This is a genomic window from Streptomyces sp. NPDC005141, assembly GCF_053599975.1.
In genome coordinates, this window is record NZ_JBSFYW010000068.1 from 1 (window position 1) to 45,032 (window position 45,032).

Consider the following 45,032-nt stretch of genomic DNA (forward strand, 5'->3'; position numbering starts at 1 on the left):
ATGGTACTGCAGGGGGGACCCTGTGGGAGAGTAGGACGCCGCCGAACTAAAATTAGAGCTCCGGCTCTCGGGAATTCATCCCGAGAGCCGGAGCTTTTTTGTTTTCCGGCAGAGTTTCTCCGGTGACGCCTCCCCCTCTGCGCTGCCGCGTCGGGGCTGCAGGTAGGGTCAGGGGGCATCGTTGGCTCGTTTCCCACAGGAGGCCCCCGGGTGGAGGTCCAGGAGACCCGCGTTCAGACGGACCGGGTCCTCACCATCCCGAACATCCTCAGCATGGCGCGCCTCGTCGGCGTACCCATCTTCCTGTGGTTGATCCTCTGGCCGGAGTTCGGCGGCCCCAAGAGCGACGGCTGGGCGCTGCTCGTCCTCATGCTGAGCGGTATCAGCGACTATCTGGACGGGAAGCTCGCGCGGCGCTGGAACCAGATCAGCAGCCTCGGCCGGCTGCTGGATCCCGCGGCGGACCGGCTCTACATTCTGTCGACGCTCGTCGGCCTCACCTGGCGCGAGATTCTTCCGCTCTGGCTGACGGCCGCGCTACTGGCACGCGAGCTGGTTCTGCTGGTGATGGTGTGGATCCTCCGGCGTCACGGCTATCCGCCCCCGCAGGTGAACTTCCTCGGCAAGGCGGCCACCTTCAACCTGATGTACGCCTTCCCGTTGTTGCTGCTCAGTGACGCGAGCGGTTGGATCGCGTCAGTCGGCGCTGTTTTCGGATGGGCGTTCGCCGGATGGGGTACAACCCTGTATTGGTGGGCAGGAGTCCTCTACGTGGTGCAGGTCCGCCGGTTGGTCCGGGCGGACACCATGGCCGATTGAGCTCGGCCCGATTGGGCGGCTGCAGTGCCCCGATGGCCCGCGCTCGAAAACTGCGGGACAATCAGGACGGGTGAAGTCGGCTGTACCGTCGTCTCTTCAAGGAGGACGCTTCCGACATGAAGGCCGTCGTAATGGCCGGAGGCGAAGGCACACGCCTTCGCCCTATGACCTCAAGCATGCCCAAGCCGCTCCTGCCCGTGGTGAACCGCCCGATCATGGAGCACGTGCTCAGGCTGCTCAAAAGGCATGGGCTGAATGAGACCGTCGTTACCGTCCAGTTCCTGGCCTCACTGGTCAAGAACTACTTCGGTGACGGTGAAGAGCTCGGCATGGAGCTCACCTATGCCAATGAGGAGAAGCCCCTCGGTACTGCCGGGAGCGTCAAGAACGCCGAGGACGCGTTGAAGGACGACGCGTTTCTCGTCATCTCCGGTGATGCGCTCACCGACTTCGATCTCACCGAACTCATCAATTTCCACAAGGAGAAGGGTGCGCTCGTCACCGTCTGTCTGACGCGCGTCCCCAACCCGCTGGAATTCGGGATCACCATCGTGGACGAGGAAGGCAAGGTCGAACGCTTCCTGGAGAAGCCGACCTGGGGCCAGGTCTTCTCGGACACCGTGAACACCGGCATCTATGTCATGGAGCCCGAGGTCTTCGACTACGTCGAGGCCGACGTATCCGTCGACTGGTCCGGAGATGTCTTCCCCCAGCTCATGAAGGAAGGCAAGCCGGTCTACGGCTATGTCGCCGAGGGCTACTGGGAGGACGTCGGCACCCACGAGAGCTACGTGAAGGCCCAGGCCGACGTTCTCGAGGGCAAGGTCGACGTCGAACTCGACGGATTCGAGATCTCCCCGGGCGTCTGGGTCGCCGAGGGCGCCGAGGTGCATCCGGACGCGGTGCTGCGCGGGCCCCTCTACATCGGTGACTACGCCAAGGTCGAGGCGAACGCCGAGATCCGGGAACACACCGTCATCGGCTCCAACGTCGTCGTCAAGACGGGCGCCTTCCTGCACAGAGCTGTCGTTCACGACAACGTGTACATCGGCCAGCACTGCAATCTGCGCGGCTGCGTGGTCGGGAAGAACACCGACATCATGCGGGCCGCCCGCATCGAGGACGGCGCCGTGATCGGCGACGAATGCCTCGTCGGTGAAGAATCGATCATTCAGGGCAACGTCCGCGTCTATCCCTTCAAGACCATCGAGGCCGGCGCCTTTGTCAACACCTCGGTCATCTGGGAGTCGAGAGGGCAGGCGCAGCTCTTCGGCGCCCGTGGTGTGTCCGGGATCCTGAACGTGGAGATCACCCCGGAACTCGCCGTGCGCCTCGCGGGGGCGTACGCGACGACCCTCAAGAAGGGCTCCACCGTCACCACGGCCCGTGACCACTCCCGAGGTGCCCGTGCACTGAAGCGGGCCGTGATCTCGGCGTTGCAGGCCAGCGCCATCGACGTACGCGACCTGGAGAACGTACCGCTGCCGGTGGCCCGGCAGCAGACGGCCAGGGGCAGTGCGGGCGGAATCATGATCCGTACGACACCTGGAGTGCCCGACTCCGTCGACATCATGTTCTTCGACGGGCAGGGCGCCGACCTGTCGCAGGGCGGGCAGCGGAAGCTGGACCGGGTGTTCGCGCGACAGGAGTACCGGCGCGCGTTCCCCGGTGAGATCGGGGATCTGCACTTCCCGGCCAGTGTGTTCGACTCGTACACGGGATCGCTCCTGCGGAACGTCGACACCACCGGCGTCGCGGAATCCGGGCTGAAGGTGGTCGTCGACGCCTCCAACGGCAGTGCCGGACTGGTGCTGCCCAGCCTGCTGGGCAAGCTCGGGGTCGACTCCCTGACCATCAATCCCGGGCTGGACGAGTCCAGGCCGACCGAGACGGCGGACACGCGGCGGGCCGGTCTGGTGCGGCTCGGCGAGATCGTCGCGTCCGCCCGGGCCGCGTTCGGAGTGCGCTTCGACCCGGTGGGCGAGCGGCTCTCGCTCGTCGACGAGAAGGGGCGGATCGTCGAGGACGACCGGGCCCTGCTCGTGATGCTCGACCTGGTCGCCGCCGAGCGGCGCAGTGGACGGGTGGCGCTGCCCGTCACCACCACGCGGATCGCCGAGCAGGTGGCCGCGTACCACGGCACGCAGGTGGAGTGGACGACCACGTCGCCGGACGACCTGACGCGGGTGGGCCGCGAGGAGACGACGATCTTCGGGGGCGACGGCCGCGGCGGTTTCATCATTCCCGAGTTCAGCGGCGTCTTCGACGGCGCGGCCGCGTTCGTGAGGCTCATCGGTCTGGTGGCGCGGACGCAGCTCACGCTCAGCCAGATCGACGCGCGGATTCCGCGGGCACATGTCCTCAAGCGGGACCTCGCGACTCCGTGGGCCGTGAAGGGGCTGGTGATGCGCCGGGTCGTGGAGGAGGCGGGAGACCGCTTCGTGGACACGACGGACGGCGTACGGGTCGTGGAGACGGACGGGCGCTGGGTGATGGTGCTGCCCGACCCGGCCGAGGCGGTCACCCACCTGTGGGCGGAGGGTCCGGACGACGCTTCCGCGGAGGCTCTGCTCGACGAGTGGGCGGCTGTCGTGGACAGCGCCGGCCGCTGAAACGACCTTCACTCGTGCGTGTCGGACAAGTGCCCCCAGGGGGGCCTGTCCGGCACGCTGGTGGGGCCATTCGGAGGTAGCACCCGCGACGTGCGACGATGTGCGGCATGCCGCAGCAGCCCCCCGTTCGGAGCAGCGCTCCGCGCCCCCCGCGCCCGGACGCCTCCATGTCGCTGCTCACCAACGTCATGGATCACAGCCTCGACGACGGGTACGCCGAGGCGGCCGCCCGCAGGGAGGCCGACGGCGCCGGCGGCATGCCGAAGACGCTCCGGTCCAAGCTGGGTCTTGCCGCTGGTCTGGTGCTCGCGGCGCTCGTGGTCACCGTGGGGGCGGCGAACGCGCGGATAGCGGCGCCTGTCGTCGCCAAGGAGCGCCAGGAGCTGATCGACCGCATCGAGCGGGAGACGTCGGCGGCGGACAAGCTGGAGAACAGCGTCGACACCTTGCGTGCCGATGTGAGCGCCCGCCAGCGCGAGGCGCTGAAGCAGGACGGCGGCGGTGAGCAGGCCGACCTCGTGAGCATCCTGTCGGGTGCCACCGATGTGCACGGCCCGGGCGTGAAGCTCGTCGTGAACGACGCCAAGGAAGCCAGCACGGGCGGTGACGGCAGCAATCCGAGGGAGACCTCGGGGTTCTCCGACACCGGACGTGTGCGGGACCGTGACATGCAGCGCGTGGTCAACGGTCTGTGGGAGTCGGGTGCCGAGGCCATCGCCATCAACGGACAGCGGCTGACCGCTCTGTCGGCCATCAGGGCCGCGGGTGACGCGATACTGGTCGACAACAAGCCGCTCGTGCCGCCGTACACGGTGCTCGCGGTGGGGGACGGCCAGCGGCTCAGCACCAGGTTCCAGAACAGCGCCGACGGGCTGTATCTGCATGCCCTGCAGGAGAACTACGGCATCCGGACCAGCATTTCCGCCGAGGGCGACGTCCGGTTGTCCGCCGCACCGAGTGTGATCGTACGTACAGCAGAGCCGAGCACAGAGAAGGGCACATCGTGATCGCCGTACTGGGCCTCGTCGTGGGAGTCGTGGCTGGATTGTTGGTCCGGCCCGAGGTTCCGGCGGTTGTCGAGCCTTACCTTCCGATCGCCGTCGTGGCGGCGCTCGACGCCGTGTTCGGCGGTCTGCGCGCGATGCTCGACGGCATCTTCGACGACAAGGTCTTCGTCGTCTCGTTCCTGTCGAACGTGGTCGTCGCCGCGCTGATCGTCTTCCTGGGCGACAAGCTGGGTGTGGGTGCCCAGCTCTCCACCGGTGTCGTGGTCGTCCTCGGCATCCGCATCTTCTCCAACGCCGCGGCGATCCGTCGGCACGTGTTCCGGGCGTGAGGGCGATGAGCAAGAGCAACGAGGACGAAGTCCCCGAGAACCCGCTGCGCAGAGAGCTGCCGGAAGAGGTCCCCGCGGCCGCGGAGGAGCCCGAGCCGGAGAAGGCCGAGGAGAACGGCGAGCCGTCGCTCTCCGGCCGTCAGAGGCTGGTCAAGGGCTTGTGGCCGCCGCGCGTGTCGCGCGCCCAACTCATCGTCGCGTTGCTGCTGTTCGGCCTCGGCTTCGGCCTGGCCGTCCAGGTGGCATCCAACAGCGACGGCGACAGCGCCCTGCGCGGAGCACGCCAAGAGGATCTCGTGCGCATTCTCGATGAACTCGACAACCGAACTCAGCGTCTTGAGGACGAGAAGCAGGGTCTCGAGGATCAGCGCACCGAGCTGGAGAACAGCTCGGACCAGGCCGAGGAGGCCCGCAAGCAGACGGTCGAGAAGGAGAAGCAACTCGGCATCCTGGCGGGCACCGTATCCGCTCAGGGACCCGGCATCACCCTGACGATCGACGACACGAAGGGGACGGTCAAAGCGGACATGCTGCTCGACGCGATCCAGGAGCTGCGCGCGGCCGGCGCGGAGGCGATCCAGGTGAACGGCGTACGCGTGGTCGCGGGTACCTACCTCGCCGATTCCGGCGGCGGAGTGAAGGTCGACGGGAACAAGATCACCCAGCCCTATCGTTTCAAGGTCATCGGCAAGCCGCAGGACCTTGAGCCGGCGCTGAACATCCCGGGAGGCGTGGTGCAGACACTGGAGAAGGAGCAGGCCACCGTCACCGTGGACCGCTCGACGAAGATCGTCGTGGACGCCTTGCGACCGGCGGAGCGGCCTGACTACGCTCGGTCGTCCTCGCGGTGAACCGGGGTCGCATGGGGGCCGCCGGGCGAGGGCAAGAGGTTGCGGGGGGTCGGCGCACCGAATGGGTGGTGCGTGGTGGAAACTGTCTGGTGGATACGGACGTTGTGAGGATGTCCGGGTCGACCGGTGTGTTCAATCAGGGTTCGTCCTGCCCCACGGGCGGGTCTGTTTCGGTCAAGGGGAATCGCCCGTGAAGTTGTTTGCGAAGTTGTTCGGCAAGAGCGCGCGAGAGGGCAGTGGTGACAACGCGACTGCCCGGCACCGTGCACCGCGTCAGGGAGATGCGGAGGCCCAGGGCGGCGACCGCCCGCTGTTCCGGGACCAGGTCACCGGTCCCGGTGGTCAGGGCGCGTCGTCTGTTGACCCTGCGCAGCCCGGCCGCATAGGTTTCGGAGACCCGTCAGCCTCAAGCACGGGTGGAGGGTTCGCCCCCGATCCGTATGCGTCCCATGCCCCTGGTGGGCAGCCGCGGCAGGAGGATCCGTCCATGTCGGCCCAGGTGTGTACGAGGTGCGGTAACCGCAACGCGGAGAACAGCCGGTTCTGCTCCAACTGCGGTGCGCCGCTGCGGGGCGCCGCGGAGCGTCCGTCGGAGACGACGTCCACGATCTCCATCTCCGGCATCGAGGCCTACGACGCGGAGGTGACGGGCCAGACGCCGTCGCCGATGCTCTCCCCGGAGGCCCAGGCGGCGGTCGACGCGCTGCCGGTCGGCTCGGCGCTGCTGGTGGTGCGTCGCGGCCCGAACTCGGGCAGCCGCTTCCTGCTGGACGGTGAGCTGACCACGGCCGGGCGTCATCCGCAGAGCGACATCTTCCTCGACGACGTGACCGTGTCGCGCCGGCACGTGGAGTTCCGTCGTGTGGCGGACGGTTCGTTCACGGTCGCCGACGTCGGCAGCCTGAACGGCACGTACGTGAACCGGGAGCGGATCGACCAGGTCCCGCTGTCGAACGGTGACGAGGTGCAGATCGGCAAGTACCGGCTGGTGTTCTACGCGAGCCAGCGGGGCATCTGACCCCTCCCCCAACTCCGTCCGGGGGGACACCGAGGGAATGTCCATGCTTCAAACACCGAGCGGCGGTGCCGGCAGCGGTACCGCCGCGGCGGACAGTGGGCTGATGAGCATCGGCGCGGTGCTGAACGTGCTGCGCGACGAGTTCCCCGAAGTCACCATCTCCAAGATCAGGTTCCTGGAGTCGGAGGGACTCGTCGAGCCGCGGCGGACCCCTTCCGGGTACCGCAAGTTCAGCACGAACGACGTCGAGCGACTGGGCCACGTCCTGAGGATGCAGCGTGACCACTACCTGCCGCTGAAGGTGATCCGCGAGCACCTGGACGCCCTGGAGCGCGGTGAGCAGGTGCGTCTGCCGTCCGTGGGACGCCAGCGCGACTCGGGCGAGGGAGAACGCCTCGGAGAGCTCTACGGCGAGCCCGAGGGGCCCACGGCGGCCCGGGTGGGCCGTGAGGAGCTGCTGGCCGCCGCGGAGATCGGCGAGCAGGAGCTCCAGGAGTGGGAGTCGTACGGGCTGATCGGCCCGTTGCCCGACGGTGTCTACGACGCCGAGGCGGTGACCGTCGCAGCGCTCGTCGTCGAGCTGGGACGGTTCGGGATCGAGCCGCGCCATCTGCGGGCGATGAAGGCGGCGGCGGAGCGCGACGCGGGGCTCGTGGACCAGGTGGTCGCGCCCCTGCGGCGGCACCGCAATCCGCAGACCCGGGCGCACGCGGAGGCCCGTACGAAGGAGCTCGCGGGCCTCACGGTGAAGCTGCACGCGGCGCTCGTGCAGACCGCGCTGGGTGTGCGACTGCGCTGATCCGGGGCACCGGTGCAGGCTGTGGATCGTCCACCCGTTCTGTGCCCGACTACCCAAACGTCCCGGGCACGGCCTAGGGTTGCTGTGTGAACGAGCTCGATGTCGTAGGTGTCCGGGTCGAAATGCCCTCCAACCAACCGATCGTGCTTCTGCGTGAAGTGGGAGGCGACCGCTACCTCCCCATCTGGATCGGACCGGGGGAGGCGACGGCGATCGCTTTCGCTCAGCAGGGCATGGCCCCCGCGCGACCGCTGACCCACGACCTGTTCAAGGACGTGCTGGAGGCCGTCGGCCAGGAGCTCACCGAAGTACGGATCACGGACCTGCGCGAGGGCGTCTTCTACGCCGAGCTCGTGTTCGCCAGCGGGGTCGAGGTGAGTGCCCGTCCGTCCGATGCCATAGCGCTTGCCCTGCGCACCGGGACGCCGATCTACGGCAGTGACGGAGTGCTCGACGACGCGGGCATCGCGATCCCGGACGAGCAGGAGGACGAGGTGGAGAAGTTCCGCGAGTTCCTCGACCAGATCTCGCCCGAGGACTTCGGCACCAACAGCCAGTGACACCGGGGAGCGGAGGGAAGCGCCCGGTGGCATTTGCCCGCGGCGAGTGTGGTGTGCCGCGGCCCGTGCCGGGAGCATTCGGCTAGCCTTTCCCCGCGGTAGGGCACGGGAAACCACTCTTAGGGTGATTATCACTCGGCGTGCCGAGTGTGGCGATCGTTGACGCGGCCCTGGTGACTGCCTACCGTCGAGAAGGCAGGTCAAGGACGGAGGTCGGCGTGAGAAGCAGCGGCGACGGTACGGCTGGGGGTGCCCCCGGACACGGTCTGGGGGAGAGCGGCCCGTACCCTCCCCCAAGCTCTCGGCTCGGCTCGAGCAGGGGGCATCCCCATCATGGCGGCGCGGCCGATCACGTTCCGCGGCGGCCGGCGGCGGTACCCGGTGAGGGAGAGGCTGTTCCCGAGGAGGTCGGTTACCGGGGACCCACGGCGTGTGCCGCCGCGGGCATCACCTACCGGCAGCTGGACTACTGGGCGCGGACCGGGCTGGTCGAGCCCAGTGTGCGTCCCGCCTACGGGTCGGGGACGCAGCGTCTCTACAGCTTCCGGGACGTGGTGGTCCTGAAGATCGTCAAGCGGTTCCTCGACACCGGGGTGTCGCTGCAGAACATCCGCACCACGGTCCAGCACCTGAGGGAGCGCGGATTCCAGGACCTGGAGCGCATGACGCTGATGAGCGACGGCGCGACGGTCTACGAGTGCACCTCGCCCGACGAGGTCCACGCGTTGCTGCAGGGCGGTCAGGGGGTCTTCGGTATCGCCGTGGGCGTGGTGTGGCGGGACGTCGAGGGCGCCCTGTCGCAGCTGCACGGAGAGCGCGTGGACACCGGTGAGACGCTTCTCGGGCACAACCCCGCCGACGAGCTGGCGCGGAGACGCAACCGCGCGGTGTGACGCGTGGGACCTTCGATGACGTGATGCCCCGGCGTGCGGGGGCATTGTCAGTGGCGTAGGGCAGCATCGGACATGTGAGAACCGCGCCCACGATCCTGCATCTCGACATGGACGCCTTCTTCGCCTCGGCGGAGCAGGCGTCCAAGCCGAGCCTGCGCGGGAAGGCCGTCGTCGTGGGCGGGCTCGGGCCGCGTGGGGTCGTCGCCACCGCCTCGTACGAGGCGCGCGTCTTCGGGGTGAACTCGGCGATGCCCATGGCCCAGGCGCGCCGGCGCGCTCCGAACGCCGCCTATCTCGTGCCGCGCTTCGGGCTCTACCGGGAGGTCAGCGAGCAGGTGATGGGGCTGCTGCGGACCCTGTCGCCGCTGGTGGAGCCGCTGAGCCTGGACGAGGCGTTCGTGGATCTGGAGGCGGGCGGGACGGCCTGGGACGACGCCTCCGCGCGGCTGACCGGTGCCAAGCTGCGCTCGGACATCCGGGCGGTCACGGGGCTCACGGGGTCGGTGGGGCTCGCAGCCTCCAAGATGCTGGCGAAGATCGCCTCGGAGCAGGCCAAGCCCGACGGGCTCGTGCTGATCGAGCCGGGCACCGAGCGCGCGCTGCTCGGGCCGATGCCGGTGCGGACGCTGCCGGGTGTGGGGCCGGCTACCGGCGACCATCTGCGGCGGGCCGGCATCACCACCGTCGAGGAAATCGCCGAGGCGGGCGAGGACGAACTCGTACGTCTGCTGGGGAAGGCGCACGGGCACGCGCTGTTCGCGATGGCGCTGGCGCACGACGACCGGCCCGTGGTGGCCGAGCGGGAGACCAAGTCGGTGTCGGTCGAGGACACGTACGACGTGGACATCCACGACCGGGTCCGGGTGGGGCTGGAGGTGGCGCGGCTCGCGGACCGGTGTGTGCGGCGGCTGCGCGGGGCCGGACTGTCGGGGCGGACCATCGTGCTGAAGGTGCGCAGGTACGACTTCTCGACGCTGACCCGGTCCGAGACGCTGCGGGGGCCCACGGACGACGCCGGGGTGGTGCGGGAGGCCGCCGCGCGGTTGCTGGAGGGCGTGGACACGACCGGAGGCGTACGCCTGCTGGGGGTCGGCGTCTCCGGGCTCGCCGACTACACGCAGGAGGACCTGTTCGCGCAGGCCCAGGCCTCTGCCGAGCCGACGGCCGAAGAGCATCCGGCGGACGAGCCGGCGGAGGGTGCCGCCGCGGAGGAGGAACCGCCCGCCGAGCGGCGGTGGCCCTCGGGGCACGACGTGCGGCACGCCGAGTACGGGCACGGATGGGTGCAGGGAAGCGGGCTGGGGCGGGTCACGGTGCGGTTCGAGACGCCCTACTCCGAGCCCGGGCGGGTGAAGACGTTCCGGACGGAGGATCCGCGGCTGGAACCGGCGGATCCGCTGCCGCTGGTGGAGCGAAGACCCGAGACGGCCGATGGGCTGCCGGCGGGTTCCGGGCCATGGGCGTCGGAACCCGGGACGCAGGATCAGGACCCGGGGTCTCAGGCGTCCTCCGTGCCCGCGAGTCGGCCGAAGTCCCGGTCCGGCGGCGGGGGAGGGGCCGCCACGTCGAGACCGTAGTGGTGGTAGAGCTGGAGTTCCTGTTCGGGGGAGAGGTGACGTCCGACACCGAAGTCGGGGGCGTCCTTGATCAGGGCTCGTTCGAAGGGAATGCGCAGGGTCCCCTCGACGACTTCGCTGGGCTCCAGCGGAACGAAGGCGTCTCTGCTGAACAGGCCGGTGCGTATGGCCGCCCACTCCGGAACACCGGTCGCGTCGTCGAGATAGACCTCGTCGATCGTGCCGATCTTGGTGCCATTGCGGTCGAACGCCTTGCGGCCGATCAGGTTGCGCGGATCGATGTCGGTCTGCACGGGCCCTCCACGTGGTCGCAAACTCATCCGTAAGCACTACGAAAGAGCACATTCAGGAAGGTGGCCACTCGAAGGCTGGTGTCTTGTCCTCGCTGGTAGGCTGGCAGACGGCTGCTGATCCCGTGCGGGAGAGTCCTCCAGACTTCACCGGAGGCGCCGAAGGAGCAAATCCTCCCCGGAATCTCTCAGGCTCACGTACCGCACGGACGAGGTCACTCTGGAAAGCAGGGCGGGTGCCGATGGCCTCCGCCCTCACCGACGGTGAAAACCGGGACGTCCCTGGACGGTCCGGTGAAACTCTCAGGTTGAGATGACAGAGGGGGAGGCCGTCGGGGTACCCGTGCAGGGGTGCCCCTCGAAGGTCGCGTCAGACCAGGAGGCCTCCGCAATGACCGCCCATCGCATTCCGCTCTCCGAGCTCGAACAGGGAATCCCCTTCGAGCAGCGCCACATCGGGCCCGACTCCGAAGCACGGGCCAAGATGCTCGCGCACGTCGGATACGGCTCGCTCGACGAGCTGACGGCCGCCGCGGTGCCGGACGTGATCAAGAACGCCGAGGCCCTGAAGCTGCCGGCCGCGCGCACCGAGGCCGAGGTACTGGCCGAGCTCCGCTCCCTCGCGGACCGCAACCAGGTGCTCGGTTCGATGATCGGCCTCGGTTACTACGGCACGTTCACGCCGCCGGTGATCCTGCGCAACGTCATGGAGAACCCGGCCTGGTACACCGCGTACACGCCGTACCAGCCGGAGATCTCGCAGGGCCGTCTCGAGGCGCTGCTGAACTTCCAGACCGTCGTCGCCGAGCTGACCGGACTGCCGACGTCCGGTGCCTCGCTGCTCGACGAGGGCACCGCCGCCGCCGAGGCGATGGCGTTGTCCCGCCGCATGGGCAAGAACAAGAAGGGCCTCTTCCTGGTCGACGCGGACGCGCTGCCGCAGACCATCGCCGTCATCGAGACCCGCGCCGAGCCGACCGGTGTCGAGGTCGTCGTCGCCGACCTCGGCGAAGGCATTCCGGCCGACCTGGCCGGGCGCGAGATCAACGGCGTGCTGGTCCAGTACCCGGGCGCCTCCGGTGCCGTACGCGACATCAAGCCGATCATCGACCAGGCGCACGAGCTGGGCGCGGTCGTCACCGTCGCCGCCGATCTGCTCGCCCTGACCCTGCTGACCTCGCCCGGCGAGCTCGACGCGGACATCGCGGTCGGTACGACGCAGCGCTTCGGTGTGCCGATGGGCTTCGGCGGACCGCACGCCGGTTACATGGCGGTGCGCGAGAAGTTCGCGCGCAGTCTCCCCGGCCGGCTGGTCGGTGTTTCCGTGGACGCCGACGGGCACAAGGCGTACCGCCTCGCCCTGCAGACGCGTGAGCAGCACATCCGCCGTGAGAAGGCGACCAGCAACATCTGTACTGCTCAGGTCCTGCTCGCCGTGATGGCAGGAATGTACGCCGTCTACCACGGTCCCGACGGCCTGCGCACCATCGCGCGGCGTACCCACCGCTACGCCACTGTCCTCGCCGCGGGTCTCACCGCCGGCGGTGCCGAGGTCGTGCACGGCGCGTACTTCGACACGCTCACCGTGCGGGTCCCGGGCCGGGCCGCCGACATCGTGGCCGCTGCCCGCGACCACGGCGTCAACCTCCACCCCGCCGACGCCGACCATGTGTCGATCTCGTGCGACGAGACGACCACGCGCGCTCAGCTGGCCGCCGTATGGACCGCCTTCGGCGTCGACGGCGACATCGAGGCGCTGGACGCGAGCGCGGAGGACACCCTGCCGGCCGCGCTGCTGCGCACCGACGAGTACCTCACGCACCCCGTCTTCCACGAGCACCGCTCCGAGACCGCGATGCTGCGCTACCTGCGCAGGCTCTCCGACCGCGACTACGCGCTCGACCGCGGCATGATCCCGCTGGGCTCCTGCACGATGAAGCTCAACGCGACCACCGAGATGGAGCCGGTCACCTGGCCCGAGTTCGGTCAGCTGCACCCCTTCGTGCCCGCCGAGCAGGCGCGGGGTTACCTGACGCTCATCCACGAGCTCGAGGACCAGCTCGCCGAGGTCACCGGCTACGACACGGTGTCGCTCCAGCCCAACGCCGGTTCGCAGGGTGAGCTGGCCGGTCTGCTGGCCGTCCGCGGCTACCACCGCGCCAACGGCGACGACCAGCGCACCGTCTGCCTCATCCCGTCCTCCGCGCACGGCACCAACGCCGCCAGCGCCGTGATGGCCGGCATGAAGGTCGTCGTCGTGAAGACCGCGGACGACGGTGAGATCGACGTCGAGGACCTGCGCGCCAAGATCGAGCAGTACCGCGACGAACTGTCGGTCCTGATGATCACGTACCCCTCGACGCACGGAGTGTTCGAGGAGCACGTCGCCGACATCTGCGCCCAGGTGCACGAGGCCGGCGGCCAGGTCTACGTCGACGGCGCCAACCTCAACGCCCTGGTGGGCCTCGCCAAGCCGGGCCACTTCGGCGGCGACGTCTCGCACCTGAACCTGCACAAGACCTTCTGCATCCCGCACGGCGGCGGCGGTCCGGGCGTCGGCCCGGTCGGTGTGCGCGCGCACCTGGCGCCGTACCTGCCGAACCACCCGCTCCAGCCCGAGGCCGGTCCCGAGACCGGTGTCGGCCCGATCTCGGCCGCTCCCTGGGGCTCCGCGGGCATCCTGCCCATCTCCTGGTCGTACGTCCGGCTGATGGGTGGCGAGGGCCTCAAGCGCGCCACGCAGGTTGCCGTGCTCTCCGCGAACTACATCGCCAAGCGCCTGGAGCCGCACTACCCGGTGCTGTACACCGGCCCCGGTGGCCTGGTCGCGCACGAGTGCATCATCGACCTGCGCCCGCTCACCAAGGCGACCGGCGTGAGCGTCGACGACATCGCCAAGCGCCTGATCGACTACGGCTTCCACGCGCCGACGATGTCGTTCCCGGTGGCCGGCACGCTGATGATCGAGCCGACCGAGTCCGAGGACCTGGGCGAGATCGACCGGTTCTGCGACGCGATGATCGCGATCCGCGCGGAGATCGAGAAGGTCGGTTCCGGCGAGTGGGCCGTGGACGACAACCCGCTGCGCGGGGCACCGCACACCGCCGCCGCGCTCGGCGGCGACTGGGAGCACCCGTACAGCCGCGAGGAGGCCGTCTTCCCGGCCGGTGTCTCGCCCGCCGACAAGTACTGGCCGCCGGTGCGCCGCATCGACCAGGCGTACGGCGACCGCAACCTCGTCTGCTCCTGCCCGCCACTGGACGCGTACGAGGACTGATCACCGCTCGGAACGTGAACGGCTACGGGGAGTGATCACCCTCGGACATGCGTCGGGGCCGGTTCGGAGAGTACGTCTCCGGGCCGGCCCCTCGTGTGTCTGGGCGGCTTGTCAGGCCGCCCGGTCGTGCGGCTCAGGCGGCCGTCATCACCGGTGCGCCGCCCAGGGGGCGGTGCGGGGCGATGATCTGGCCGTCCGGCAGGAGCTCACCGGTGTCCTCGAAGAGCAGAACGCCGTTGCACAGCAGGCTCCATCCCTGCTCCGGGTGGTGCGCCACAAGGCGGGCGGACTCCCGGTCGGCTGATTCGGCTGAGGGACACGGCGGCTGGTGCTGGCACATGGATGGGATCTTTCGCTGGGTCGAGTCGTGAGTGATGGCTGTGGTGTCTGTCGTGCGGCTTGAAGTGCTCATGGCCGCCCCCCGTTGGTGTGTGGTCTGGAACCCAGTGTTGCCCCACGGGCGTGAATCCGCAGGGATTTGCGGGCACCGCTTCTCACAGGTTCATGACGCGTCACCCATGCGGAGGGTTCACCTCAACTGCACTGCCCTTTTGGGTGGTTCGAGGTGGCCGAATAGGGCTAGTCAGGTCGGCCCCTGAGCGCGTTTCCCCTCGTACGAGCGCTATGGAGCCCTAACGAGCGAGCGCCTGTCGCTGTCGGCGAGTGACTGTCCTGTCCCGGTCGGTGACAGCGACGTGCCCCGCGGCCGGGTGACGGCGGCGGGGCACGGATGTCGAGGCTCAGGCGGGTGAGCTGAGCAGGGGTCCGGGGGTGACCCGGTGGGTGAGGACCGGCAGCAGTTCGGCGACGCGGTGCGGACGGTGTGCGGCGATGCCGGGTGGGGCGGGTGCGAGCGGGACCAGGAGGTCGGTGGCGGCCGGATGACCGGTGGCGCCGTCCGCCGTGCAGTCGCCGTGCAGCCAGAGGGTGAGCATGTACAGCTCGGGCACGGACAACAGGCGAGCCTGGTAGGGCTGTTGCATGCTCTCGGCCTGCCGCACGGCGTGTTCCGTCGCGGCGATGTAGGGGCCCTCGAAGAAGCGTGAGAACGCCCAGCCGTCCGGAGTCAGCATGGTGTCGGCCGCGGCCACCGCGCGCTCCCCGCAGCGAATCAGGAAGCGCCACCCGGCGAGCCGGGTGGTGGAGGCGCCCTCGGGAGTGATGCGGTCCAGGACGTGGACGGGCAGCGGGAGTTCGGGGGTGGCGGGTCCCTGTGCCAGGCGCAGGGACGGGGTACGGGCTTCGCGGACAGCGGTGGGGGAACCGAGTGCCGTGAGAACGGTGCGCAGGGCGGGCGCGGGAGCCGGGGGTACGTGCAGCGGCATGGTGGGTCGCCTCTCATTCGACAGGCACAGTGGCGCGAGGGCGGGGGCGGACGGCGCTGTCAGCTCTCGGGTCAGAGGGGCGAGGGGTCTGGATCTGCCGACAGGTTGTCGCCTGCCGCCGTCACCGAGACGACAGGACCTAGGACCGCGAGCGCCAACTCTCTGCCTCGGTAGCGGAGTTTATACGACGCGTGTTCAGACGGTGTTTCGTCTAGTCGTCCCGAATATGAAGAACAAGGCGCTATTCGGTCGATGAAATGAGGGGTTCATCCCGATTCTGTGCGCTCGAACCGCGGTGACCTCGGAATGCTTCGCCGGAGCGGTCGGCCGATTCTCGTCGGCGTTTTTCACGAGATCATGTCGGGCGGTAAACTTGCGTTTTGCTTTATGCCTGGTGAATGTGCCCGGGGGTCGGAGTCCAGCGTAGCGGTCGAAGAGCGCGCACGGGACGTTATGGATCGCGTTGCCTGGGCATCATCCTCCGGGACGCCAGGGCCGGAGCGTCGGCCTGCCCATCCGAGGAGGGACACTTCGATGGGGGAGAAGGTCGTGGCAGGGACGTTCGGCCTGTCCGATCGGCAGAGCTATCGCGACAAGCTCCGGCAGTGTCTGACGGGGCTGGAGCGACTGCTGGAGGAGAAGCGGTTCGATCGGCCGAAGAACCTGATGGGTCTGGAGATCGAATTGAATCTCGCGGGCCCCGACGGCATGCCCAGGATGATGAATGCGCAAGTACTCGAAAGGATTGCGAGCCGCGATTTCCAAACAGAACTCGCCATGTTCAACCTGGAAGTCAACATAGCCCCACACCGTCTGGGTGGCCGGGTATTCGACCGGCTCGCCGAGGAGATCCGCACTTCGCTCGCATATGCCCACCGGAAAGCGAGCGAGGTCGACGCCGGAATCGTGATGATCGGCATCCTTCCGACGCTCGGCCGGGACGATCTGGTGTCGTCGAACCTTTCGGACGTCGACCGGTACACCCTGCTCAACGACCAGATCGTGGCCGCGCGGGGGGAGGATTTCGAGCTCGACATCGACGGCATCGAGCGCCTGGTCTGCAGGTCGGGATCCATCGCGCCCGAGGCCGCCTGCACCTCGGTGCAGTTGCATCTCCAGGTGACACCGGGCCGTTTCGCGGATGTGTGGAACGCGGCGCAGGCGGTCGCCGCCCCGCAGGTCGCGGTCGGGGCCAACTCGCCGTTCCTGTTCGGGCGTGAGCTGTGGCGGGAGTCGAGGCCCCCGCTCTTCCAGCAGTCCACCGACACCCGGCCGCCGGAGCTGCAGGCGCAGGGGGTCAGACCGCGCACCTGGTTCGGTGAGCGGTGGGTCACCTCGGCCTACGACCTCTTCGAGGAGAATCTGCGGTTCTTCCCGCCGCTGCTGCCCATCTGCGACGAGGAGGATCCGCTCGGTGTCCTCGATGCCGGGGGTGTACCCAAGCTCGCCGAGCTGGTGCTGCACAACGGCACGGTGTACCGCTGGAACCGGCCCGTGTACGGCATCGCCGACGGCGTCCCGCATCTGCGCGTCGAGAACCGGGTGCTGCCCGCCGGCCCGACCGTCACCGACGTCATCGCCAACGCCGCCTTCTACTACGGGCTGGTCCGCGCGCTCGCCGAGGAGCCGCGACCGGTGTGGACGCGGCTGTCCTTCGAGGCGGCCGCCGCCAACTTCGACGCGGCCTGCCGGCACGGCATCGACGCGCGCCTGGAGTGGCCCCGGCGCGGCCGTTACGGCGGGACCACGCAGGTGGACGCCGCGAACCTGATCCGCGACGAGCTGCTGCCGCTCGCCGCGGCCGGGCTCGACGCGTGGGGTGTCGAGCCCGCCGACCGGGACCTCTACCTGGGCGTGATCGAGGGCCGGTGCCGGCTCCGCGCCAACGGCGCGACCTGGCAGGCGGCCACCTTCCACCGGGCCCTGGAGAAGGGGCTCGGCCGGGATGCCGCGCTCGCCGCCACGACGAGGCGGTACGGCGAGCTGATGCACCTCGGGGAGCCGGTGCACACCTGGCCGGTGGGCCTGCCCGAGCCGGTTCCGCTGGCGTGACGCTGGGCGTCGTGCCGGGGTGCCGGTGCGGCTCCGGCTGACGCGGGGACGCCGGAGTCGGCACCGGGACGGACCGGGACGGGCCCGGGGGTCGGCGTCCTGGGCAGCCGGACCGCACCGGCGGCTCTGCCGGCGGGGTCGGCCAGGGGCCGAGGGAGTGGCCGTCAGATCGGGTTGTTCGCGCCTGCCGCCACGATCGCCTTGAGCATCGCCGAGTGGATCTGCGAGGGCTCGTTGACCCGCTGGCCGGAGCCGCCGGTCGCCTTGGCGATCTGATCGACCTCCCGCTTGTCGGTGTCGGGACCCACCGCGATCGCGATCAGCGGCACCGGGCGTTCCGGGTCGGCCAGTTTCTGCAGCTCGGCGACGAGCTCGGACCGGGAGATGCTGCCCGGGTCCTTGTTGACTCCGTCCGTGAGGACGATCAGCGCGTTGAACCGGCCCTTCGCGTAGGAGGCGACGGCCGCCTTGTACGCGGCGAGTGTGGTGTCGTACAGACCGGTGTCCCCGTCCGGGACCGGCTTGAGGGACCTGAAGGCCGCCGACAGCTTCGCGTGCTGGGTGCCGGCGCCCTTGCCGTCGCCGAGCCGTTCGGTCGGCACGAGCACGCGGTAGTCCTTGTCGCCGTCGAGCTTCGTGGAGAACTTCCACAACCCGACCTCGTCCTCGGGAGTGAACGTGGCGAGCGCCTGGAGCAGAGCCGTCCTCGTGACCTCCATGCGGGACCGATCGCTGCCCGGCACCAGCTCGGACATGGAGGCGGAGGCGTCGACGACCGTGGTGATCCGGGCGCTCTCCACCGTGATCGTCCACATGCCGAGGGCCTCCTGCACGGCCTCCGCCGACGACGGTCCGGTCAGGACGCGCGCGTACGGCTGAGGAGAGCTTCCGCCGGCCTCGGTGACCAGCGTGTCCGACGGGTTCTCCGCGTCCGTACGGAAACCGAACATCCGCAGGAACTGCCGAGGCGCAGGCTCTCCGAGCAGCGTCATGAACCGCAGGGCCGCACGGCTCTCGTCCGTGCTCAGCCGTGGATTGTCGACCAGCGTGTACGGGTAGTCGAGCAGCGGCGCGCCGTCCTCGGGGTAGAAGAGGTCGAGGCCGTCACCGGCGTTCCGCGAGGCGTTGTGGGCGAACGCCGCCTGCTCGGAGAGGATCAGCGCCTGATTGCGCCCGGCATCGCTCTGCCCGGTGCCGGAGGGGTCGCGCAGCAGAGTGTCCAGGACCTGGGTGTCGCTGTCGGACGTGTGCCGCGAGAGAGTCTTCGCCGTGGCGGCAGCCTCGGTGTCCCCGCCCTTGAGCCGGGCGGCGGCCGCGCTGAGCCGGGTGAGCGCGAGCAGCCCCGTCGAGCTGTGGGCGGGATCGGCCGCGCCCAGCCGGAGCCCTTCGTCCGCCGTCGTCGATCCGGCCAGCTCGGTCCAGGTGTACGTCTTCCGGGGCCAGCCCAGCGCCTTGGCGGCCGACGGGACCATGGCGACGCCGACCGGTGAGGAGGCGACGTTGCCCGCGCCGGTGACCTGTGTCGCGGTGCTGGTCTCGGCGACGCGCTGCACCCACACGTCGGAGTCCGGGACCCACACCTGCGCGTCGGCCTTCTTGCCCGACCGGAGTTCGTCGGCGACCTTGTAGGACTCGCGCGCCGTCACACTGACGTCGAGACAGCGGCCGTCGGAGGTGATGTTCTTCTCGCGGGCGTCCTCGGCGGTGGCCCTGAGCGCGGGGGCGATGTCCGGCGAGGCGACCACCTCGATGTGCACGGCGTCGTCCTGGCAGGAGCCGTCGAAGGAGAGCAGGCCCCCACGGACGGCGGCGGCCGTGCCCCCGGCGACGGTGAGGACGAGCGCCGTCGCGACGGCCACATTGCGGCGGCGTGCGCGGATCCGGGGGTCGGCGGTGCCCGCCCGGTACGCGTCGGGCAAGCTGTGACGTCCCATGACGGTGATGTCCCTCCCAGGTGAGCCTGAGCCGTGAGTGGAGCCGTAGAACAGGCAAGGGGGAAATACACCCCGTACGGCACCCGCCCCCCGACGGCCTGTCGCGCACGATCTTCGCAACTTCTTTCGAGACCCTAGCGGGGCGAAGATGGGGATGAGGCGGGAATACCCAACTGGAGGCGGGAGTGCAGGTGGAGGCTGGGTCGGTGGCGGATTCCTATCCGAAGGAGGGGCTGACACGACGGATTCTCCGGGACGAGACGCTGCTCGTCCTGGCGCTGTCGCTCGGCGCGAGCGGAGTATCCGCTCTGATCAGTTTTGTCGGATCGGTCACCAAACCGGGGGGTCTCAAGGACCAGGCGGCCACCCTCAACGCCTCGGCGGCGCCGGGCCGTCCCTGGCTCGATCTGGCCTGGCAGCTCTTCGGCATCGCTTCGGCTCTGGTGCCGGTCGCGCTCGTCGCGCACCTCCTGATGCGCGAGGGTCAGGGGATGCGGGTGATCGGCTTCGACCGGACGCGTCCCTGGCCGGACCTCGGACGTGGTGCCGTGGTCGCGGCGCTGATCGGCAGTACGGGGATCGCCTTCTACCTGGCGGCACGCGGGTTCGGCGCCAACCTCACGGTGGTGCCCGAGGCGTTGCCGGACGTGTGGTGGAAGTTCCCGGTGCTGATCCTCTCGGCCGTGCAGAACGCCGTGCTGGAGGAGGTCATCGTCGTCGGATATCTGCTGCGCCGGCTCGGGCAGTTGGGCTGGACGCCGGGGACCGCGCTGATGGCGAGTGCGGTGCTGCGCGGCTCGTACCACCTCTACCAGGGCATCGGCGGGTTCGTCGGCAACATGGCGATGGGCGTGGTCTTCGTCTGGCTGTACCGGCGTTGGGGCCGGGTCGGGCCGCTGGTGGTCGCGCACTCGCTGCTCGACATCGGAGCCTTCGTGGGGTACGCGCTGCTCGCGGGCAAGGTGGGGTGGCTCCCGACGGCGTGAGCCGAGCGGCGGGACCGGATCTCACGGATCTCGAAGGGGCGTACGGCCATCTCGTACGCCCCTTTCGTGTGCGGTCGCTCGAGGCCCGAGGGCTGTCAGGCGAGCAGTTCGCCCTCGATGACGGTGACCGCGTGTCCCGTCAGGAGGGTGCGGTCGCCGCGCACTTCGGCGCGGACCAGGCCGGAGCGCGGGGAGGCCTGCAGGCCGGTGAGACCGGGGCGGCCGAGGCGCTCGGACCAGAACGGGGCGAGTGCCGTGTGGGCGCTGCCGGTGACCGGGTCCTCGTCGATGCCGACGTTCGGGAAGAAGCAGCGGGAGACGAAGTCGTAGCCCCGGGAGGGGTCTTCGGCGCGGGCGGTCGCGATGATGCCGCGCTCGGAGTAGCGGGCGAGCGCCTTGTGGTCCGGGGTGAGACCGAGGACCGTCTTCTCGTCGGCGACCTCGATCAGCAGGTCACCCGTGTTCGGGCCGGTGTCGAGGGTGGCGAGCGGTTCGGCGCCGAGTGCCTCGGCCACGCCGTCGGGGATCTCGACCGGGGTGAGCGGCGCGGTCGGGAAGTCCAGGGTGATCGAGCCGTCGGCGTCGGGCGTGGCGATGAGAACACCGCTGCGCGTGGCGAAACGCACGGGGCCCTGGTGGGCGCCCGTGCTGCGCAGGACGTGCGCCGCCGCCAGGGTCGCGTGCCCGCACAGGGCGACCTCGGTGGTGGGGGTGAACCAGCGCAGCGCCCAGTCGGCCTCGCCGCCGCCGGGAAGACGGTGCGCGAACGCCGTCTCCGCGTGGTTGACCTCCTTGGCCACGTTCTGGAGCCAGGCGTCGTCCGGGAAGGCATCGAGGAGGAGGACCCCGGCCGGGTTGCCGGAGAAGGGGCGGTCGGTGAAGGCGTCGACGATACGAATGCGCATGTGCCGAAGCTAGCGGTCGCGGGAAGCCGCGGGCCAAGGCCAATCCGGGGGATCTGGACTCTTGTCGGGCCGGGCGGGCGGTGAGGGCGGCGGGGGAGGCAACAGACGGCGAGGGCGGGAAGGCGGCCGGGTGGCACCGGTGGCGCGAGGGTCGTGCGTGGTGGTGATGCCGGGTGTCACATCCATGGGCCCGGCGGTGTCTTCATGCCGAGGAATCAGACGTCCGAGGAGGACACCATGGTGATACGCGTTCCGAAGGCCGAACTCCCCGCCGAGCTCCGCGCAAACATGATCGCGCAGCTCGGTGCCGTGCCCGAGCCGGTGGAGGTGGTGTGGCACAGCCCGAAGGTCGCCACGTCCAACCTGGAGTTCTCGGCCGGGCTGGCCGAGTGGGACGAGGCCGACGCGAGCCTCAAGTCGTTCGCGCACATGGCAGTCGCGGCGCAGGTGGGCTGCGGCTGGTGCCTCGACGTCGGCTATTTCCAGGCTCAGAACCAGAACCTGGACCTGGCCAAGGCGAGCCAGGTGCCGCGCTGGAGGGAGTCGGAGGTATTCACGCCGCTGGAGCGGGACGTACTGGAATACGCCGAGGCCATGACGAACACGCCGCCGACCGTCACCGACGAGACGCATGCGAGCCTGCTCGACCGGCTCGGCCCGGCGGCGATGGTCGAACTCACGGCGTACATCGCCTTCGTCAACATGGCGACCAGGAACAACAACGCGAACGGGATCTCCTCGCAGGGTTTCTCCGATGCATGCGAGATTCCGCTGGCAGCGCGTCCCGGGACTTCCGCCGTGGCGTCGTCGGCGTGACCGAGAACCCGTTCGTGACCCATCGCAGCCTGCTGTTCACGGTCGCCTACGAGATGCTCGGCTCGGCTGCCGACGCGGAGGACGTGGTGCAGGAGTCCTGGCTGCGGTGGGCCGACGTCGACCCGGCACAGGTGCGTGACCCGCGGGCGTACCTCGTCCGGGTCGTCACCCGGCAAGCCCTCAACCGGCTGCGGTCGTTGTCGCGCAGCCGCGAGGACTACGTCGGCGAGTGGCTGCCGGAACCGCTCTTGACCAGCCCCGATGTCGCCGAGGACGTCGAACTCGCCGAGAGCGTCTCGATCGCGGTGCTGACCGTGCTGGAAACCCTCGGCCCGACGGAGCGGGCGGTCTTCGTGCTCCGTGAGGTCTTCGATGTGCCGTACGGGGAGATCGCCGAAGCCGTCGGGAAGTCCGCGGCCGCGGTGCGCCAGATCGCGCGGCGGGCGCGCGAGCACGTCGCGGCCCGGCGGCCGCGGATGCGGGTGAGCAGGTCGGAGCAGCAGGCCGTGGTGGAGCGGTTCCTGGCGGCGTTGCGCACGGGGCGGTTGCAGGAGCTGGTGGAGGTCATGGCGCCCGACGTGGTCCTGATCGCCGACGGTGGCGGGCTCGCGGCCGCCGCGCTCGCTCCGGTCCACGGGGCCGGGCCGGTGGCGACGGTGCTCACCCGCGCGAGCCGGGCGGGAGCGACCGCGATCGAGACGACGCTCGTGTGGCTCAACGGCGCGCCCGCGGGCCGGATCGAGATCGACGGCGAACTGGCCACGGCGCTGAGCGTCGTGGTGGAGAACGGGCAGGTCGCCCGGGTCTACCTGGTGAGGAACCCACGGAAGCTGACGAGCCTCGACGAGCCGGCGGGACTCGCCAGGTAGGGGGCGGCCGATCCGGGCGTCGTGCCCGCGTCCCGGGAGGTCGGAGCGCCTCGGGACGCGGGCACGCGTGCGTCGGACGGGTCGCCGCCAGGACTTGCCCGTTTCCGAACCGGACCGGACGGCGAGGTCGCCCCGGCAGAGACACGAAGCGCCGTCCCGCTGGGCCCGTGACTTTGCTCAGGGAGGCATGGCCGGGCCGGCGCCGGTGTTCTCAGGGGGTTGTCATCAGAACAGTCCCGATATATCGTTGACGCATCGCGACCGATCAACGATGGAATGGAGTGATTGCGATGCGTTCCCGTGGAGAAGACTTCGGATACGAACAAGGACATGGACATCACGGCGGACCCGGCCCTCGGGGTCGGGGCGGCTTCGAGGGGCGACGGGGGGCTTTCGGGCCCTTCGGACCGGGCGGTCCCGGTGGTGGCCCCGGCTTCGGCCCGGGCCCCTGGGGCGGGCGCGGCGGCCGGGGCGGACCGCGGGGGAGGGCGCGGCGCGGCGACGTACGAGCGTCGATCCTCGCCCTGCTCAAGGACCGGCCCATGCATGGTTACGAGATGATCCAGGAGATCGCCGAGCGCAGCGGCGGGGCATGGAAGCCCAGCCCGGGTTCGGTGTACCCGACCCTTCAGCTGCTCGAGGACGAGGGCCTGATCGCCAGTGAGGCCGAGGGCGGCAAGAAGCTGTTCGCCCTCACCGAGTCCGGCCGCAGCGCGGCAGACGAGGGCCCCGACGCGCCCTGGGAAGAAGCCGGGCGCGGGGTCGACTGGGAGACGCTGCACGAGATCCGGCAGGCCGGGTTCGGCCTCATGGAGGCCTTCGGCCAGGTCTGGAAGACCGGCAGCAAGGGCCAGCGCGACAAGGCGCTGGCGGTCATCAACGACGCCCGCAAGAAGCTGTACCTGATCCTCGCCGACGAGGACTGACGGCGTGCTGTGGTATCTGCCGGCGCCCCGTGGAAGTGTTTCCGCGGGGCGCCTTTCCGCGTATGGCGCGCCGGGCGCCGCTTCGGGCGACGCGCGGCCGTCCGAGGCTCAGGCCACCAGCCCGGCCAGTTTGCGCAGCGACTCGTCGAGGGCGGCGGTCGCCGAGTCCTTGAGCTTGCCGGCCATCAACGAGACGGCCGCACCCGTGAACTCCCCGTCTATGCGCACGGATGTGGCGTCGCCGTCGGGGGTGAGCGTGTAGCGCGTGGAGACGGTGACCGACATCGGGCCCTTGCCGCGGATGGCCAGCGTGCGGCCGGACTCCAGTTCGTCGATGGTCCAGGTGACCTCGGCCGGGAATCCCATGAGCTTCATGTTCTCCGCGAAGGTGCCGCCCACTTCGAGCTTCTCCGGGCCGCCCTTCGGGAAGTTGGTGTGCGTCGCGTTCCACTCGCCGTACGCGGACCAGTCGGTGAGCTGGGCCCAGATCTTCTCGGCGGGCGCCTCGATACGTGCTTCCGCGCTGACTTCGGCCATGCGACCACCCCTTCGTGTCGGGCGCTGCGCCCGGCGCAGCTACGGTGTCGCGGAACGTAGTCGCAGGTCGTGGAACATTCAATACTGATGAACCGTCAGAAATTGTGGAGGGCCCCGAGGGATGAGCCTCGGTGCGGCCGGGCCGTCCCCGGGCGCGAGCCAAGGCGGCGCGCGCCCCTGGGGGGAAATCGGCGCGAAGTCATCCGTAAGGAGGAGAACCAGCACAGGGTTGCCCAACCTGCGTGGGACGTGAAGATGCTGCCCGCCGCGGATGACCCGGCTCCCCGAGGCTGATGAGGTAGGGGTTGTGTCGTCCCGTATCCCCCGCCAGTCCGCCCGCGCGAGCGGCCGGAACCACCCCGACATCGAGGCCGGACTCGGCGCGGAGCTGGCCCCGGTGGTCTCCGGCGCGCGCAGAAGAGCGCTGCGGGACGGGGACCGGCAGATCGACACGGCCCATCTGCTGCACTCGCTGCTGGAGTCCGACCCCGAGGTGCGCGCCGTCTTCGACGGCGGGGCGCAGGTCGCCCGGCTCCTCGGCTACCTCGTGCAGCGCAGCATCGGATACGGACTGCGCTGGCAGAGCACCGTCGAGGACTTCGGTGCCGGACCGGTGGCGGCCGACGCGGGCTGGTCCCCGGTGGCGGCGGGTGCCATGGAGGCGGCGTACGGGCGGGCTGTTCTGCGGGGCGACGAGCAGGCCCGCGGTCTCGACCTGCTCGCGGCACTCGTCGCCGACCGCCGGTCGCGGGCCGTCGAGGTCCTCGGGCATGCGGGGGCCGATCTCCCGCGGCTGCTGGAGCGGATCGAGAGCGGCTGCGAGGAGCGTGTGGGCCGGGGCGACGGGGGCCGGTGAGGTCCCGGCGGGCGCACAGGTGGGCGTGGAGGCGGGGCTCGCCGGCCGGTTCCACGTGTCCGCGGGTGAGGCCCGGGCGGTCGTCGGCGGGACCGGGGCCGGAGTCCAGCCGTTGAGACAGGTGTCATCGGGGGTGACGGTCATGTCGTCGCCTGTCATCATGTGGCCGTGCATACGTCTCAGGGGAGTCAGGGGAACCGCGGAAGGGGCGTCGGCCTGAGCCTGGCGCTCGTGTCGGCGGTCGCCTTCGGTGGTTCGGGTGTCGCGGCCAAGCCGCTGATCGAGGCCGGGCTCGACCCGCTCCACGTGGTGTGGTTGCGGGTCGCGGGCGCCGCCCTCGTCATGCTGCCGCTTGCCGTACGGCACCGGGCGCTGGTCAAGCGGCGCCCCGCGCTGCTCGCCGGGTTCGGACTGCTCGGCGTGGCCGGGGTCCAGGCCTTCTACTTCGCCGCGATCTCCCGCATCCCCGTCGGTGTCGCCCTGCTCGTGGAGTACCTCGCCCCCGCGCTGGTGCTCGGCTGGGTGCGCTTCGTGCAGCGCCGGCCGGTGACGCGCGCCGCGGCCCTCGGTGTCGTCCTCGCCGTCGGCGGACTCGCCTGCGTGGTGGAGGTGTGGTCGGGCCTGAGCTTCGACCTCGTCGGACTCCTGCTCGCGCTGGGCGCCGCCTGCTGCCAGGTCGGCTACTTCGTGCTGTCCGACCAGGGCAGCGACGCGGGGGACGAGGCACCCGACCCGCTGGGCGTGATCGCGTACGGGCTGCTCGTCGGCACCCTCGTACTGACCGTGGTCGCACGCCCCTGGACGATGGACTGGTCCGTCCTCGGCGGCAGCGCGGACATGAGCGGGACGTCCGTGCTCGCCTCGCTGCTCCTCGGCTGGATCGTGTTCATCGCGACCGTCGTCGCGTACGCCACCGGCGTTCTGTCCGTGCGCAGGCTCTCCCCGCAGGTCGCGGGCGTCGTGGCGTGTCTCGAAGCGGTGATCGCCACCGTTCTGGCCTGGGTGCTCCTGGGCGAGCACCTCTCGGCGCCGCAGATCGTCGGCGGCGCGGTGGTCCTGCTCGGCGCGTTCATCGCGCAGTCGTCGGCCCCGGCGAAGCCCTCGCGGGATCCGGTCGCGAGTGGGCCGGGCGACGCCGAAAGGGAGTTGGCGGCCCACGGAACGGCCGTCTAAGGTGCTGATCATGCCGACGACGCTCGTTCTTCCGCCTCCGGCCGCCTGAGGCGGGCATACCGGAATCCCGGCCCGGCCCCGTGCCAGGCGGAACGGCGCTGCCCGCAGAAGAAGTCCGAGGACCTTTCCGTACGCCCCTGCCCCCGTGGCGCGGGCTGCGACGCGGTCCCTTCCTGAACTTCTGCGGATCTGCGGAGAGAACACGTGTCGAACACCGCTGTCGGCCTGCCCGTCGGGCGAGGCCTGCTCTATCTGATCGTCGCCGGTGCCGCCTGGGGCACCGCGGGCGCCGCCGCGTCGCTGGTCTACCGGGCCAGTGACATGGGACCGATCGCCCTTTCCTTCTGGCGCTGCGCGGGCGGACTCGCCCTGCTGCTCGCCGTGCGCCTGCGCCCGGGCCGGACCGCCGTCCGTCCCGCCGTGCGGGAACCGCTCCGCCGCAAGGCGCTGCGGGTCGGTCTGACCGGCCTCGGGCTGGCTGTCTTCCAGACCGCCTACTTCGCCGCCGTCGAGGCGACCGGCCTCGCGGTGGCGACCGTCGTCACGCTGGGCGCCGGGCCCGTGCTCATCGCGCTGGGGGCCCGGCTGACCATGGGGGAGCGGCTCGGTCGCGGCGGGAGTTTCGCCGTCGTCGGAGCGCTGACCGGGCTCGGCGTGCTGGTCCTGGGCGGCGAAGGTGCCACGGTGCGCCCCTGGGGCGTCGCGCTCGCGCTCCTCTCCGCGGCCGGGTACTCCGCGATGACGCTGCTCACCCGGTGGTGGGGGCGCGACGGTCGCGTCGACGGGTCCGGTACGACGGTGTGGACGTTCGCCGTCACCACCGTCTGCCTGCTGCCGTTCGGGCTCGCCGAGGGGCTGCTCCCGCATGCCGCGCAACCTGCCCATGTGCTGGCCCTGCTGGTGTACATCGCCGCCGTCCCCACGGCGCTGGCCTACGCCCTCTTCTTCGCCGGCGCCGCCGTCGTCCGTTCCGCGACCGTGTCCGTGATCATGCTCCTGGAGCCGGTCAGCGCGGCGGCGCTCGCCGTCGGCCTGCTCGGTGAGCGGCTCACCCTGCCGACCCTCGCGGGCACCCTGCTCATGCTCGGCTCGGTCGCGGGACTCGCGGTGGCCGAGACGCGCGCAGCGGGGGCCGAACGGCGGGCGGCACCCGCGAAGGAGCCCGCGCTCGTGTGAGGACGGACGGCACCGGGTCCGGGAGGGGCCGGTGCCCGTCCGGGGCGCCGGGTGCAGTCCCGGCAGGGCCGGTGCTCCTGCGAGTCTCCGGGTGCGCGCAGGGGCCGACGCTCGGCCGAGGCGCCGGCTGAGGGCGGCAAGGACCCGTGTGCTGCCACGAGGGCGGGTGCGGGACCGTGCGGGCCCGCACCCGGGCTCAGAGGTTCAGCCCCGGACAGGGCGTGTGCTCACAGGGCGGTCAGGTAGCCGGGCACTTCGATGCCCGGCGCCAGGTCGTCCGCCGGGACCGGGGCGCCGTACCCCTTCGTCAGCGGGAGCACGCCGGTCCAGTGGGGGAGGGAGAGGTCCTCGGGCTCGTCGTTCGGGCCGCCGCTGCGCAGCTTGGCGGAGACCTCGTCCAGATCCAGGCGGATCACGGCCGTGGCCGCGAGTTCCTTGGCGTTGGCGGGGCGGGAGTCGCCCGAGCGGCCGGGGACGACGTGGTCGACCAGTGCGTCCAGTGCCACGCGCCGTTCGTCGGGGTCCGTCACCTGGTGGGCGATGCCGTGCACCACCACGGAGCGGTAGTTGATCGAGTGGTGGAAGGCCGAGCGGGCCAGCACCAGTCCGTCGACGTGGGTCACGGTCAGGCAGACGGCCAGCCCGGGATCGGCCTGGCCGGTCATCCGCAGCGGGCGTGAACCCGTCGAGCCGTGCACGTAGAGCCGCTCGCCGACCCGTGCGTACAGCGTGGGCAGGACGACCGGCGCGCCGTCGCGGACGAAGCCGAGGTGGCAGACGTACCCCTCGTCGAGTATCGCGTGCACCAGCTCGTGGTCGTACGCGGCGCGTTCCTTGGAGCGGGTGGGGACGGTGCGGTCGGTCGGGGTGTAGGCAGCGGGCTGCGTCGTCCTCGGCTGGGTGCTCGTCTCCGGCATTGCTTTCTCCATTGCACTAGTGCATAATCTTGTTTGTGCTAGGAGAGTATCGGATCGAAGGGCGTCGCGCAGCCGACATTGCCGCCAGCGTCGAGCGGGCGGTGGGGTCGGGTGAGCTGGAGCCGGGTCAAACGCTGCCGCCGATGCGGGAGTTGGCCGAAGAGCTCGGGGTGAACGCGAATACGGTCGCGGCCGCCTATCGCACGCTGCGCGAGCGCGGGGTGATCGAGACCGCCGGACGGCGGGGCAGCCGGGTGCGCTCGAAGCCGGCCACCACGGGGCGCGAATACCTTCGCGTCGACGTCCCCGAGGGTGTGCGGGACGTGGCCGACGGCAATCCCGACCCCGCCCTGCTGCCCGCCCTCGCCGAGGCCTTCGCGGCGGCGGCCCGGCAGTCCGACCGTCATCCCGTGCAATACGGGGAGGACGCCGTCGAACCGGAGCTGGGGCGACTCGCGCGCTCCGGTCTCGACGCGGACGGGGTGCCGGCGGGGCCCGTGGTCGTCACCTCTGGATCGCTCGACGCCATCGAGCGCGTGCTGATGGCCCATCTCAAGCCCGGCGACGCGGTGGCCGTCGAGGATCCCGGCTGGGGCAGCCTGCTCGACCTCGCGCCGGCGCTCGGGCTGCGCACGGTCGGTGTCGGCGTCGACGACGAGGGTCCGCTTCCCGACGACGTACGACGTGCGCTGACCGCCGGGGCGCGGGCTCTGATCGTCACGGACCGGGCGCAGAATCCCACCGGCGCCGCGATCACCGCCCCGCGCGCGCGTGCCCTGCGTTCCGTGCTCGGGGAGCACCCGGAGACGCTGCTCATCGAGGACGACCACGGCCACCGGATCGTCGACCTGCCCCTGCACTCCCTCGCCGGGGTCACGCGAAGCTGGGCCTTCGTGCGCTCCGTCGCCAAGGCGTACGGGCCCGACCTGCGGCTCGCCGTGCTCACCGGCGACCCCGTCACCGTCGACCGCGTGCACGGGCGGCAGCGGCTCGGGCCCGGCTGGGTGAGCCGCCTGCTGCAGAAGGCCGTGGTCCACCTGTGGACGTCCGGGACGGTCGACGTCGGGGCCGTGGCGGCCTCGTACGGGCGGCGCCGCGACGCGCTGATCGACGCCCTGAAGGCGCGCGGCGTCGAGGCGCACGGGCGCAGCGGGATGAACGTCTGGATCCCCGTCCCGGACGAGACCGGGGCGGCCGCCCGGCTGCTGCACGCGGGCTGGGCGGTCGCGCCCGGGGCCCGCTTCCGGATGGGTTCGCCGCCGGGTATCCGGATCACCGTCTCGACGCTTCGGTCCGAGGAGATCGAGCCGCTCGCGGACGCCGTCGCGTCCGCCATGGGCCCGGCACCCGCCCGCCGTTACGTCTGAGGTGCCGGCGCGCCCGCCGTTACGTCTGTGGCGCCGGCGCCGTCGGGTCCGGCCGGGCGGGTTCTCCCGGCCCCGGCGGTCGGCACCGCGGGCGTCAGCGGCGCGGTTTCGCCTGGGTGAGGGCCGCGCCCGCCAGGACGATCACCGCGCCGACCGGCGTCGACCAGGCCAGCGACTCGCCGAGGATCGCGACACCGGCCGCGGTGGCGATCACCGGGATGAAGTACGTGACCATCTGGGCCGTCGTCGGGCCGACCTCGGCGACGATGCCGTACTGGAGGAGCATGGCCAGCCCGGTGCCGAGGGCTCCCAGGGCGACGACCGCGAGCAGCGGCACCACCGCGAAATGGCTCGGAAGCGTGGTGAACAGCGGGGTGACGAGGGCCAGTTGAGCGGTGGCCAGAAGCAGCTGGGCGCCGGTCATCGACAGATGCGAGTGGCCCGTGCCGGCCAGCGTCCGGCGGACGTATATCCACCCGATCGGATAGCTGAGCGAGGCCAGCAGGGCCATCGCCGTGCCCGTGGCGTCCAGGCCGTGGAAACCCTGCCAGACACCGAGGACCGTCAGGACGCCGAGGAAGCCGATGCCGAGACCGGCGACTCTGCGCCGGGTCGGCCGGTCCTCGGAGAGGGCGACCAGGGAGAGGGCCATGCCCCACAGCGGCGACGTCGCGTTGCAGATGCCCGCGAGCGTCGAGGGGATGGTCAGCTCGGAGTAGGCGAAGAGGGAGAACGGCAGCGCGTTCAGCAGGAGGGCCGCGACCGTGAGGTGTCCCCACGTCCGTGCCCCGCGCGGCAGCCGCTCCCGCTTCACCGCCATCGCCGCCGCGAGCACCGCGGTCCCGAACAGCAACCGCCCGAAGGTGACCTGGAACGGCGCGTAGCCCTCCGTGCCGACCTTGATGAGCAGAAAGCTGAAGCCCCAGATCAGCGAGAGGACGCCGAAGCGGATCCGCCAGTCGAGGGCGGTGCGGCGGCGGGGTGCGACGCCGGTCGGAGTGACGGATCGAGGGGTGGCGACGGTGCTCATGGGGCCAACAATGAAGCAGAACGATCTCGTAGCACAAGCGAGAATTCTCAAGCGGTATCTCGTAGCATTGCTTATATGTTGAATCTTGAGCGCCTGCGCACCCTCGACGCCCTCGCCCGGCACGGCTCGGTGAGCGGCGCGGCCGAGGGGCTGCACGTGACCACCTCGGCCGTCTCCCAGCAGATGGCGAAGCTGGAGCGCGAGGTGGGGCAGCAGCTGCTCGCCAAGAACGGCCGGGGGGTGCGCCTGACCGACGCCGGGCGGCTGCTCGCCGAGCACGCGGCGCGCATCCTGTCCCAGGTCGAACTCGCGCAGTCCGACCTGGAGGCGCAGCGCGGTCAGGTGGTCGGTGAGCTGCGGCTGTCCGCGTTTCCGACCGCGGCGCGCGGACTGTTCCCGGCGGCGCTCGCCGGGCTGCGCGCCGACCACCCCGGGCTGCGCGTGCGCTCCAGCGAGCTGGAACCGGAGGCCGGGGTCGCGGGGGTGGTGCGCGGGGACCTGGACCTGGCGGTCGTACTCGACTGGCACAACAAGCCGATGCCGCTGCCCGACGGCCTGGTGAAGGCGTCGATCCTCGACGACCCGGCCGATGTGGCCATGCCTGTCGGCCATCGGCTCGCGGGTCGCGACGAGGTGGACCTCGGGGACTTCGCCGACGACGAGTGGATCACCTGGGCCGAGGGCGAGTTCTGCCACGAGTGGCTGATGTTCACGCTGCGCTCCAAGGGCGTCGAACCGCGCATCGCGCACCGTGCGGCGGAGACACACACCCAGCTCGGGCTGGTCGCCGCCGGCCTCGGCGTTTGCGTGGCCCCGCTCCTCGGGCGCCATCCGATGCCCGAGGGGGTCGTCACGGTGCCGGTGCGTCAGCGCGTGCGCCGCCATGTGTACGTCGTGTGGCGGGCCGACGCCGACCGCCGACCCTCGATCAGGGCGGCGGTGGACGCCTTGCGCAGAGCCGGTGAGGCCGTCAAGTAGGCCCCGTTGAAGGGCGGTCCGGCTACATCGGAGGGAGCTTGCGGAAGTCCCACGAGGCGATCGCGTCCGGTGTCAGCCGCATCCAGGCGTGCCGGCCGTCGTGCGGCATCTCCTCCAGGCCGAAGTTCTTGCGGGCGAACAGCGTCTCCGGGACGTCGAGTTCGGCGCACAGCTCCCCGGTGCGCGGGAACTCGCCCACGAACTCCACCGTGCCGGACAGCTCGACGCCCCGCAGCTCCCCGTACTCCTCGCCGGAGTCGATCACGATCGCGACCCGCGGGTCGTTCCGCAGCTGCACCCAGCGCTTGCTGCGCACCACCGAGTACAACCACAGCGAGGTGCCGTCCCAGGTGAACCAGAGGGCACTCACATGCGGGACTCCGTCCTTCGACACGGAAGCGACACGGCAGGTGCGCTGGGTGGTGAGGAACTCGTCCAGTTCACCGGGAGTCATCATGATCTTCCGGCCTCTGCGCTGAGTGACGGCCATACGGTCCCCTCTTCTTCTGTGTGTCGGCCCTGTCCGTGCCGAGCTCCGCCGGCGGCCCGCCCCGGGCCGGCCGAAGTTTCTGACGTTCCGTCAGAAAAGCATGAGGCGTCTTCCGTCCTCACGCAATGGTCGTTACGCTCGCCCGCCCCGACCCGCGACGACAAGGAGAGCCATGCCGTCGTTCGAGCACCTCAGTGAACTCCTCGACCCCGTCGGCACGGTGCTGCTCACCGTGGAATGCCAACAGGGTGTCGTGGGCCTCGACAGCGCGCTACCCGAACTCGCCAAGGAGGCACGGTCGTCCGGAGCGCTCACCCGGGTCGCCCGGCTGGTCGACGCCGCGCACGAGAGCGGGGTGCAGGTGATCCACGCGGTCGCCGAGCGCCGCCCCGACGGCCGCGGCGCGAACAGCAACGCCCGGCTGTTCCGCGCCGCCGAGCGGCTGCCCGTGCAGCAGCTGACCGGGTCCACGGCGGTACGGATCGCGCCGCCCATCGAGGTCGCCGAGGAGGACTTCGTCGTACGCCGGCTGCACGGTCTGTCGCCGATCGCGGGCACCGACGTCGACCCGCTGCTGCGCAACCTGGGCTGCCGCACCCTCGTCGTGACCGGAGTCTCGGCCAACATCGCCATCCCCAACGCCGTGTTCGACGCGGTCAACCGCGGCTACACCGTCGTCGTGCCCGCGGACGCCATCGCGGGGGTGCCCTCCGAGTACACCCCCGTCATGATCAGGAACACGCTCGCGCTGGTCGCCACGATCACGACCACCGACGACGTGCTCGCCTGCTTCAAACGGCGCCGCCCCTGACGCCGCGGGCGGTCAGGCGAGCATGATCGAGCCGCCCTCGACGGTGATGGACTTGGCGGCCAGCGCGCTCGTCGCCGGCCCCTTCTTCACACTGCCGTCGGTGGCGGAGAACTGGCTGTGGTGGCAGGGACAGTTGATGACACCGTTCGAGATGCCCTTGACCGCACAGCCCATATGGGTGCACTTGGACGAGAAGGCCTTGAAGGTGCCCGCCGTCGGCTGGGTCACCACGACGCCCTCGTCGGCGAAGACCTTTCCGCCGCCCTCCGGGATGTCGGAGGTCTTGGCGAGTTCCGTGCCGGCCGCGTTCCCGGCCGCGCCGTTGTCGGAGCCCACGGTGTCGGAGGCATCGTCGTCAGCCCCGCACGCGCTCAGCGCGACGGCGAGCCCCGCCGCGCCGACCGCCGCCACGACGGTGCGCCGCGCCGGTGCCGGAGCGGGGTGAAGCGATTCGCTGGTCATGCTGGCTTTCCCTTCAGCGGACGTGATGTGGATCTGTTCAGAAGTACGGTCCGGCCGTGTGCGCTGTTCAGGGGATGGAGACTTCTTGACCGGATCGACAGCGTCTCGACAGGAGAGCCGCCGCGATCGGCCGGCTGCCCCCGGTCGCCGCTCCCGGGCAGCGTCCGCCGGGCGGGACCACCCCAGTAACCTGGGGCGATGCTCAAGGAAGTGAACGCCACCCGCTACATCACGCCGCTGCGTGAGGGCGGCTCGCTGCCGGGACTCGTCGAGGCCGACGACCTCGGGACGTACGTCATGAAGTTCACCGGCGCGGGACAGGGCCGCAAGACGCTCGTCGCTGAGGTCGTCTGCGGCGGACTCGCCCGGCGGCTCGGCCTGCGGGTGCCCGGCCTGGTGACGATCGGCCTCGACCCGGTCCTGGGGCTCGCCGAACCGGACCAGGAGGTCCAGGAGCTGCTGAAGTCGAGCGGCGGCCCGAACCTCGGGATGGACTTCCTCTCGCGCGCCATCGGCTTCGACCCGCTCGCATTCGAGGTGAGCGCCGAGGAGGCCGGCCGGATCGTCTGGTTCGACGCCCTGGTCAACAATGTCGACCGGTCCTGGCGCAACCCCAACCTGCTGATGTGGCACGGCGACCTGTGGCTCATCGACCACGGCGCCACGATGATCTGGCACCACCACTGGCCCGGCGCGGAGGCCTCCGCCGCCAAGCCGTACGACGTCTCCGACCACGCGCTCACGCCCTTCGGCCCGGACATCGCCTCGGCCGCCGCCGAGCTGGCCCCGCTGGTCACCGAGGAACTGCTCGCCGAGGTCACCGCCGAGATCCCCGAGGCATGGCTGGCGGACGAGCCGGGCTTCGACTCGCCGGACGCGTTGCGGCGCGCCTACGCGCGGCCGCTCCTGGCGCGCGCCGGCGTCATCCACGGGCGGATCAAGGGCGTCGACGGCGTCGAGGGGGACAAGTGAGCGAGCGGGACGTCTTCGAGTACGCGCTGCTGCGCGTGGTGCCGCGGGTCGAGCGCGGCGAGTGCTTCAACGCGGGTGTGCTGGTGTACTGCCGTGCCCACTCCTTCGTGGCGGCACGCACCCATCTGGACGAGAACAAGCTGTTCGCGCTCGACCCGGACGCGGACGTGGTGGGCGTCCGGGCCGCGCTGCGCGCGGTCGAAGGCGTCTGCACCGGCGGGAAGGCCGCTGGTCAAGCGGCGCGCGACGACGCCGGTCGGCGTTTTCGATGGCTGATCGCGCCGCGTTCGACAGTGGTTCAGCCGGGTCCCGTGCACACCGGCCTGACCGCCGATCCGCGGGCCGAGGCCGACCGGTTGCTCCAGTTGCTGGTCAGGTAATGGATCACACGCGCGCGGTGTGCCGTTGACACCGAGTGCCAGGGCTTCTAGCGTCACGTCTGCTGAAGGTACTAAGCGGTCGCTCACTGGATGGGCGTACCGTATGAGCCGCAGGTCCTTCGGGACCACCGAAGGCGCCGCAAGGTTGTCGAGACAGCTTGGCCGGGCTTGGGCCGGCTTTTCCAAGGGCGAGGAGAACCAGCAATGTCCACCACTGAGCAGCGCGTCGCCGTAGTCACCGGTGCCGCGCGCGGCATCGGCGCCGCGACCGCCGTACGTCTGGCCGCGGAGGGCCGCGCCGTCGCGGTGATCGACCTCGACGAGGCCGCGTGCAAGGACACCGTGGAGAAGATCACCTCCGCCGGTGGCAAGGCCATCGCCGTCGGCTGCGACGTCTCCGACGAGGCCCAGGTGGAGGCCGCCGTCGCACGGATCGCCGAGGAGCTCGGCGCACCGACCATCCTGGTGAACAACGCGGGCGTCCTGCGCGACAACCTGCTGTTCAAGATGAGCGCGTCCGACTGGGACACCGTCATGAACGTGCACCTGCGCGGTGCCTTCCTGATGGCGAAGGCCTGTCAGAAGCACATGGTCGACGCCAAGTTCGGCCGCATCGTCAACCTGTCCTCCTCCTCGGCGCTGGGCAACCGCGGCCAGGCCAACTACTCCACCGCCAAGGCCGGTCTCCAGGGCCTCACCAAGACCCTCGCCATCGAGCTCGGCAAGTTCGGCGTCACCGCCAACGCCGTCGCGCCCGGCTTCATCGTCACCGACATGACCGCCGCCACCGCCGCCCGCGTCGGGATGGACTTCGAGGACTTCCAGGCCGCGGCCGCCACCCAGATCCCCGTGCAGCGCGTCGGCAACCCCGACGACATCGCCAACGCCATCGCCTTCTTCACCGGCGAGGCCGCCGGATTCGTCTCCGGCCAGGTGCTGTACGTGGCCGGCGGACCGCTCAACTAGGGCCGGGGGAAAAGAACATGACCACACTCCCCGAACTCTCGGGCAAGGTCGCGCTCATCACGGGTGCGAGCCGCGGCATCGGCTACGGCGTCGCGGAGGCCCTGGTCGCCCGCGGCGACCGGGTCTGCATCACCGGCCGTAACGAGGACGCCCTCAAGGAGGCCGTCGAGACCCTCGGCGCCGACCGCGTCATCGGCGTGGCGGGCAAGGCGCACGACGAGGCCCACCAGGCCGTCGCCGTGGAGCGCACGATGGAGGCTTTCGGGCGCGTCGACTTCCTGGTCAACAACGCCGGTACGAACCCGGTGTTCGGGCCGATGGCCGAGCTGGACCTCAATGTGGCGCGCAAGGTCTTCGAGACCAACGTCATCTCCGCGCTCGGCTTCGCCCAGCAGACCTGGAAGGCCTGGCAGAGCGAGAACGGCGGCGCGATCGTCAACATCGCCTCCGTCGCCGGCCTCTCGCCCTCGCCGTTCATCGGCGCGTACGGCGTCAGCAAGGCCGCGATGATCAACCTGACCGTGCAGCTGGCGCACGAGTTCGCGCCGAAGGTGCGGGTCAACGCGATCGCGCCCGCCGTGGTGAAGACGAAGTTTGCGGCCGCACTGTACGAGGGCCGTGAGGCGGAGGCCGCCGCGGCCTACCCGCTCGGCCGGCTCGGCGTGCCCTCCGACATCGGCGGCGCCGCCGCGTTCCTCACCTCGCAGCAGTCGGACTGGGTCACCGGTCAGACGCTCGTGGTCGACGGCGGGATCTTCCTCAACGCCGGAGTCGAGTGACACGACGTCCGGCCGGACGCTGTCCGCGTGCCGGGGCCCCGTTGCCCCGCGCGCGGGCAATCGACCGGCACCTTGTCGGGAGTTGACAGTTTCGGTGCCCGCGTCGAGCGACAAGGAATCCGATATCCGGTGCGTCGGCGGGTGCACACGGCTCTGACAACGTAGTCACAAATATGCTGATCAAGTGCCCTGCCGGGAACACGGTTCCCCCGGCGGGGCACTGCGGTATGGTCTGCCGACCCTTGGTACGGCAGATCGAGGAGCGTGCGCGTGTTCAACCGGAACCGATGTCTTCGACCGCTTGCGGCGATCACGTCCATAACCTTGGTGGCCGGGTGCGGCGTTCTCTCCTCGGGATCGTCCGACGACGAGGGACCGATCGTGGTGGGCACCACCAGTGCCCCCAGCACGCTGGACCCGGCCGCCTCCTGGGACGGCTCGTGGGAGTTGTTCCGCAACATCTACCAGACGCTGCTGGGATATCCCACCGGCTCGGTCACCCCGAAGCCCGACGCCGCCAAGAGCTGCGCGTTCACGGACGGAACCAATCGCACCTACCGCTGTGTGCTGCGTCCGGACATGAAGTTCTCCGACGGGGACCCGCTCGACGCCCGGGCGGTCAAGCACTCCATCGACCGGATCAGGAAGATCGGTGTACGCGGCGGCCCCGCCGGCCTGCTCGGCAGTCTCGACCGGGTCCAGGCGCTGAGCGCACGCGAAGTCGTCTTCCACCTCAACAAGCCGGACGCCACGTTCCCGTTCGTCCTGGCCACGCCGGCGATGTCGATCGTCGACCCCGACGACTACCCCGCCGACGCCCTGCGCAAGGACAACAAGGTCTTCGGCTCCGGGCCCTACAGCCTGCGGTCCTACAAGGAGGGCCAGCAGGCCGAACTCGTCAGGAACGATCACTACGACGGCTTCGCCGAGCGCAAGAACAGCGCGGTCACGATCCGTTACTTCCCGAGCTCGGCCCAGATGGTCAAGGCCCTGAGGGACAAGAAGATCGACGTCACCTACCGCGGCCTCGCCGCCGCGGACATCGTCGCGCTCCGGGGACGGAGCTCCAAGTCGGAGATCCAGCTCGTCGACGGCACGGGCACCGAGATCAGCTATCTGGTCTTCAACCCGAAGGACCCGTGGGCCGGGAAGCTCGAGGTCCGCAAGGCGATCGCGCAGATCGTCGACCGGCCGGCCATCACGCACAAGGTCTACAAGGGCACCGTCGACCCGCTCTACTCGATGGTCCCCGCCGGCCTGATCGGGCACACCACCGCCTACTTCGACGACTACGGCAGCCCGAGCGTGCCCAAGGCCCGCAAGATCCTTCGGGACGCGGGCATCAACGAGCGTGTCCCGCTCACCCTCTGGTACACGACGGACCGCTACGGCTCCGAGACGGCCCCGGAGTTCCGCGAACTCAAGAGCCAGCTCGAAGGCTCCGGCCTGTTCACCGTCACGCTCAAGAGCCGCCCCTGGAAGACGTACGAAGCGGGCTACCGAGACGGCGAGTACCCGGTGTTCGGCCGAGGCTGGTTCCCCGACTTCCCGGACGCCGAGAACTTCATCGCGCCCTTCGTCGGCCGGCAGAACGCGCTCGGCACGCCCTATCCGGTCCCGCGGATCACCGACCACCTGCTGCCCGAGTCGCGCAGCGTCAGCGACCGGGCGGCGGTGGTCAAGGAGTTCGAGGAGGCCCAGCAGATCCTCGTCGACGACGCCCGGCTGCTGCCCCTGTGGCAGGGCAGGCAGTACGTGGCCGCGAACGAGGAGATCTCGGGCGCCGAGCGGGCACTCGACCCGTCGACGATCATGACGGTGTGGGAACTGGACCGTAAGACCAGCTGGTAGCGGACCCGGGGGCCGGTTGCCCGTAGAACAGGGCAACCGGTGGGTGACGCGGGGGACGGGAACCGATTGTCAGTGGGCGACGGTAGGTTCTGTGGTCTGGAAGTCACCGCACATCGAAGGAAGTTGACGTGACCGATATCGCCATGCTGCCCGAGTCCTGGCGCGGCGTCCTGGGCGAGGAGCTGCAGCAGCCCTACTTCAAGGAACTCACCGAGTTCGTCGAGGAGGAGCGCGCGAAGGGTCCCGTCTATCCGCCGCGGGAGGAGGTCTTCGCCGCGCTCGACGCCACACCGTACGAGCGGGTGAAGGTGCTCGTCCTCGGTCAGGACCCGTACCACGGCGAGGGCCAGGGGCACGGCCTGTGCTTCTCGGTCCGCCCGGGCGTGAAGACCCCGCCGTCGCTGCGGAACATCTACAAGGAGATGAAGGAGGAGCTGGGCACCCCGGTCCCGGACAACGGCTATCTCATGCCGTGGGCCGAGCAGGGCGTGCTGCTGCTCAACGCGGTGCTGACCGTCCGCTCCGGCGAGGCGAACTCGCACAAGGGCAAGGGCTGGGAGAAGTTCACGGACGCGGTCATCCGCGCGGTGGCCGACCGCCCCGACCCGGCGGTCTTCGTGCTGTGGGGCAACTACGCGCAGAAGAAGCTCCCGCTGATCGACGAGGAGCGGCACGTGGTGGTGAGGGGGGCACATCCCTCACCGCTGTCCGCGAAGAAGTTCTTCGGCTCGCGCCCCTTCACGCAGATCAATGAGGCCGTGGCCGCCCAGGGCCATGAGCCGATCGACTGGCGCATCCCGGACCTGGGCTGACCGCCGAGCCGCTGGCCAGGACCGTCACCGGCCTGGCCCAGCGGCGTACGGGGGCGCCTGAGCGGGATTGTCAGCGGCTCCGGCTAGCGTCGTGAGGGACAGTGACGAGCCTGGAGGACGCGGTGGCGGAGCAACAGGAGCAGGCGGCGCCGGACGCCATGATGACCCGGATCGGACAGGCCGTCATGCTGCACCACGCCGGTGACCGCGAGGAGGCCCGCGGCCGTTTCCTGGATCTGTGGGGCGAGATCGGCGAGGGCGGCGACGCCCTGCACCGCTGCACGCTGGCGCACTACATGGCCGACACCCAGGACGACCCCGCGGACGAACTCGCCTGGGACCTGCGGGCCCTGTCGGCGGCCGAGGAGCTCACCGGCGACCGGATCGCCGAACGCCACCAGTCCCTCGCCGTCCGCGCGATCTACCCCTCGCTTCATCTGAACCTCGCCGCCGACTATGTGAAGCTCGGCCGCTCGGCGGCCGCCCGTACTCATCTGCGCCGGGCCCGTGGCGCGATCGGCGTCCTCGGAGACGACAGATACGGCGACGGTGTCCGCGCCGCGATCGGCCGCCTGGAACTGAGACTCAAGGAGACCGGCACCCCGGCGGAGACCGGCGGACCCGACCGCTTCGGCGGTGAGACGCTGGGGCCACCCAGACAGCGGCCCTGAACCCTGTCCCGCCCCGGCGCGTGGTGTCGAGCGCCGTTTCCCCGGGGTGTAACGCCGGCGGACCGACGGATCGACGGACGGACCGACCGACGGAACGACGGACCGATCCGGACCGGGTGCGGCGGGCTCCGTCAGTGTCCGTACGTTTTTGCACAGATGGCCGTCTCCGGGCTGTCCGCCGTCCAGCCCCCGTACTTCCTGCCGAGGGCGCACAGGTCAGACCCCTTCGGCAGGTCGGAGGTGCCGGGCGGGCGGGCGGCGCGGGGTTTCGGGTGTCGCGGTTCGGTATGCGGGGCCGGGCGGGAGCGCTGCGGAGGGACCACGGGTGCCGCGGCCGGCGGCGCCTGGGGCGGGGGAGTCGCCCGGTGCCGGGCCGCCGCGTCGGGTGAAGGCTTCCGTGAAGGGCCGACGCGCTCCAGCCCCTCCCGCGCCGGCGCCTGCACGATCTGAGGCTTCGCCTTGCTGTCCGGATGGGTCACGCCGGTCCCGGACGGGGAGCCGGAGGCGGGCGCCCGCTGGACGGTCATACAGCCGGAGAGGGCGGTGACTGCCACGGTGACCAGGAGCGTTGCGGTCGTCGTCGTTCGATGCACCCGCACAACTCTGCTGGTTCCGGGCCGTTTTGGGGAGCGGAGAAGTGCAGGATGCCCCACACGAGTGATCCTTCCGCTCCTCCGGCGGGCACGGACACCGGCAAATTGACCCGCTGCCGGGGCGCGCGCCGTTCGGCCGGGGCGGGACCGGAACCTCCGGACGACCGCGAGCTGCCGGTGCGTCAGGGCGCCGGCATCCCCCTCAACAGCTCTCCCAGGCTCGCCCGCAGCGCGAGTGACTGGCACGACCCGATCCCGGCGCTGATCGCCGCCGTCGCCCCCGTCGACGTACTGCGTCACGACGTCCACCACATCGCCGAACCGCTGCCAGCCTTCCATCGCGGGAGGGTCGCCCTGCTCGGCGACGCCGCGCACGCCATGGCGCCGACCCTCGGGCAGGGCGGGAAACAGGCCATCGAGGACGCGATCGTGCCGGCCCACCACGCCGAACCGGCGCGGGGCGCCGACCTGGCCGCCTACTCGGCGGACCGGGGACCCGGTACGGCCGCCATCGCCCGAAAGGCCCTCCAGGTCGCCCGGATGAACATGATGGACAACCGCGCCGGCATCGCCCTGCGCAACACGGCGATCACGGCTTTGACCAAGGCGGGGCCCGCGCTCTTCCTGCGGAGCTTCGACGGAATCGCCGACTGGTGCCCGCCGCAGCGGCCGTATGCTTCCGACGGGACCCGCGTCGGCAACTGAAGGAGAACTCCGTGAAGGTCGGCTGCATCGGACTCGGCGACATCGCGCAGAAGGCCTATCTGCCGGTGCTCGGTGTGCAGCCCGGGGTCGAACTGCATCTGCAGACCCGGACGCCCGCCACGCTCGACCGGGTCGCCGACAGCCTTCATCTGCCGCGGGCGCAGCGCCACACCGACCTGGCAGACCTGCTGGCACAGGACCTCGACGCGGCGTTCGTGCACGCGGCGACCGTCGCGCACCCCGAGATCGTCACCCGGCTGCTGGAGGCGGGCGTACCGACGTACGTCGACAAGCCGCTCGCCTACGAACTGGCCGAATCGGAGCGGCTGGTACGCCTGGCGGAGGAGCGGAACGTCAGTCTCGCGGTCGGATTCAACCGGCGTCACGCACCCGGATACGCGCAATGCGTCGAACACCCGCGCGAGCTGATCCTGATGCAGAAGAACCGCATAGGGCTGCCCGAGGAACCCCGCACCATGGTCCTCGACGACTTCATCCATGTGGTCGACACCCTGCGCTTCCTGGTGCCCGGTCCGGTCGACGACGTGACGGTGCGCGCCCGTGCCGAGGGCGGGCTGCTGCACCATGTCGTGCTCCAGCTCGCCGGAGACGGATTCACGGCACTCGGTGTGATGAACCGGCTGAGCGGCTCGAACGAGGAGATCCTCGAGGTCTCGGGCCAGGACACCAAGCGACAGGTGGTCAACCTCGCCGAGGTGATCGACCACAAGGGGCAGCCGACCGTGCGACGGCGCGGGGACTGGGTGCCGGTGGCCAGACAGCGCGGCATCGAGCAGGTGGTCCTCGCGTTCCTCGACGCCGTGCGCGCGGGAAAGGTGCTCAGCGCCCGGGACGCGCTGGCGACTCATGAGCTGTGCGAGCGGGTGGTGCGAGCGGTTCAGGAGCGGTCCGCCGCAGCCTGAACGCCCGCGCGCCCTCCGTCACGCACAGCGCCGCCAGCACCAGCAGGGCCGCGTGCACCGGCCAGTCGCCGAACCGGACGTACGGCGTGACACCCCGGGCCACCGGTACCTCGTACACCGCCGCCCCGCTCGCGTCGGTGCCGAGCCAGGAGCCGATGCGCTCACCGCTCGGGCCGTAGACGGCGGAGACGCCGGTGAGCGTCGCGTGCACCATGGGGCGGCCGGTCTCTGCGGCGCGCAGCGCGGCGAGCGAGGCATGCTGCTCGGGCGCCCAGCTGTGCTGGAAAGTCGACGTCGAGGACTGGGCCAGCAGCACCGCGGCGCCGTCCTGGGCGAGGTGGCGGCTCATGTCGGGGAACGCCGACTCGAAGCAGACCATCGGGCCGACGCGCAGCCCGTGCCCGACGTCCATCACCACCTGCTCGGTGCCCCGCATACGGTCCTCGCCGGCCGCCTTGCCCACGGAGGTGGCCCAGCCGAGCAGGGAACGCGCGGGAACGTACTCGCCGAACGGGACCAGCCGCATCTTGTCGTAGCGGTCACCGGTCGGACCCTGCGGACCCACCAGGACCGAACTCTTGTAGATGCCGGGCCGGTCGGACCGGTGCGCGTCGACGTTCACCAGGATGTCGGCGCCGACCTCCCGGGACAACACCGCGACACGGTGCGCCAGATCGGGCCGGTCGGCCAGGTCGAAGCCGACGCTGCTCTCACCCCAGACGACCATGTCGGCGCCCCGGCCCGCGAGTTCCCGGGTGAGCGCCTCCTCGCGCGCGAACCGTCTGTCGCCGCTCGTGCCGCCGTCCACGACACCGGGCTGCACGACGGCGATCCGCACCCGGCCGTCGACATCCGGGCGCGGCGACCACACCCAGGCCGCCGAGGTCGCGGCGGCCGTCGCGACCAGTCCGGCCACGGCGGGCATACGGGACTCACGCACCGAGACCAGCACGGCGACCGCGACGTTGACCGCCACCACCAGGAAGCTGAGCAGCCACACCCCGCCGACCGAGGCCAGCCGCAGCGCGGGCTCCACCTGCCACTGGCTCGATCCCAGCAGACCCCACGGACCGCCCAGACCCTGCCAGGACCGGGCGAGTTCCACCATCAGCCACCCCGAGGGCAGCACGAGGAGGGCGGCGCAGACCTGGCCCGGTGACGGCACCCCGGCCAGGAAACGCCGGACGAGCCAGCCCCATGGGGCCCACAGAGCGCCGAGCAGCGCCGCTATCACCACGGTGAAGACATGCAGGCTGGGCAGCAGCCAATGGTGCACGGCCAGCATGAAACCGAGCCCGCCGAGCCAGCCGTCGTACGCGGCACGCCGGCCCGTGGGAGCCGAGCGGGCCAGCAGGATCCAGGGCACCAGCGCGACGTACGCGAACCACCACCAGGACGGCGCGGGGAAGGCGAGCATGGGCAGCGCGCCCGCCAGCGCGACGACGACACCACGCCGCCAAGGAGAGACCAGCCAACGGTCGAACCCACGGTCGGGCCTCTTCATCCTTCGCCTCCCACCCCGGTGGTCCCTCCAGTGTGCGCGTCGGCGGCGATCTCCGACAGGGGGCAATGAGACCGGAGGGGGCGCGTCGACGGGGGGAGCACCCCAGGTCGCGAGGGGCGGGGCCAGAACGCGCCGGTGAGGAAGGTGATCCGGATGGTGAGGGAGTGAGGGGGTGGTGGCTCGACGGGACGTGGGCCGTGGGGTCTCCGGGAGACGCGGCCCGTGGGGCCTGCACGGGACCCGGTCCGTGGGGGTCCGTACAGGCCACGGGTGCAAGTGAGGTCTGGGGCGCGGCCGCGTGATCGCGATGTCACGCGGCCGCGTGGGGAGGGAGTCGGAGGGTGGTTCAGGTGCTCGCGGGTGCGTGCCGGGGCTGCGGCATCCGGCGCCACTTCTCCTGGACGACCACCTGCCGCAGCCGCCAGCCGTCGTCCGTGCGCAGCAGGCCGAAGGCGTACCGCCCGCCGCACACGAAGTCGGGCGCGGTGGAATCGCCGTCCTGCCCCGCGAACCTCATCGGATTGATGTAGTCCGCCTGGACCCGCGCCGTGTCGCCGGTGTCCTGATCCAGCACGCCGAACCGCAGGCGCCGGTTGACGATCAGATGCTGGCGCATCGCGAACAGTTCCATGCTCTTCGAGAGCCACCCGGTGACCTCGGTGGCGTCGCCCTCGATGCCGCCGGCCGAACGGTAGTCGGCGCGTCCGTCCGACGTGAACAGCCCTCGGTACGCCTCCCAGTCGCCGTCGTCCACTGCCACCGCGTACGCGGTGACGATCTCGTCCACGGCGAACCGGTCCAGCACGGTCGCGAGCTCCACACGCTGCGTCATCGGCTCAGTGTTGGCCACGGGGCCTGCCACGCCAAGAGGCCGGGCGGGGATATTCGATGTTCGGGAGATTCGGTTCCGCGTCCGCCGCCGCCACCGTCCGGGCGGGCTCGCGGTTGGCGTGGCGCCCGTACCCCTTCGAGCCGACCCTGGAACGCGAGACGTCACGTCGAGCGCGGCGCGGATCTGCGATCGTTGGTGATCCACTGTCGACCGCCGGCGATCTGGCCAGGGTGATTCGATCCGGGTGTTTCCCACCTCGTCGATCACCCCCGCCGATTCGCCGGGGACCGCTCTTCCGCCGCACCTGGAGGCTGATCGGAAAATCGAGGTTCGGGAGGGCAGGCGGCAGCATCCGGGCCGCTTGCGGACCGGATGTCGAGGTGGGCTCGGTCAGGCGGATAC

At 70.5% G+C, this 45,032-nt stretch carries 42 protein-coding genes, 1 pseudogene and 1 riboswitch; of the genes and pseudogenes, 31 read left to right on the plus strand and 12 right to left on the minus strand.

Annotated elements, in window-relative coordinates:
- The first annotated feature begins 210 nt into the window (after positions 1-210).
- The 10 genes from ACWD68_RS35080 to ACWD68_RS35125 all read left to right on the plus strand — a co-directional run bounded on the left by ACWD68_RS35080 (position 211) and on the right by ACWD68_RS35125 (position 10,465).
- Positions 211-819, plus strand: a complete 609-nt coding sequence (locus tag ACWD68_RS35080; RefSeq protein ID WP_451810507.1) for a CDP-alcohol phosphatidyltransferase family protein — start codon at positions 211-213, stop codon at positions 817-819.
- Between the two features lie 116 nt (positions 820-935).
- Positions 936-3,431, plus strand: a complete 2,496-nt coding sequence (locus ACWD68_RS35085; protein ID WP_451810508.1) for a sugar phosphate nucleotidyltransferase — start codon at positions 936-938, stop codon at positions 3,429-3,431.
- 98 nt (positions 3,432-3,529) lie between these two features.
- Positions 3,530-4,438 (plus strand): DUF881 domain-containing protein, encoded by a 909-nt coding sequence (locus tag ACWD68_RS35090; protein WP_451810509.1) that lies wholly within the window; start codon positions 3,530-3,532, stop codon positions 4,436-4,438.
- Positions 4,435-4,767, plus strand: coding sequence for a small basic family protein (locus tag ACWD68_RS35095; RefSeq protein ID WP_003988855.1), 333 nt, complete (start codon positions 4,435-4,437; stop codon positions 4,765-4,767). The genes ACWD68_RS35090 and ACWD68_RS35095 overlap by 4 nt, the downstream gene beginning before the upstream one ends.
- Positions 4,768-4,772: 5 nt before the next feature.
- Positions 4,773-5,618, plus strand: coding sequence for a DUF881 domain-containing protein (locus tag ACWD68_RS35100; RefSeq protein WP_451810510.1), 846 nt, complete (start codon positions 4,773-4,775; stop codon positions 5,616-5,618).
- Between the two features lie 61 nt (positions 5,619-5,679).
- A complete protein-coding gene (locus tag ACWD68_RS35105; RefSeq protein WP_266756280.1) occupies positions 5,680-6,636 on the plus strand; it encodes an FHA domain-containing protein in 957 nt (318 codons plus the stop codon).
- Positions 6,637-6,679: 43 nt separating this feature from the next.
- The gene (gene ftsR, locus ACWD68_RS35110) at positions 6,680-7,435 is read left to right on the plus strand and encodes a transcriptional regulator FtsR (RefSeq protein WP_451810511.1); all 756 of its coding nucleotides are present in this window, start codon (positions 6,680-6,682) and stop codon (positions 7,433-7,435) included.
- A gap of 86 nt (positions 7,436-7,521) precedes the next feature.
- Positions 7,522-7,995 carry a bifunctional nuclease family protein gene (locus ACWD68_RS35115; protein WP_006123076.1) on the plus strand — a complete coding sequence of 158 codons (474 nt, stop codon included), beginning with the start codon at positions 7,522-7,524 and terminating at the stop codon, positions 7,993-7,995.
- 218 nt (positions 7,996-8,213) lie between these two features.
- Positions 8,214-8,888, plus strand: coding sequence for a MerR family transcriptional regulator (locus tag ACWD68_RS35120; protein ID WP_451810512.1), 675 nt, complete (start codon positions 8,214-8,216; stop codon positions 8,886-8,888).
- Positions 8,889-8,962: 74 nt separating this feature from the next.
- A complete protein-coding gene (locus ACWD68_RS35125; RefSeq protein ID WP_451810513.1) occupies positions 8,963-10,465 on the plus strand; it encodes a DNA polymerase IV in 1,503 nt (500 codons plus the stop codon).
- On the opposite strand, the gene ACWD68_RS35130 is transcribed toward ACWD68_RS35125, so the two are convergent.
- Entirely contained in the window at positions 10,387-10,758 is a 372-nt protein-coding gene (locus ACWD68_RS35130; RefSeq protein WP_451810514.1) for a PRC-barrel domain-containing protein, read from the minus strand. The two genes, ACWD68_RS35125 and ACWD68_RS35130, sit on opposite strands and share 79 nt — an antisense overlap.
- A gap of 115 nt (positions 10,759-10,873) precedes the next feature.
- Positions 10,874-10,969: riboswitch (glycine riboswitch) on the plus strand.
- A 177-nt stretch (positions 10,970-11,146) separates the two neighbouring features.
- Here ACWD68_RS35130 and gcvP point away from each other — a divergent pair.
- On the plus strand, positions 11,147-14,032 hold the full coding sequence (gene gcvP / locus ACWD68_RS35135; protein WP_451810515.1) for an aminomethyl-transferring glycine dehydrogenase: 2,886 nt from the start codon (positions 11,147-11,149) through the stop codon (positions 14,030-14,032).
- A 133-nt stretch (positions 14,033-14,165) separates the two neighbouring features.
- On the opposite strand, the gene ACWD68_RS35140 is transcribed toward gcvP, so the two are convergent.
- Together ACWD68_RS35140 and ACWD68_RS35145 are read right to left on the minus strand one after the other, a co-directional pair.
- Positions 14,166-14,372, minus strand: coding sequence for a DUF5999 family protein (locus tag ACWD68_RS35140; RefSeq protein WP_323178830.1), 207 nt, complete (start codon positions 14,370-14,372; stop codon positions 14,166-14,168).
- 400 nt (positions 14,373-14,772) lie between these two features.
- Positions 14,773-15,357, minus strand: coding sequence for a hypothetical protein (locus ACWD68_RS35145; RefSeq protein WP_451810516.1), 585 nt, complete (start codon positions 15,355-15,357; stop codon positions 14,773-14,775).
- 534 nt (positions 15,358-15,891) lie between these two features.
- Here ACWD68_RS35145 and ACWD68_RS35150 point away from each other — a divergent pair.
- A complete protein-coding gene (locus ACWD68_RS35150) occupies positions 15,892-17,409 on the plus strand; it encodes a glutamate--cysteine ligase (protein WP_451810517.1) in 1,518 nt (505 codons plus the stop codon).
- A gap of 164 nt (positions 17,410-17,573) precedes the next feature.
- Here ACWD68_RS35150 and ACWD68_RS35155 read toward each other — a convergent pair whose 3' ends face one another.
- Positions 17,574-19,343, minus strand: coding sequence for a substrate-binding and VWA domain-containing protein (locus ACWD68_RS35155; protein WP_451810518.1), 1,770 nt, complete (start codon positions 19,341-19,343; stop codon positions 17,574-17,576).
- 185 nt (positions 19,344-19,528) lie between these two features.
- Here ACWD68_RS35155 and ACWD68_RS35160 point away from each other — a divergent pair, with 185 nt between their 5' ends.
- Positions 19,529-20,329, plus strand: a complete 801-nt coding sequence (locus ACWD68_RS35160) for a CPBP family intramembrane glutamic endopeptidase (protein ID WP_451810519.1) — start codon at positions 19,529-19,531, stop codon at positions 20,327-20,329.
- 95 nt (positions 20,330-20,424) lie between these two features.
- On the opposite strand, the gene ACWD68_RS35165 is transcribed toward ACWD68_RS35160, so the two are convergent.
- A complete protein-coding gene (locus tag ACWD68_RS35165; RefSeq protein WP_451810520.1) occupies positions 20,425-21,234 on the minus strand; it encodes a PhzF family phenazine biosynthesis protein in 810 nt (269 codons plus the stop codon).
- A gap of 237 nt (positions 21,235-21,471) precedes the next feature.
- Here ACWD68_RS35165 and ACWD68_RS35170 point away from each other — a divergent pair, with 237 nt between their 5' ends.
- The 3 genes from ACWD68_RS35170 (at position 21,472) to ACWD68_RS35180 (ending at position 23,845) form a co-directional block, all read left to right on the plus strand.
- Entirely contained in the window at positions 21,472-22,050 is a 579-nt protein-coding gene (locus tag ACWD68_RS35170; protein WP_451810521.1) for a carboxymuconolactone decarboxylase family protein, read from the plus strand.
- On the plus strand, positions 22,047-22,919 hold the full coding sequence (locus ACWD68_RS35175; RefSeq protein ID WP_451810543.1) for an RNA polymerase sigma-70 factor: 873 nt from the start codon (positions 22,047-22,049) through the stop codon (positions 22,917-22,919). The genes ACWD68_RS35170 and ACWD68_RS35175 overlap by 4 nt, the downstream gene beginning before the upstream one ends.
- A 290-nt stretch (positions 22,920-23,209) precedes the next feature.
- Positions 23,210-23,845, plus strand: coding sequence for a PadR family transcriptional regulator (locus ACWD68_RS35180; protein ID WP_451810522.1), 636 nt, complete (start codon positions 23,210-23,212; stop codon positions 23,843-23,845).
- 108 nt (positions 23,846-23,953) lie between these two features.
- Here the strand turns inward: ACWD68_RS35180 and ACWD68_RS35185 are convergent, their stop codons facing one another.
- Positions 23,954-24,382, minus strand: a complete 429-nt coding sequence (locus ACWD68_RS35185) for a type II toxin-antitoxin system Rv0910 family toxin (protein ID WP_451810523.1) — start codon at positions 24,380-24,382, stop codon at positions 23,954-23,956.
- A gap of 307 nt (positions 24,383-24,689) precedes the next feature.
- Here ACWD68_RS35185 and ACWD68_RS35190 point away from each other — a divergent pair, with 307 nt between their 5' ends.
- From ACWD68_RS35190 to ACWD68_RS35200, 3 genes are all read left to right on the plus strand, one after another.
- Positions 24,690-25,238: a Clp protease N-terminal domain-containing protein gene (locus tag ACWD68_RS35190; protein ID WP_451810524.1), complete on the plus strand. Its 549-nt coding sequence runs from the start codon at positions 24,690-24,692 to the stop codon at positions 25,236-25,238.
- 162 nt (positions 25,239-25,400) lie between these two features.
- Positions 25,401-26,411 (plus strand): EamA family transporter, encoded by a 1,011-nt coding sequence (locus tag ACWD68_RS35195; RefSeq protein WP_451810525.1) that lies wholly within the window; start codon positions 25,401-25,403, stop codon positions 26,409-26,411.
- A gap of 204 nt (positions 26,412-26,615) precedes the next feature.
- Positions 26,616-27,587 carry a DMT family transporter gene (locus ACWD68_RS35200; protein WP_451810526.1) on the plus strand — a complete coding sequence of 324 codons (972 nt, stop codon included), beginning with the start codon at positions 26,616-26,618 and terminating at the stop codon, positions 27,585-27,587.
- A gap of 227 nt (positions 27,588-27,814) precedes the next feature.
- Here ACWD68_RS35200 and ACWD68_RS35205 read toward each other — a convergent pair whose 3' ends face one another.
- On the minus strand, positions 27,815-28,504 hold the full coding sequence (locus tag ACWD68_RS35205; protein ID WP_451810527.1) for a pyridoxamine 5'-phosphate oxidase family protein: 690 nt from the start codon (positions 28,502-28,504) through the stop codon (positions 27,815-27,817).
- A 35-nt stretch (positions 28,505-28,539) separates the two neighbouring features.
- Between ACWD68_RS35205 and ACWD68_RS35210 the strand changes: the two genes are divergently transcribed.
- A complete protein-coding gene (locus ACWD68_RS35210) occupies positions 28,540-29,871 on the plus strand; it encodes an aminotransferase class I/II-fold pyridoxal phosphate-dependent enzyme (protein ID WP_451810528.1) in 1,332 nt (443 codons plus the stop codon).
- A gap of 94 nt (positions 29,872-29,965) precedes the next feature.
- Here the strand turns inward: ACWD68_RS35210 and ACWD68_RS35215 are convergent, their stop codons facing one another.
- A complete protein-coding gene (locus tag ACWD68_RS35215) occupies positions 29,966-30,901 on the minus strand; it encodes a DMT family transporter (protein ID WP_451810529.1) in 936 nt (311 codons plus the stop codon).
- Between the two features lie 75 nt (positions 30,902-30,976).
- On the opposite strand from ACWD68_RS35215, the gene ACWD68_RS35220 reads away from it, so the two are divergent.
- The gene (locus ACWD68_RS35220) at positions 30,977-31,879 is read left to right on the plus strand and encodes a LysR family transcriptional regulator (RefSeq protein WP_451810530.1); all 903 of its coding nucleotides are present in this window, start codon (positions 30,977-30,979) and stop codon (positions 31,877-31,879) included.
- Between the two features lie 22 nt (positions 31,880-31,901).
- On the opposite strand, the gene ACWD68_RS35225 is transcribed toward ACWD68_RS35220, so the two are convergent.
- A complete protein-coding gene (locus ACWD68_RS35225) occupies positions 31,902-32,369 on the minus strand; it encodes a pyridoxamine 5'-phosphate oxidase family protein (protein ID WP_451810531.1) in 468 nt (155 codons plus the stop codon).
- 172 nt (positions 32,370-32,541) lie between these two features.
- Between ACWD68_RS35225 and ACWD68_RS35230 the strand changes: the two genes are divergently transcribed.
- Positions 32,542-33,180, plus strand: coding sequence for a cysteine hydrolase (locus ACWD68_RS35230; protein WP_451810532.1), 639 nt, complete (start codon positions 32,542-32,544; stop codon positions 33,178-33,180).
- Positions 33,181-33,192: 12 nt separating this feature from the next.
- On the opposite strand, the gene ACWD68_RS35235 is transcribed toward ACWD68_RS35230, so the two are convergent.
- On the minus strand, positions 33,193-33,642 hold the full coding sequence (locus tag ACWD68_RS35235) for a Rieske (2Fe-2S) protein (protein ID WP_451810533.1): 450 nt from the start codon (positions 33,640-33,642) through the stop codon (positions 33,193-33,195).
- Positions 33,643-33,840: 198 nt separating this feature from the next.
- On the opposite strand from ACWD68_RS35235, the gene ACWD68_RS35240 reads away from it, so the two are divergent.
- The 9 genes and pseudogenes from ACWD68_RS35240 (at position 33,841) to ACWD68_RS35280 (ending at position 42,294) form a co-directional block, all read left to right on the plus strand.
- On the plus strand, positions 33,841-34,614 hold the full coding sequence (locus tag ACWD68_RS35240) for a HipA family kinase (RefSeq protein WP_451810534.1): 774 nt from the start codon (positions 33,841-33,843) through the stop codon (positions 34,612-34,614).
- The gene (locus ACWD68_RS35245; protein WP_451810535.1) at positions 34,611-34,994 is read left to right on the plus strand and encodes a DUF3037 domain-containing protein; all 384 of its coding nucleotides are present in this window, start codon (positions 34,611-34,613) and stop codon (positions 34,992-34,994) included. The genes ACWD68_RS35240 and ACWD68_RS35245 overlap by 4 nt, the downstream gene beginning before the upstream one ends.
- 204 nt (positions 34,995-35,198) lie before the next feature.
- Positions 35,199-35,960: a 3-oxoacyl-ACP reductase FabG gene (gene fabG / locus ACWD68_RS35250; protein WP_451810536.1), complete on the plus strand. Its 762-nt coding sequence runs from the start codon at positions 35,199-35,201 to the stop codon at positions 35,958-35,960.
- A 17-nt stretch (positions 35,961-35,977) separates the two neighbouring features.
- Positions 35,978-36,739 carry an SDR family oxidoreductase gene (locus ACWD68_RS35255; RefSeq protein ID WP_451810537.1) on the plus strand — a complete coding sequence of 254 codons (762 nt, stop codon included), beginning with the start codon at positions 35,978-35,980 and terminating at the stop codon, positions 36,737-36,739.
- Positions 36,740-37,009: 270 nt separating this feature from the next.
- Complete coding sequence (locus ACWD68_RS35260; protein WP_451810538.1) at positions 37,010-38,590, plus strand: ABC transporter substrate-binding protein; 1,581 nt, start codon at positions 37,010-37,012, stop codon at positions 38,588-38,590.
- Between the two features lie 128 nt (positions 38,591-38,718).
- On the plus strand, positions 38,719-39,402 hold the full coding sequence (locus tag ACWD68_RS35265) for a uracil-DNA glycosylase (RefSeq protein ID WP_451810539.1): 684 nt from the start codon (positions 38,719-38,721) through the stop codon (positions 39,400-39,402).
- Between the two features lie 122 nt (positions 39,403-39,524).
- Complete coding sequence (locus tag ACWD68_RS35270) at positions 39,525-40,073, plus strand: hypothetical protein (RefSeq protein ID WP_451810544.1); 549 nt, start codon at positions 39,525-39,527, stop codon at positions 40,071-40,073.
- 827 nt (positions 40,074-40,900) lie between these two features.
- Positions 40,901-41,371: pseudogene (locus ACWD68_RS35275) on the plus strand (FAD-dependent monooxygenase); the annotation flags it as partial.
- An 11-nt stretch (positions 41,372-41,382) separates the two neighbouring features.
- The gene (locus ACWD68_RS35280) at positions 41,383-42,294 is read left to right on the plus strand and encodes a Gfo/Idh/MocA family protein (protein WP_451810540.1); all 912 of its coding nucleotides are present in this window, start codon (positions 41,383-41,385) and stop codon (positions 42,292-42,294) included.
- Here ACWD68_RS35280 and lnt read toward each other — a convergent pair.
- The gene (gene lnt, locus ACWD68_RS35285) at positions 42,212-43,798 is read right to left on the minus strand and encodes an apolipoprotein N-acyltransferase (RefSeq protein ID WP_451810541.1); all 1,587 of its coding nucleotides are present in this window, start codon (positions 43,796-43,798) and stop codon (positions 42,212-42,214) included. The genes ACWD68_RS35280 and lnt overlap by 83 nt on opposite strands.
- A 346-nt stretch (positions 43,799-44,144) precedes the next feature.
- On the minus strand, positions 44,145-44,630 hold the full coding sequence (locus ACWD68_RS35290; protein WP_451810542.1) for a nuclear transport factor 2 family protein: 486 nt from the start codon (positions 44,628-44,630) through the stop codon (positions 44,145-44,147).
- Positions 44,631-45,032: the final 402 nt, after the last annotated feature.

Coding starts and splice junctions, on each gene's coding strand:
- ACWD68_RS35085 (WP_451810508.1), top strand. CDS start 936: ATGAAGGCCGTCGTAATGGCCGGAGGCGAAGGCACACGCCTTCGCCCT.
- ACWD68_RS35090 (WP_451810509.1), top strand. CDS start 3,530: ATGTGCGGCATGCCGCAGCAGCCCCCCGTTCGGAGCAGCGCTCCGCGC.
- ACWD68_RS35100 (WP_451810510.1), top strand. CDS start 4,773: ATGAGCAAGAGCAACGAGGACGAAGTCCCCGAGAACCCGCTGCGCAGA.
- ACWD68_RS35105 (WP_266756280.1), top strand. CDS start 5,680: ATGGGTGGTGCGTGGTGGAAACTGTCTGGTGGATACGGACGTTGTGAG.
- ftsR (WP_451810511.1), top strand. CDS start 6,680: ATGCTTCAAACACCGAGCGGCGGTGCCGGCAGCGGTACCGCCGCGGCG.
- gcvP (WP_451810515.1), top strand. CDS start 11,147: ATGACCGCCCATCGCATTCCGCTCTCCGAGCTCGAACAGGGAATCCCC.
- ACWD68_RS35140 (WP_323178830.1), bottom strand. CDS start 14,372: ATGTGCCAGCACCAGCCGCCGTGTCCCTCAGCCGAATCAGCCGACCGG.
- ACWD68_RS35145 (WP_451810516.1), bottom strand. CDS start 15,357: ATGCCGCTGCACGTACCCCCGGCTCCCGCGCCCGCCCTGCGCACCGTT.
- ACWD68_RS35150 (WP_451810517.1), top strand. CDS start 15,892: ATGGGGGAGAAGGTCGTGGCAGGGACGTTCGGCCTGTCCGATCGGCAG.
- ACWD68_RS35155 (WP_451810518.1), bottom strand. CDS start 19,343: ATGGGACGTCACAGCTTGCCCGACGCGTACCGGGCGGGCACCGCCGAC.
- ACWD68_RS35165 (WP_451810520.1), bottom strand. CDS start 21,234: ATGCGCATTCGTATCGTCGACGCCTTCACCGACCGCCCCTTCTCCGGC.
- ACWD68_RS35170 (WP_451810521.1), top strand. CDS start 21,472: ATGGTGATACGCGTTCCGAAGGCCGAACTCCCCGCCGAGCTCCGCGCA.
- ACWD68_RS35180 (WP_451810522.1), top strand. CDS start 23,210: ATGCGTTCCCGTGGAGAAGACTTCGGATACGAACAAGGACATGGACAT.
- ACWD68_RS35185 (WP_451810523.1), bottom strand. CDS start 24,382: ATGGCCGAAGTCAGCGCGGAAGCACGTATCGAGGCGCCCGCCGAGAAG.
- ACWD68_RS35205 (WP_451810527.1), bottom strand. CDS start 28,504: ATGCCGGAGACGAGCACCCAGCCGAGGACGACGCAGCCCGCTGCCTAC.
- ACWD68_RS35215 (WP_451810529.1), bottom strand. CDS start 30,901: ATGAGCACCGTCGCCACCCCTCGATCCGTCACTCCGACCGGCGTCGCA.
- ACWD68_RS35220 (WP_451810530.1), top strand. CDS start 30,977: ATGTTGAATCTTGAGCGCCTGCGCACCCTCGACGCCCTCGCCCGGCAC.
- ACWD68_RS35225 (WP_451810531.1), bottom strand. CDS start 32,369: ATGGCCGTCACTCAGCGCAGAGGCCGGAAGATCATGATGACTCCCGGT.
- ACWD68_RS35230 (WP_451810532.1), top strand. CDS start 32,542: ATGCCGTCGTTCGAGCACCTCAGTGAACTCCTCGACCCCGTCGGCACG.
- ACWD68_RS35235 (WP_451810533.1), bottom strand. CDS start 33,642: ATGACCAGCGAATCGCTTCACCCCGCTCCGGCACCGGCGCGGCGCACC.
- ACWD68_RS35240 (WP_451810534.1), top strand. CDS start 33,841: ATGCTCAAGGAAGTGAACGCCACCCGCTACATCACGCCGCTGCGTGAG.
- fabG (WP_451810536.1), top strand. CDS start 35,199: ATGTCCACCACTGAGCAGCGCGTCGCCGTAGTCACCGGTGCCGCGCGC.
- ACWD68_RS35255 (WP_451810537.1), top strand. CDS start 35,978: ATGACCACACTCCCCGAACTCTCGGGCAAGGTCGCGCTCATCACGGGT.
- lnt (WP_451810541.1), bottom strand. CDS start 43,798: ATGAAGAGGCCCGACCGTGGGTTCGACCGTTGGCTGGTCTCTCCTTGG.
- ACWD68_RS35290 (WP_451810542.1), bottom strand. CDS start 44,630: ATGACGCAGCGTGTGGAGCTCGCGACCGTGCTGGACCGGTTCGCCGTG.